Raw genomic sequence first — 51,164 nt, forward strand, 5'->3', positions numbered from 1 at the left:
GGTGAACTCCGTAGNGTTCGCCAGTCCTTCGACGGTGACAGCCGCGGAGGCCTGGCCGGCCGTGCTCGTGCCCGCTGATCGTGAAATTTCCATGGCGGAAGAATCCAGTGCGCCGACCTCGTGGTCATCGCCACCTGGACGGATTTCTCGACTCGACCCCGGGGGTAGACCGGTGCGATCGATCCTCCTACCGGAGTTGGATGATCGAGAACGAGTGCGGCCAGCAGGGAGACACCAGCCAGATCGCCGGGCCGGGCTCGCCGTCAGACCGGTGCTAGTCGCCGTCGGTTGGGAGGACGCCGTCGTCGGCGGCGAGCCGGCAGGAGGTCAGGAAGCCGAACATACCGGTGCCGTCCCTGTGTCGAAAGAACTCGACCATCTCGGTGTTGAACTCGTGGCGGCGTGCGGCCGGGACGCTGATGGCGTCCAGGCCATGGGACATGAGGTGGCCATTCATCATGTAACGCGCGGTGCGCTTGTTGCCGTCGTAGTAGAACTGCTGCAGCGAGCCGAGGAGAAAATAGGCGATCGCCCGCTCGAACTCGTCGTCGATCTCGCTCGAAAGAAATTCTGTCCCCTGCGCGAAGATGCGGCGCAGGTTTTCGCCTCCGCGTTCGGTGGCCGGTGGCAGGTAGCGTCCATGCTGTCCGAGGCTGACACCGGGGGTGAGTGTCTCCCTGCCTTCTCCGCGGAAATGACCCGACTCCAGCGCCTCGTCCCGGGCGAGGAGAAGCTGGAGTCGGTCGGAGATCTCCTTGGACAGCTGGAACTCGTGCGCCTTGACGAGCCGGGCGAGTTCGTTCGCCGCCTCGGCGAGGTTCAGGATCTGACGTTCGTCGCTGATCTTCCGTCCACCGACGGTGATCCCGTGCAGGAGCGTCTGGACCTCCGGGTAGGTGAACGGGTTGCCCTCGAGTACCGCGGCGTCCCACACGTACTCCGATAGCGACCGGTGAAACCGCCAGAGGGCTCGCTCGACCGAGAACCGTGGAACATCCCTGGGCACCGTGGACCGATCCCAGGTGAACCCGAGGGCGGCTCGCATCGCCTCGCTCGTCGCCATGACTCGCACCTCCTTGGGGCTGCGCGCGACCGGCACACGCCGCGAGCCAGGACTGTGATCCAACGATACGGCGACCACGGGATCTCGGCGCGTCCGACGGGCGGCACGCGGCATCCGTGCTCGGCGGCCGTGGGCTGATGTGTGAGGGCTCAGCTCGCCGTCTTCGTCGGCTCATCCTCGGTGAGAACCAGCGCGAGCAGGCCTGGGAAACGGGCGTCGAACTCGGCGCGGCGCAGCCGGTTGAGGCGGCGTGGCCCCTGATCGATCTGTTCGAGCAGCCCGGAGGCACGCAGGACGGAGAAATGGTGGCTGGCGGTCGCCTTCGACACGGGCAGGTCGAAGGCGCCGCAGGCGCGGGCGAAATCCGGCTCGCCCGCCAGCACCCGAAGGATCGATCGGCGGACCGGGTCGGCCAGCGCCTCCAGCGCCTCCTGCAGGCTCACATCGCTCGGATCGGTGTGCCGCAGGCCAACGGTGCGTCGCGCCCGCGCGGTCATCGTTCTCGGTGCTCGCCTTCCTCGACATCCAGACTGTTCGATCGCTATCGTACACCCATCGGTGTTCGACGGTGGTCGAACACCGATGGGTCGAGTGAACGTTGCCTACGTGCGAGGGAGGACTCCCGTGACGGTGTCAGTGGGACGGGTGGGTATCTGGACTCCGTACTTCGCCTGGAACGCGCCGGATGCCCGTGAGGCGGTCGAAGAGCTCGACGAACTGGGATTCGGGGCCCTGTGGCTCGGTTCCTCCGCCCCTGAGCTGCGCCTGCCCGCCGAGTTGCTCGCGGCGACCGGTCGAATGGTCGTGGCCACCGGCATCGTCAACGTGTGGTCCACCGACGCGGCCGAGCTGGCGGCGAGATTCCACCGGATCGCCGCGGCACATCCAGGCCGCTTCCTGCTCGGGCTCGGCGCCGGCCACGCCTCCACCGCGGGGGCGTTCGGGAAGACCTACACACAACCGCTCCGGTACCTGGCCGCCTTCCTCGACGGTCTTGACGCCGCGCCGGAACCGGTTCCTGTGGCATCCCGTGTCCTCGCCGCGCTGCGGCCGAAGGCGCTGGCCCTGGCGGAGCACCGCTCCGCGGGAGCCCATCCCTACCTGGTCACTCCCGAGTACACCCGGTTCGCCCGCGAAACGCTGGGCCAGGAGCCGCTGCTTGCCCCCGAGCAGAAGGTGATTCTGGAGACCGACCCCGCCGAGGCCCGAGCGCTCGCCCGCCGTAACCTCGGCTACTACCTCACCCTGCCCAACTATGTGCGCAACCTGCAGATGATGGGATTCACCGACGACGACCTCGTCGGCAACGGCAGCGACCGGCTCATCGACGCCCTGTTCGCCTGGGGAACGGTCGAGCAGATCGCCAGGCGGGTCGCCGAACACCACGCCGCCGGCGCGGACCACGTGGCCGTCCAGGTCATCTCGGCCGACACCGACGTGCGCAGCCGTACCGGACGGCCCGCCCGGAAGCAGTGGCGAGCGCTGGCCGCGGCACTGCTGTGACGACGTGATGCCGGGCTCAAATGTTGGCCTGAATCTGCTCGACCGCGGCACGTTCACAGGCACGCAGGGTGCTGACGTCAGGTGGCTTTCCCGGTGGTCGACAGGCCGAGCGCGACCAGCAGCGCTGTCAGCATCCCGGCACCGCCGGCCAGCAGAAAGGTTGTCCGTGGGCTGGTCGCGTCGAGCAGGAGGCCGCCGGCCAGGTATGAGGTCGCGGCGGCGACCCCGATGGCACCGTAGAAGCTGCCGAAGACCCGTCCGAGCAGGCCGGCCGGGACGAGGCGCTGGAGCAGGGTGTTGGCGGCGACGTCCATCGCCGCGATACCCAGGCCGCGCACTGCCTGAACGGCGAAGGCCGCGCCGACCGCCCAGGCGAGACCGGTGAGGAAGTTGCCGGCGCTGCTGACGAAGAAACCGCCGACGAGCAGCAGGGGCATCGAACCCGATCTGCCTGCCCGGGCGAGCAGGGCGTAGCCCACGACCAACCCGATCCCGACCGCTGCGAGCAGCAGGCCCACCGCCCCGTCGCCGGTGCCCGGTGTCTCGGTCGCGAAGAGGATCAGCGCGACATCGTCGATGCCGTTGAAGGTGACCGTCGCCCCGAAGCCGATGAAGATCATAAGAAGTGCCCGGTTGGCCAGCAGGTAGCCGATCCCCAGACGGACCTGGCCAAACAGCCCGCCCGGTTCGTCGCCCGTCACCGACTGCCCGGGGAGGGGCTTCAGGCGCAGCAGGAACAGTGCGGACAGCAGGAAGGTGGCGGCATCGACCAGCAGCACGCCGCGTGTACTGACCAGCGGCAGCAGTGCTGCGGCGGCCAGCGGACCGGCGACCTCCGCGGCATTGGTGCCGAACCCGATTGCGGAGTTCGCGACTGGCAGGTCCCGGTCGGTCACCAACGCGGGAACCGCTGCTCGGGAGGCGGGCATGAACACCTGCCCGGTGACCGCGCGCGCCGCGACCAGCGCCAGCAGGATCGGTAGTGCGGGCAGCCACAGCGCGATCACGAGCATGGTGACCGCCTGGCCGACCTCGCAGAAGATCATGACGCGTCTGCGGTCGAAACGGTCGCTGATGGCGCCCGCGAACGTGCCGAGCAGGGATGGTGCGAAGTCCCCGGCGAGCAGGAGCAGTGCGATCGCCAGCCCCTGCCCGGTCGTGTCCGCGACGTGGAGCATCAGCGCGACCAGGCTCAGGGAATCACCGGTGCTGGAGACGCACCGCGCCGCGAACAATCCACGCAGCGGGCGGTTTCTGCGCAGCAGTCGCGATACTCCGTTATGTTCCCGGCCGGTGTCGAAGGTGGCCTGGCCCGGCTGCCGTGGTTGTTGTGCGGCGGCGCCCACGTCGGTCACTTCACGTCACCCGGGCCTGGCATCGGCGCAATGTAGCTGGTGCGTGCCATTCAGCGCGACCGATTTTTCGAGGAACACGCTGCGCGTGACGGCCTCGTTTCCCGCACCAGTTATCCGGAGGTCCCACCACGGGTGGAGTACGAGCTCACCCCGATGGGCCGCACACTGATCGAGCCGGCCGGGGCACTGGCGGAGTGGGCCGTCGAGCACGACGCGGACATCGGGCGCAGCCAGCAGCAGTACGACAGCCGCCAGACCTGACCTTGTTCGGGCGTGGTCAGGATTCTGAGGTTGTTTCCGCCTTCGAGGTGAGGACCGCGCGGGCCTGCTCGGCGGCGCGGACGATGCTCTCGCCGACGAAGTCGAGGAAGCGGGCGATGTTCTCGAGGCGGGCGGCGGCCGGGGTGTCGGGGCCGAGGACGCCGACCCCCCGGCGTGCTGTCTCGGCGAGCTGGGCGTTGGACCGGGCGCTGGCGATCGCCGACTGGTACCAGAGCTCGTCGTCGACGGCGTAGCGCTCGCGGCGGCGTTCGTCGCGTTCCCGGCGGACGAGGTCCTGGCCTTCGAGGAACGCGATCGCCTTGGAGATGGACGCCGGGCTGACCTGGAGACGTCGGACGAGCTCGGCCGCGGTGAGGCCGGCCGCGTCGGTGGTCAGAAGGCAGGTCAGCACCCGGGACGTCATCCTGGGTAGGCCGGACTGCATGAGGAGGGCCGTGAACATCTCCTCGTACTCGCGCACGGCCTCGGCGTCGCGCCCGTGCACCGGGGGGAGCGTTCGCGGCAGTGGGGGAGCGGCCTGCCGGCGCCGGTGGGCGCGGCGTTCGGTGGCGCGATGGGCGAGGTCGGCGCGGTAGGCGGTGGGACCGCCGTTGCGCATCACCTCACGCGTGATCGTCGAGGTCGGACGGTCGAGGCGCCGGCCGATCTCGGCGTAGGCGAGGTTTTCGGCCAGCCCCAGCGCGATCTGCTGGCGTTCCTGCTGGGTGAGTCTGCCTCCCGGCATCGCGACCTCCCGCTCGCTCGTCGAGGCCTTCAGGGTAGCGTTCATCCTCATTCCATTGCAACGATCGATGGGATCGCTGTTGCATTAATTCGATCCTCGTTGCAACGGTTTCGGTGCTCTGAACTGCGCAGATGCATGTTTCAACGCAACGAGATGGTTGCAAGTTTTTCGAACGCAACGTAGCTTTCCGTTTGTCGGAAACGATCTGAACCAGGAGAGCGCGATGCAGAGCTTCGACACCCCCGCCCCGATTTCAGCCGTCCTCGACGTCCCCGCAGGGCGCCTGCAGCTCATCGCCGCCGACCGGGCCGACACCACGGTCGAGGTCCGGCCGGCTGATGCCTCGAAGGGCCGCGACGTGAAGGCGGCGGAACAGACCGAGGTCGAATACGTCGACGGCGTCCTGCGGATCGTGTCCTCCGCGAGGAAGCATGCCCTCGCGAGCCCCGGCTCGGTCGAGGTGACGATCCAGCTGCCCGCCGGTTCCCGCGTCGAGGCGAAGGCGGCCAGCGCGGAGTTCCGGGGCGTCGGACGGCTCGGCGACGTCGCGTTCGACGGCTCGCACGGCGCGATCAGGATTGACGAGGTCGCGAGCATCCGGGTCACCACCGCCGCGGGCGACGTCTCGGTCGGTCGCCTGGGTGGCCCCGCTGAGATCAGCACCGGAAAGGGCGACATCCGCGTCACGGAGGCCGTGCGCGGCACGGTCGTTCTGCGCACCCAGGCCGGCGACGTGTCGGTCGGCGCCGCCCGTGGCGTTTCAGCCTGCCTGGACGCCGGCACCGCCCTCGGCCGGATCCGCAACTCGCTCCAGAACACCGCCGGCGCTGCCGACCTGAGCATCCACGCGACCACCACCCAGGGCGACATCGCCGCCCACAGCCTCTAGCGGCCTGTCCTCCGACGGCGGGCGGGGAGCGGGCGGCACAATCGCCGGCCGAGGGGGAAAGCATGGCTAGCGGAGGCAGGGGGCGAGAAATGCGTGTGCTGTTGTCGACGTATGGGTCGCGTGGGGACCTGACTACGCCGGGGTGGGTACCTGGCAGGCATCGGTGAAAGTCGGATAGCCCTCGCTCCCCGTGCGTTCGGCCGCATCGATGTAGTTGACGAGCGCGGCCCGGGACCGGGCGAGCCTGTCCATCCGATCGTTCAGACGCCGCAGCCGCGACCGCATCGCGTCGAGCAGCTCGGGACATCCCGGCAGCTCAGGGGCCTCTCCGACCGCACAGGGCAGCAGGTAGGCGATGTCGTCGGAAGAAAGGCCGGCATCGAGCAGGTGCCGGATCTGGCTCACCCGCAGCACGGCGTCCTCGTCGTATTCGCGGTAGCCGTTCGCGCGGCGGCCTGCCTCCAGCAGTCCGCCGGTGTGGCCGAATGGCTGCCCGGATACGCCGAGCAGATCGACGCAGGCGCCTTCCCGGCCGAGGCGTCGGCCCTGGAGACTGACGCGCGGGCGATGGCGCATCTGGTCGAGGAGAGCGAGGCGGTGGGGGTCAACACCGAACTACCCAGGCTGATCAAGGCGATAGCCGACCGCTCGATCGCCGCCGGGCACGGTAAGGAGCAGTATCCCGTGCTGATCGAGGAGTTCAGCAGGCCGCGCGGCGACTGACCACGAGGCAACGCAACCGCGTCGGCCGTCGGGAAGGTGGTGGCCCCGCGGCCACCACCTTCACGTCCGGGTGCGCCGGTCGAGCGAAGTGCAATAGTCAAGGATCACGGATACGGGCCGTGGGTGCTGGAATCACGCGAGCCTGACCGTCTGGGGGAGTTCCTGGGTTTCGCCGGCTTGGCGCACGTCCCGCCCTTTCTTGCGGAGGCGGGCCCGGACCCCGAACTGGGCTGGCGGCTGAAGCGGTCGGCGTGGGGGCAGGGGCTGGCCACCGAGGCTGCTGTGGCAGCCCGTGACGATGCATTCCGGCGTCTCGGACTGCCGGAGATGATCTCGATCATCCATCCGGAGAACGTTCGTTCGCAGCGGGTTGCCGTCAAGCTTGGAATGCGAGTAGCCCGGCGGATCGACAATCCCGCGATCGGCAGGCGGGTCGACGTCTGGTCTGTTGTGTCGGGGCCCGTGGATGTCGGGCGTCATCACATCACCTGATCGCGCCTGAGATGACGACCTATGTGATCAGTTCGATGGCGCAGCGGGGGCCAGCCGTGGCGGCGTACTTGGCATCGCACGTGAGAAGGGCGGCGTCGATCTGTTCAGCGAGTGCGACATAACCGGCGTCGTAGGCGGTCATGGTCTGTCGAAGTTCCCAGACGCGTTGGGCGGTCGGCCCGTTGAGCCGTTCGCGACGGATCGGTAGCCGGATCAGGCTGGCGATGAGACTCGGGGTGTGCTCGGCGAGACGGCTCGTGCGCCTGGCCAGGCCGCGGAGCGCCGAGATGACCTCGACGTCCAGGTGGGCCGGGGCGTAGAAGACATCGCCGCCGGTCAGCCGATCTCTCGCGGCCTTGCGTCGAGGGCTGTCGTCCCCGGCGAGCAGATCGACGATCACGGAGGCGTCAACGACGATCAGTCCCACCGTGCCTCTTCCGTATCGCGGACCGTGCGCACGGCGGCGACCGCGTCGTCCGTGGTGAGCCCTGTGGTGACACGAGCGCTGTCGATGTCGGCGAGCACCTCGTCCATGGTCGGGGTGGTCGCCTCGCGGCTGAGTACGTCGAGCAGGTAGGCGTTCAGCGACTGTCGGCGCGCTTTGGCTCGTGCGGTCAGAGTGACACGTACATGAGCTGGCAGGGCCCGGATGGTGAGGTTGGTGGTGATCGCCTCGGCCTCGCTCATGACGTCATTCTAACGTCAAAATCACGTCTTAGTGACGCCAAAATGACGATCACGATATCCCCCTCGCTTGACGCTGGGTCAGGGTTGGGCCTCCCGGCTCCAGGCGGCGAGGCCGGCGCGGAAGCCCGCCCGTTCGTCGTCGGACAGCGTGGCCAGGGCGCGCAGTAGCGGCGCCGAGCGGAGGGCGAGGAAGGCCTCGACCGCGGGCCGGTACTCCTCCCGCAGCGAGACCAGCGTGCGGCGCCGGTTGGCCGGGTCCTCCGCGCGCTCGACCAGGCCGGCCTCGCCCAGGCTGCCGACGAGCTCACTCGCGGTGGACAGTGACACGCCCAGCCGGGCAGCCAGCTCGGTGATGCTGAACTGCTGGCCACCGACCAGCTGGGGCAGGACCGCGCCGTGCCGGGCGGTCAGCCGGTGCGTGTCGAAGGTGCGCCGCAGCTGCGGCGGCATCTCCCCGCGGGCGCGCTGGAAGTAGGCCGCCAGCAGCGGCACATGCAGGAGCACGTCTCGCTCCTGCGCCGTCCACGGCCGCGGCGGATCTGCCGTCGGCACCTGCGTGCCGTCATGGGCTCCTCGATCGGGTCGCACGCTACGATGGTAGAAGCTTTGGGAATCCAAACCGTTCGGCGATCCGACATATGACAGGACGACGCCCCCAGGTGGGAGCCGTCCGCGTGGGGGCGTGAACACATGGTTTCGGCGAGCTATGGCGACGTGATGGCAGACGCCCTCGACCGCCTCGACGATCTTGGCTACGAGCGTGCCGGCAAGGCCGATCTGGCCAACCACGGGCCGATGGGGGCCGAGGTGCTGGCCGTCCTCGGCCACGGGGACGCGGTCCCGGGCTGGGTGCGGGCCTACCGCGACCTCATGCCCCACCACGAGCGGTCGGCGCGCCGCGATGATCTGGATCCGGCCGACGAGTCGTCCTGGCGGCCCGCGCTCGGCGCCATCGAGCGGGCCGGGGACTGGGAGTACATGTTCGAACGGGAGCTGGCGGAGCAGCCCTGGCGGGACGTGCTGGTCCGCTGGTGGCCACGGCTGCTGCCCGGCCTGCTGTCCCGGCTGACCCACGGGCTCATCCGCACCGCGCACGCCGTCCGGGGCGTTGCCGCCGCCGAGGGCACGCCGGGCCCGCAGCAGCTGACCGAACTGGCCCGCGGGCTCGCCTACTGGGCCGCCCGCTTCACCCCGCTGCCCGGCAGCCCCCGGCTCGACGGACGCCTCGCCGTGGCCGCCGCCGTGGCCACGGTGCCCCGGGCGCCGATCGACCCGGGCCTGTCGGCGGGCGAGCTCCTACAACGGCGCCTGCGCCGGCTCGACGGGCAGCCCGGCTACCACGATGCCCTCACCGCGCTGCGCGCCGAGCAGGCCCAGGCGCTGCTCAGCGACCTGACCGCCCAGTTCGCGGGCCTGTGCCTCGTCCACACCGGCCTGTCGCCGGTGCCCCTGATCCACGCCGTCACCGCCCCGGCGGCCATGCGGCTCGTCCTGCCGTATCTGCCGGCGGAGCTGCACGAGCCCTCCGTCGCCACCATGTGGCAGACCGAGGCCGCGCTGCTGATGGTGTTCACCGGTGACGACCGCGGGGAAGGCGAGGCTCACGCGCGGGCGTCCGCCGTCGACGTTCCCGGGCACGAGGAGCTGATCCACCAGGCCGTCGAGCACGGCGACGAGCACGTGCTGAAGTTCACCGAGGCCTGCCTGCGCGAACATGCGCTGCGCCCCGATCCGCGCTACCTGGCGGCCGCGACGGTCGTCCGCGACCGGATAGCCCGATACCCGGCGCGTGCCACGATCTGACGAGGTACGTGTGTACGTCTCCTGACTGATGGAGCGACGGCCGCCATCTCAAGGTGCGGCGCTTTGCCAGGCGGCGGATGCGTCCCGCTGGCCGTGCGCTCCTCACTGCCGGCATGTGACACCCGCGCTCGGCCTGGGGCCTGAGGGCCTGGTGCGGAAGAACGGCACCGGCGCCGCCTACGTCAACCTGGCGGCCGGACGCCGTCACGGGACGGCGTCCGGCCGGCCGTTCGCCGGTGGGCTCCCGGGCGGGACCAGCGCGGAGCGCGGCAGCCGGGACGGCTCAGGCGCCGTAGAACAGGGTGACATTCAGGATGTCGACGGGGGCGGCGTCCGGGGTGTCCGACTCGAAGCTGATCACGTTGACCGTTCCGAGATGGCCGACCTCGGTGTGCAGTGTCGCGAAGTTGTTGCCGTCCGGCAGGGCGATCTTGCACTGCTCGTTGCCGTTGACCAGAATTCGGTAGACGTGGTTGCCCTTCCGCGTGTCGACCATGTAGAAAAGCATGCCGCCTCCCCGCTTCGGGATGTACGGCAGCCCGACGTTGAATGTCACGGAGTTACCGAGCTGTGCCGGAACCGCGCCACTGATCGCCTTGTAGTCCATCGTCGCTCACCTTTCACTGCAGGTTGACCGGAAGGCTGTCGAATTCTTCACCGTTTTACGCTCCGATGAGAAATCTTCGGCTTGGGATCAGTCTGCCTGCCGAGCGACGAGTGGAACCAGTACAGGTTCTGGACCCGACTGTGTCTCTTTCCTGACAATGTGCGGACGCGTTTTTCTTCTTTCTGGCATAAATGGACCCAGGTCGGGCGAAGTGGGCGCCCGAGGTCGCGTGCTTTTCCTGTCGCTGGTGGTTCCGGCTTCCGCCGTTCCCGTTCAGGTTGTGGTCTGGCCGTCGATCGTCTCGCGGAGGATGTCGGCGTGGCCGGCGTGCTGGGTGGTCTCGGCGATGATGTGGATCAGTACCCGGCGCACGCTGTGCCGGCCGCCCGGCTCGTGCCACGGCGCCTCCGGCAGCGGCTGCGTCGCCGACAGGTCGGGGATGGTCGCGACGATCTCGTCGGTCCGGGCGGCGACCTCGCGGTAGCGAGCGACGATCCCGGCGATCGTGTCACCCGGCTGCATCTGGAACACGTTCTGGCGCTCGATTGCCCAGGCCGGATACTCACGCGCGGTGCCGGTCATGAAGTCCTCCCAGGTGACGCCGTCGGGGAGCGCGTAGTCCATCGCCGAGGGCCCCTCGAGGACGAAGCGCATCCAGCCTTCCTCTGCGGCGGCGACATGCTTGATCAGCCCGCCCAGGCACAGGGCGCTGGCCGTCGGGCGTTCGCCGGCCTGCTCGTCACTGAGGCCGCAGGTGGTGTTGATCAGGCTGGCTCGGGCCACGGCGAGCTCGGCGAGCAGGTCGGCCCGCTCCGCGTCGAGGGCTACCGGGTGCGTGGTCGTGGTCGTGGTGGTCATCGTGATCGGCCCCTTCCAGGTCGTTGCCGTTGTCGGCTGTGACCACCACGGTCGTCCGGGAAGCGGTCAGGTTCTGGCCTCTTCTTCGGGCAATCTCTTGGGCATGCCGACGACGTCAGCGCGCCTGCTCGCCCTGCTCTCGCTGCTGCAGGCACGCCGGGACTGGCCGGGGGCACTGCTCGCCGCGCGGCTCGAGGTCAGCCCGCGCACGGTTCGCCGCGACGTCGACCGCCTCCGTGAGCTGGGCTATCCGATCCGGGCCACCAAGGGCCCCGACGGCGGATACCGGCTCGATGCCGGGGCGGAGCTGCCGCCGCTGCTGTTCGACGACGAGCAGGCCGTCGCCCTGGCCGTCGCGCTCCAGCTCGCCGTCACGTCCGGTGCCGGCATCGGGGAGGCGGCGGCCCGCGCCCTGAGCACCGTCCGGCAGGTCCTGCCGGCGCGGCTGCGCCATCAGGTCGACGCGCTGCGGGTCATCGCGGTCGAACGCCGCGGCGGACCGTCCAACCCGCGGGTCGAGCCGGCCGTACTGGTGACGCTCGGGGCCGCCGTCCATGCCCGGGAGGAGCTGCGCTTCGACTACGCCGTCCCGTCGCGGTCCGCGCCCGCCGACGTCCCCCCGCCGCGTCGGGTGCAGCCCCATCACCTCGTCACCTGGGGCGGACGCTGGTATCTCGTCGCCTGGGACCTGGACCGCGCCGACTGGCGCACGTTCCGCGCCGACCGGATCACCCCGCGTCCCCCGGCCGGCCCGCGGTTCACCCCCGCCAGCTGCCCGGCGTGGACGTGGCCGCCTTCGTCGCCCAGCGCTTCCAGGGCTCCGGCTCCGCCGGTCCGGACCGCTGGCCGTGCCGCGGCGAGATGATCGTCGATCTGCCCGCCGCCTTCGTGTCCCAGTTCTCCCGGGACGGGATCGTCGAGGAGCTCGGCCCGAACCGCTGCCGGCTCGTCGCCGGCTCCTGGTCGTGGCCCAGCCTCGCCGCCACCGTCGGCCGGTTCGACGCCGACATCGAGGTCCTCGGGCCGCCCGAGCTCGCGGACGCCTTCGCCATGTTGGCCCGCCGCTACGCCCGCGCCGCCGCCGGGCAGCGGGGCGGGGCGTCGACGCCAGGGCGGATCGGCCCGTCGGGAGGCTCTGCTGCCAGCAGACAGCCTCTGCTGCCGGCAGAGGCTGCTCCCGACGGCCTCGCCGACAACCTAGGTTCGCCTCCATGACTGGGAAGGACAGCACGAAGGACGGCGCGACTGTCACCGGCTGGGCGGCTGGCGTGCCGTTCACGGCACTGCCTCCTGCCGGAGGCGCTGACGAACCGGCTCCGTTGCTGGCGACCTGGCACATGATGGACGCGCCACGCTCGGACGCCGCGTTCGCCGCGGCACTTCCGCTCACGGATGTGCCCGCCTGGCGGGTGCATTTCGGAATGCCGCTGGTGGGCCGGCGCCCGGTGGACGGGGCATACGAGGCCGCGGTGGCCGACCCGATGCTGGGATATGTCGACCCGGTGGTCCGGCAGGCCACCGACGAGTTTCCGGCGGCACTCGACGCGTTGCGTGCGCAGCTTCCGCTGTGCGGCGGGCCGATCGGTATCGTGGGCGCCTCACTCGGCGGTACCGTCGCCCTGAACGTTCTTGCCCGCCTGCCGGTCCAGGTCTCGGCGGCGGTGCTGATAAATCCCGCAGTCCGCGCTCGGACGGCGGTGGACGTCTTCACCTCCTCGATCGGCAGATCCTGTTCTTGGAACGAGCAGGAGCAGGCGGCTGCCGCGCGTCTTGACTTCGTGACGCACGCATCGTTCATCAGCGGCCGGAATCCACAGCCGGCAGTACTCGTGGTCAGCGGTGAACTCGACTACCCGGCAAGCCGTGCCGACGCCCTCGATATGGTGGTGGCGCTCCAGGCCGCTTATCCGGATGCCGACCGGGTCAGGCTGCGCACAGTCGCCGGTCTGGAGCATCCGCTCGCCGAACGCCCGGGCCTGGAACCGGCGCCGCAGACTCCGCTCGCCAGGGTCGTCGATCGCATGGCCAGCGAGTGGTTCCAGGCGCACCTCAGCAGGGCGGGATGAGCGCATCACCTGGAACGGTCACGTCATCCATCCGAAGCTGCCCGCGTCTGTGGTCGACGGCACTCTCGCCGTTCTCGGCGAGCCAGTCGATCACCCGCGTTCTGTTGTGTGCGCTTGTGCCTCGGCCAGGGCGAGAGGGTTGAGATAATCACGGTACGAAACAATCTGGCCGTTTCTGACTCGGAAGACGGCGATGATGCGCTGCCGGTACGTAGCGCCGGTCGTCGTGACCGTGCCGTTTGCCTCGTACTCGACGATGACGACCTCGGGGTCGGCGGTCTCGTGCATCACCAGGCCGACGAAGTCATCCCACCGGATCGGCGCCTTGGCCGCCGAAGCCACGTAGGCCCGGATCTCGTCTCGTCCGTTGAGGCGGGCGGGTGCGCCCGTCGGATGGTAGGGCCACTCGATGTGTCCATCCGGCGCCATGAGGGCGAGGAGGGCCTCGATGTTCATGGCACATCCGGCCCGAAGTGCCTGTTCGACGACCTCGCGAGGGGTTGCGGTCACCGTCGCCTCCTTCGTTCAACGCTCGTTGATTGAACGACTGTAGAATGAGTTGGGTGCTGGGTCAACGGTCGTAGAATGCGTTCGGTGACTGACTCCGACTCGCGTGCCACCCCCCGTCGCACCAGGGCGGAGCAGCGTCAGCAGACCGAAGGGCGCATCCTGTCCGCGGCCCGCGAGCTGTTCGCGGAACACGGCTACGACCGCACCACCATCCGAGCGGTGGCGGCCCGCGCGAACGTCGACGCCGGCCTGGTCATGCACTATTTCCACTCGAAGGACGGGCTGTTCACGCGGGCGGCGAAGCTCCCTCCCGACGACCTGCCGGATGGCGCACCGTCGGAGGTTGCCGAGGCCCTCCTGGCGTCGCTGGGCAAGCGACTGGAGGCCGAGCCGGTGGCTTCACTGGCGGTGCTGCGCTCGATACTCACCCATTCCGAGGCGGCAGAGGGCTTCCGCGCCGCGGGCCGGCGACGAGTGGATCAGATAAAGACGGCAATCCCTGTCGGCGACGCCGAACTCCGAGCCGGTCTCATCTCCGCGATCATTCACGGGGTGGTCGCGGAGCGCTATCTGCTGCGCACGAGCGTGCTTGCCGATGCGTCTCCCGATGAGATCGTCAACCTGCTTCGGCCGTGCTTCCAGGTACTGGTCGGTCTGAGTGCTACGTCTGGCGGGCCCGTGGACGCGCCTCATGGTTAGTGAAGCAGGGTCATCGAATCACCGGAACGCAGCGGTGCCGTCCAGAGCGACCGTGATGACGTGATCGACGGTGACCTGGCTCGCGTCAGCCTCTACGCGGGTGAGAGCCGCGTACATCGGCACGTCCGGCCGAACTTCCCGGCGTGCCACAGGTCGGTTCGAACCTGATCGCCCAGACGCGTGATCCTGCGGCCAGCGATCCACGACGTCCGGGCGGATTGCTATTCCGGGTCGCGAAGGCGTCCGGCGGCCCGCCAGATGATCATTTTTTCATGGAAATCGCGAGCGGATGGCTACCCGGCGGGTTTGTGCGGATACGGAAACGCGCTTTTCGACTCTACTCTTTCGTAAGAGTACTGGCACTGTTGTCCTACTCGCCGAAAACCGGCTGATATACACGGAATTCTGACGTGTATTGGGGGTGGTGACGGTGACGGAGCCCGTGACCGGCGATGGTCTGAAGATCTTGTTTCTGTGTGAACAGTACCCGCCAGTTGTATGGGACGGCGCCGGCATCTACACCGCTGTAATAGCGGGGGTGCTTACCGCGCTCGGCCACGAGGTGCATGTTCTGTGCGCACAGGGACGCCGGATCGTGGACGAGATTCACGACGGGGTGCGGGTTCATCGCCGTCCGCTGCTGCGCGTTCCCGCCACGCGCATGCTGGGCCGCTACGGTCGGGTGATCGCGGGCCGTCACCACTCTCGGGACTCGCTGAGCCTGCGCGCGAGCCTCGCCGCGTCCTATGCGTTCTGGCTGCGCCGGCTGGGCCTGCGGCCCGACGTCATCGAGACTCAGGACGGCGACAGTCGCGGGCTGATCCGCATCCTGGGTCACACCTATCCGCCGGTGATCCACCTGCACTGCCCGACGATGCTGCCGCCCCGGTTGTCGGGCGAGGAGCTGTCCTGGAAGGGTCGGGTCGCCGATCGCGTTGACCGGGCCGTCGTGGCGTGGGCCGACGCCAGCGGTCGCCCGGTCGTCGCCACCGCCCGGACCGGGATCGCCCCCTATCTGGAACGTCACGGCGCGGGCGTGGTCGTGCCGCCGGACGACCCCGAGGCACTGGCCGCCGCGTTGCGTCCGCTGCTCGTCGATCCGGGACTCGCCGTGACGGTAGGTGCCCGCGGCCGCGCGGCGGTGGCCGACTTCGAGCCGCGAGCCGTCGCGATGCGCCGCGAGCGGGTCTATCGCCAGGCCATCTCCCGTTTCGAGACCCGCCGCGGAACAAGCCCGCGATAAGCCCGCGATGAGTCCGCGATGAGTCCGCTCACCCTGGAGATGTGAACGGCCCGCCGCCCGCGCTGAGCCTCCGGCGTGTCAGGCCAGATGGTCGAGGGCGCCGACTTCCAGGTAGATCTCGACGGGGGAGCGGGTGGTCGCCGCGAGCAGGGAGGCAGGCAACGTAGGGGCGTTGCCTGCCTTGTCCGGCGTCGTCTGGCTGACGTGCTCGGCGAGCGCGGCGAGCTGGCGCTCCCGGTAGCCGCGAGCGTCGACCAGCAGGGGCCTGACCTCGCGAACCCGGTGAACGGGGTCGCCGAACACCCGCCGCGGTGACCAGCCCTCGGTGCCGTACCCCCGTGTCCAGGGCCAGTGGGTCCACAGCCACACCCCGTACTCCAGAACCTGACCGGTGTAGCCGGTCATGGCAGCGGCCCGGCGAGCGGCCGCGCCGCTGGCGTTGTGGTCGGGGTGCCCCTCGCAGGAGACCGGGATGAGCATCTGCTCCGGCTGGCATGCCTCCAGCAGCTCGGCGAGCCGCGCGCTCACCTCGTCGACCCGGTCGGAGATTGCGCCGTCGGGAAAATCCAGGAAGTGCTGCTGCTTCGCGTCGACGCCGAGCCGGCCGCCGGCCTTGCGGGCCTCCTCCCGCCTGATCACCGCGAGCTCCGCCGGGCTGATACCCGAGCGAGGCGCGGCCGCGCCGTCACTCACCACGGCTATGTGCACCGGCCTGCCGGCCTCCCGCTTGCGCAGGATCGACACGCCGCAGCCGAGCGTCTCGTCATCGGGATGCGGGGCGACGACCAGGGCGGATGTCTGGGCCATCCGGACCGTGAGATCCACACCGCGGCGTGCCCAGGCCCACCGGAAGCCGCGACGGAACGGCAGCAGCAACTCGTCCCGGCCCAGAAAGGTCGCCGCATCCGCCACGGCGTCACCCTACCCGCGGCTTTCGCCCGTCAGCGGGAGCCGACGCACCGGGCGGACGGGATGCCGGCTATGACCGCGCCGTTTCGAGCGACTCGGATCGGACGAGCGAAGACGCGGGCCCTTATGCGCTCAGCCCCGCGATCACCACATCGATCGCTCGGCTTATGGTTTGCGGTGTCGTCGGAGTGGTGGCGGATGCCTGGGCGAGTCCTCGGACCAGGAGATAGATCTCGTCGGCCCCGACGTCCCGGCGGATCGCCCCTGACCGCGCCGCGCGATCCAGGAGATCCTCGACGGTCGCGCGTAGCTTGTCCGCCGTCTGGCGGACGCTCGGCGGGAACTGTCCGTCCGGCATCTGGGACGCGAGGGTCAACTTCGTCGACCCGCCCTCGACCATGGTTCGCAGCAGGTCTCGGAACGCCTGTCCGGCGTCGGCTCGGCCGGCCAGGGTGGATGCCCGCTCATTGAGCAGGTCAAAGTGGCGGACCAGGGCTGCCTCCACCAGCGCGGCCTTCGTCGGAAAGTGGCGGAACACGGTCGCGATGCCGACCTCGGCGCGGCGCGCGACGTCCTCGGTGGAGCCGGCCGCGCCGTGCTCGCCGAACACCGCTTCGGCGGCGGCCAGGATGCGTTCGCGGTTGGCGACAGCGTTCCTCCGCATTGCGCACCTCCTTCCCGCCGGGACCAGGGCTTGCTAACGAAGTCTAGACTCCGTTAGCGTAGCGGAGTGGCGACTTCGTTTGGAGGCCCGATGCTACCGACACCTGACCCGGCCGACATCGTTCGTAGGGTCGCCGCTGGCGTGAGTCGGCTGATAGCCGACGATCTCGCGCCTGACGAGCAGGAGCACCTGCTTGACGCGCTCGCCGGCCTGTACGGGGAGCGGACGGACGTCCGGCATCCGTTTGCACCGTTGGGTGATCAACCATTGCGTACTCGCGCCGAACTGCGCCAGCACTTCGCCGGGTCGGCCGGGCGAGCAGCCGGCGTTCGGTCGTTCGCGCCGACGAACATGGTCGTGCACAGGACGGTGGATCCCGAGGTGGTGGTAGCGGAGTTCTCCTACTCCGGGTCGGCCGACCGCGGCGATTTCGCCGTGCCGTGCGTGTTCGTCGTCCGGGTCCGTGACGGGCGGATCGTTGAATCCCGTGACTACGGCGACCACATCGGCTTCGCCCGAGCCTTCGGCCAGCTCGAATCGTTGGCCCGGGCGCTCACCGACGCGACCGTTCGCGCACCCGCCGAGCCGACGGAGACCCAGCTGAGTCGGGGCCTCGCGCTTCGCATGCATGTGGCGTTCAACGCGCTCGACCTACCAGCGGTCGACGAGATCTTCGCCGCTGACTTCTACAGTCACCCGCTCCGGTCCCGCGGGCCCGACATGGTCAAGGAACGGTGGCTCGCCATGCGTACAGCCGCACCGGACCTGCGCACGGAGGTTGTTGACCTGATCGCCGAGGACGACCGTGCGGTGATCCGTTCCAGGCTGACCAACGACACCGGAGAACTCATCGAAGTCATCCGCGTCGCCGACGGACGGATCGCGGAGCTGTGGGGCGCTCGTACCGGTCCCGTAGCGGCGTGACCCTGCGTCGCGACCGGACTCTCGGCGTGGACGTCCATCGCGTCACCTGTTCGCTCGCGCCCCCGCTGCGGTCCTTCGCTCCGGCATCAGCGGAGCCGCAGATCGGAATCTGACGCTTCATGGTCAGGCAAGTGCGGACTGCCTCGTCGGCGATCCGGACCCGAGCTATGCCGGAAGCGATCGGCCGGCATCGGCCTTGCGCAGGACAACCTCGAGGCTGATGCCCTCGGCGCGGATCGTCGCGCCGCCGAACGCGCTGTCCGTGGCCAGCTCCTCGAACCGGTCCGGTGAGTAGGCGCGGCGCCGTAGCCCGTGCAGCGTCCGTCTCGTCATGGCCCCGTTGATCCGGTTCAGGCGCATCGAGGCCACCTCGCGGTCGATGTCGGTCGCCGTGGCCAGGTGGTTCATGTCCTCGATGACCGCCGTGCCGTCGGGGCGCAGGACGCGGTGGATCTCGTCGAGCGCCTTCCCGGGGCGGGTGAAGTTCTTGAACGCGGCCTGGCAGACGATCAGGTCGAAGCTGTCCGCCGGGAAGGGCATCTCGGCCGCGTCGCCGTGCCGGACGTCGACGCGGACATCCGCCGCGGCGGCCTGCTCGGCGACAATGTCAACGAACGTCCGGCTGATGTCGAGCGCGCTCACCGGGTACCGGCCCAGGCGCGCGATCTCGATGGCCAGGAAGCCGGGCCCGGGGGCGAGCTCCAGCACGGCCGCACCGTCGGCCAGGCCGTCGGTGAGTGCGGCGGCCTGCTTCCGGTAGGCCTCGCGCTGGGGCCCGGTCCCGCGCAGGCGCGTATACCAGCGCGCGATCGGGCCCTCCATGGTCATCATGCCGAACCTCTCTCGTCGGCTGTCCCTCATCAGGTCGTCTCCCGGATCGGTCGGGCCTGAGTTACCGGCGCGGGTTGGTGTTGGTGGCAGCGGTGGCGGTGGTGGCGGAGGTCGAAAAGCTGGCGGCGGGATCGGCGACCGTCGGCTGGTGCCCGGCTCGCCGCGAGGCCCGCGCATCGGCCAGGAACTCGCGAGTGAAGATCGCTGACAGGACGGCGGCCCCGCTCCGGCGGACCCGGATCTCTCCCCGGTCGACCCGGCCGGTGAGACGGATCGTCCGCCCGGCGAGCGCGCCGCGGCCATGGGCGTCCTTGACCCGGCCTCGATGGTCGAAGCGCAGACCCCACTGGTCGACGATGGCGTCATCGGGCACCAGCAGCTTGAGTACCGAGCGGTCCAGATCGACCCGGACCTCGACATCGCCGGCCGGGATGCCGGGGGAGCGCAGGTCGAGCAGGGCGCCGCCCCGGCGAGCGCGGACCTCGAAGATCCGGGCGGTGGTCCAGTGGCCAAGCTTGTGCACGATGGCCTCGAACGCCTGGACGTGGACCGGTGCGTCGACCGCGTCGACCGCGTCGACCGCGTCGGCGGGGAGGTTTGCCATCGTGGACCCCCTAGGGTGAAGGTAGTGGTCGTTGGCCGAGTATCTCGGTCGAGCAAGTATCTCGGCAAAACGAGATACTAGGAGAGGCGAGAGAGTTTGTCGAACGACGATGGCCGTGCCCGGATGGAGGCGGACGTCCTCGCCGCGGTCGTCCGCATGATCGCGGGGGCGGTCCTCTACAGCCACGAGGTGGCGGAGAAGATCGGGCTCGGCCCTAGCGACACGCAGTTCCTGACCCTCCTTGACGTGCACGGACCGCTGACGCCAGGGCGGTTGGCCGACCTGAGCGGCCTGCGGACCGGCACGGTCACCGGAGTGCTCGACCGCCTCGAGCGCGCCGGTTACGTCCGCCGGGAGCGCTCCGTCGAGGACCGGCGGAAGGTCATCGTGTCCCGCGTCGAGGAGCGGATCGCCACGGACATGGGCGCGTTCTACGGTTCCAAGGGAGCCGGCCTGATGGAGCTGCTCGACCGCTACGACGACGCCGAGCTGGCGATCGTGGCCGACTTCGTCACCCGCCTCGCCCAGCCCTGAGCGGGAGCCCGGCCGCACCGCGCCGGGTGCCCGGCCGGCGCGGACAGGAGGTGTCGGGCCGGAGGCGCTATGGCGTTCCGGACGGTACCGGTGGTGCGGGCGGTGCGGGCGGTGCGGGCGCTGGTTGCGGCGGCGGTGTTCTCGTGGCCAGCTCGGCTTCGATGTCGGGCAGCCAGAACGCCACTTCGAGGGTTTTGAGAGCAGCCCAGTGGGACAGTTCATGCCCGGCCCGCGTCGCGCCGACGAATCCCGCGAGGAAGGCCGCCACGCCGAACGCCGCCAAACCCCGCTCGTGGCTTACGACCAGCTCGACCGCGGCGACGACCGTGGCCAGGAGCATGGCAAGCCCGGCGTTGCGCAACGCTATTCCGCTGGCTCGCAGCCGGCTTATTTCCACCGCGGAGTCGGGTGCTTTGACCTCGATGGCCGCGAAGACGAGCGCCGGGTCGACCCGGACGAACGCCATCGACCGGGCGCCGGGAAAGCGGTCGAGGAACTCCCGCCGAGCATCGCGCCCCTGGCCCAGCCACCGTGGCATCCGCCGCCCCAGGAACCGGCGCGGGGCGTAGGTCAGATGGCCGAGCAGGTAGCTGGCGATGATCCCGCCCGCGATCAGCAGGGTGGAGTTGAGGTCGCCGACCTGCCCGAGATCGATCCACGACGCCCGGTCCAGGACGTACAGCAGCAGCGTCAGGTACAGCGAGCCGGGAACGGAGTAGGCGAAGATGTCGAAGACGCCGAGGCTGAGATTCACGCTCTCCTCTGTCCGGTCGTTCGTGTCCCACCCGACTCGGACCGAGCCCCGGTGCGCGCATGGTCGTTGGCACCGCACGCCGCACGGTGCCGCTGACTCTCCATGAGTGATTCTGCCGTGATCTACATCGAGCTGACCACTCCGGCGCCGCTACCTTGTGACGCCGGCCCGGGCGGCCAGCCAGCCCGCCATCGCGCGAACTCCGTAGCCGACTGCCCGCTCATCGGGATCGAAGGCGCCGAAATGCGGGTAGCTGGTCTCGACGGCCGCGCCGGGCGCGCGTACGCCGAGAAAGGTGTAGGTGCCGGGGTACCGGTCGAGGAAAAGCGCGAAGTCCTCACCGCTGTACGGGATCGCGGCCTCGATCGCCGCCACGTGATCGCCACCGAGCGCCCGCTGCAGGTGTCCCTCGATCGCGTGGCCGTCCCGCTCCGAGCAGACCAGCGCGGGAAACGGCGTGGCAGGGAAGTCGGCTGCTGCGCCTTCCGACCGCGCGAGATGTTCGACGTCCGCGCGGATCTCGGTGTACCGGTTCGGCGGCCAGCATCGGTAGGACAGTCGGACCACAGCGCCGACGGCCTGGGCCTGCATGAAGACGAACGTCGAGAGCGGACTGGACGGGGTCTGCAGGGCGGTGACAAGGCGCTCCAGGTCCTCGGAGGTGGCGGGGCGGGGTACCGTGCCGATAGCGCCGATCTCGCCGGCGAGCCGCGCGGCCCGGGTGGATGCGTCGGCGCCGGCGAGCGTGACGGTTCCGCGGTCCTGGCCCGGCAGGCCGTAGCCGGGTGTGACGAGAAATCGGCCGACCGGGAGCGGGCCGCAGTGCAGGGCATGGATCTCCGCGGGTCGGACCTGGCTGAACACGCCGTCAGCGAGCATCGCCGCCGCGCCGGTGAGGGACTCCTCGGCCGGTTGGAAGACGAACACCACCGAGCCGGCGAGCTGGGCGCGTAGCCGGGCGAGGACCTGCGCGGCGCCGACTCCGATCGCGATGTGGAGGTCGTGCCCGCACAGGTGCGCCGCCACCGCACCGCCGTTGATCTGCCCGTCTGGCGGGACCGCGTCCATGTCCGCCCGATAGGCGATCGTCCGGCCCCGACGGGAGCCGTGCAGCACGGCCACGACTCCGTAGCCGCCGACGCCCGTGGTGACGTCGAGCCCGGCCGCTCGCAGCCGTCCCGCCACCAGCTCGGACGTCCGACGTTCCTGCCCTGCGGTCTCGGGGTGGCGATGGATGTCGCGGCGGAGCTCGATGAGGTCGCGATCCAGGCGGGCAGCGACCGCGTTCAGTGCGGACTGGCTGATGGGCCCTGAGGCCAGTTCGTGTGCTGACGCCCAGACCGGGGTCAGGCCCGCCCAGGTCACGCCCGCGACTGCGCCGCCGATGACAGCGCGCCGGTCCGGGCGGTGGTCCGTGTTCGACATGGCTTCAGACTGGTGCGAGATCAGGGAAACCACACTGCCGCCAGCCACCGTTCCGATCTGGGGGCCAGCCCCACCCCGTGGCCTGGCCGCGCAGGCTCGCCGAGTCAAACAGGTGGCCGCAACCGGCCACCGGAAATCGGTTTTCTGGATGCCGGCGGAGCTCTCGTCGATGATGAGCCCGCCAGGCGTGTCACCGACACCATTCGATCCTTTTGGCGGTTACGACTCAATTCCAACGCGCGACACTACGGAGATCTCGATGTGGTCAAGAATCAGAGCAGCTCTTCTCCTCGTTCCGGTTGCACTTGTGACGCTGATCGCCGGCTCTGTCCCCACGGCTAACGCCGCTGTCATCGTTCCGGTTACGTCGTGCACGAAATTCACCTCCGGCACCGTCATGGTGCCCGCTCCCTTCCTCCAGACAATTTACGGTCCGATTTCCCACGGTACCCGAGTCTCGGGGCCGCACGTGAATCAAATCGCCGAGGCCGGCCTCTTCAGCTCAGTCGCCAACAGCTTCAATCCCACCGGAATTTCCACCAGCTCCTACTCCGAAAGTTTCAAGCTGGAAACCAATTTTGGCTCCAGCGACGGAGTGGTGGGGCTCTTCTGTGGCTACCGGAAGCTGGAGACCTCCTACGGCCCCGTCGTCTTCGGGATCCAGTACTCGATGTCGAATCCCACCGGCCGATTCGGCAATGTGAACCTCCTGGCCAACCGGTTCTTCCCGGACGGCGGCGGCTGGCTTCCGCTCGCCTGACTGCCGGCGTCCTGACAGGGCAGCCGCAGCCCGACGCGTTTACCGGGAGCCGGTTTCGCTGTGGGTTCGGTCGATGAGAGCGGCGATGCCGTCGAGGATCCGGTCCACGCCGAAGAGGAACTCCTCGCGGCTGGCGCCCCACCACGTCCGGGCTGAGATGGCTCGCGGCCGTCGCAATGATCATCTTCTTCATCTTCACGCTGTCGTGGCTGGCCGCCGCGGTCGGTCTGCTCGCTGGCGGGCCCGAGGCGGCGAACTCGTTCACGTTCGTGCTGATGTTCATCCCGTATGTCAGCACGGCTTTCGTCCCAGCCCGCACAATGCCGACCGCACTCCGCGGCTTCGCGGAGCACCAGCCCTTCACGCCGATCATCGAGACCATGCGCGGGCTGTGGATGGGACAGACCTCGACCGGCGTGGCGCTCGGCCACGAGGCGTGGGTCGCGATCGCCTACTGCCTGGGCATCCTCGTAGTCTCCTTCGCCGGCGCGTCCTGGCTGTTCCGTCACCGCACCGCGGTGTGATCCCAGCCGTCATGGACCTGCGCGGTTGGTGGCCTCGAAGGTCCAGACCTCGGTGCCCGCGGTGGGGGATCGGCCCACCTTGTAGTCGGCATGCACGGCAACCGTGGTGAGGCCAGCCTCCTGGAGGAGGTCGTCGAACTCGTCGAGGTCCCAGATCTGGAGGGTGAACGGCTCCAGCTCGGCCTGCGCCAGGCGGCCGTCGCGCCACAGCTCGTACCGGCACCAGCTGGTCTGGCACCGGGGGTCGGTGGGCAGGCCGGGATGACAGGTGAGAGTGATCAGATCCGCGCCGTGCCACCAATGGCCCAGTGGCTCGGGCTGAGCGGGTGGGTTGATCGGCTCGACGTCGACGATGAGCCGTCCGCCCGGCACGAGGCTTTCCCGGATGTTCCGCAGCGCCTGGCGCGCCCGCTCCCGGCCGGTCACCAGGGCGAACGAGCCCGCGGGAATGATGACCGCGTCGAAGGCGGCCGGCTCGCGGAAGGCGACCATGTCCGCCTCGAACAGCACGGGGTCGAGGCCGTGCGCGGCGCAGTTGTCGCGGCAGATCGTGAGCATGTGGGCGGACGTGTCGTAGCCGCGCACCCGAAGCCCACTCTGGAGCAGCGGAATCAGAATCCGGCCGGTTCCCACGGCCGGTTCCAGGATCTCGCCGCCGACCTCGGCCAGCAGGGTCCGGTAGAACTCGACGTCCCCGAACGAGGTCCCGATCGGTTTGTCCAGCTGGTAAACCAGCGAGCACAGCCGTCCATACCGCGGCGGCGCCTCGGTCATGCCTCTCCCCTTCGGACGCGCACGCGTTGAGTTGCCGGATCAGGGCGCTGGCAGGATGTCGGCGCGCGCATCAGCGTACTGATTGACGTTCGCTGGCCGTGACGAGCCGGCGCCCAGGGGGCCGGGGCTGATCGGGCAGCAGCCGGCCGGCCGGTCAGACGGGCGCCGCGTCGACGTCGGTCGAGCGGCTGACGGCGTCCCATGAGTCGAGGTCGGCCCGGCGCCGGTCCTGAGCGACCCGAATCGACTCGACCGCGTCCGCTCGGCCTCGCCCTTGGCCGATGGCCAGTCCTTGTCTTCCGATATGGGCTAATCGGGAGCGTCGAGCCGCGGAAATCCGGTGACGGTCACCCCGATGAAAACCCGAGGTTGGAACTCGCAGGCATGGATCCTGTTCGGTCGGATCCCCGTGTAGAGGTCGTCAGGCCGCTGCGGCAGGGGTCTGATCTGCCTGATGCGAAGAGACGCCGACGGGGGCCGCCGTCGAGGGCTCGGGGCTGCTGACCGATGGCCGACCGATGATGGGGCGGGGCTGCTGGCTCCGCAGCTTCTCGGAGATCTGGTCGGCGATCTGCCGGATATCCTTCTCCGCCGGGGTGTTCACCGGGTGCGTGTACTCGACGGTCACCTCCACCTGGCCTTCTGCGAAGTACAGAATTTCGTAATAGTAATCCACCATGTAGGTGGGTGCCGCATAGTGGCAGAGGAACTGATGCCGGATGGCGGCACCGGCTGGCGGGGAAAGTGCCTTGCCGGAGGCCACCTCGATAATGCCGCCGTCTTCGTCGGGCTGGTCGGGCCCGCTGTCCCACATTTCGATCATGCAGTCGACGAAGCGTGTATTCTGCAGGTTCTTCAGATCCCGCTTGACCTGCTGTTTCGACACGATTTCGGCGGTCGAATCGATAGATCTCCCGCCTTCCGTTCCGGTGAAGTTGGCTCCGGTGGCTCCGGCCTCGGGATTACTTGCGAAAGCCGTGACCCGCAGGTTGAGGCACTCCGCCATAGCGGTGTCGTCTGCCTTGCCGATATTGGGCATCGTAGGGATCGCCCGGCGACTCGGTGAGGCCATCGGTGGCAGGCCCGGCGGTGAGCACATAGTCGTCCGGCCACAGACCGACATTCTTCGGCGTCGGCGATGCCGAGCTGGGCGATGCGGCCGCGCGGGTCGCGGTGGATTTTGTCGGGCCGTCATCGGTTCCGCAGGAGGTGACGGCGACGGCGACCAGCATCACCAGGCTCCCGCGCCACGCCGACCTCGGCCGGCCCCGCCGACATTCACGCGGCGACACCGTGACGGTACCGGCTGGTTGAAGTGGCAGCTGCCTTCCCCGGCTTGGACCCCAATACCCCACACCCATCAGACACCTCACAACGCCGACCGAACAATTGGTGAACGGATCTTCCGTGCGTCAGAGGTGCGTGCTACTTTGCGCACATATCGGACAGGAAGGGTTCGCGGGAAGATACCAGACAACCATTTCAACGTGCCTGGCGGTCGCCTCACCGGATCACCGCCAAAGCCTGGCGTGGGAGACGGGGGCGGGCTCCCGGCCCGGCACCGGCGACCGCCCGTGCCCGTGCTCCTCACACGCACGGATCGACCACGGGCGGAAACCCGCATAGTCGATCTCCTTGTCCCCCTCTACCAGAACGGTCGTCCACAGTGGCGAGGCCGTCTCCTCCGAACGCGGCTGGAGCGGCCCGGCGGGGGCGGGGTCCCGGCACCGCGCGGCGTTTCCGGCAGCCGTCCCGTCACGCCCGTGTCGGCCTTTGACGGTATGTATCGCTACCCGTAACGTTGCGCGGCATGGACCCGTGGACTTCGGATCCGGTCGAAGACCTTTAGGGGCAGACACGGGATGCGAGTCGGAGAACTCGGCCTCCTCGGGCGCGGAGTACGGCACGGCGAACGAGTGGCACAACCGTCCCCCCTCGGACACAGGGCGCGGGCGGGAGGATGCAGCTGGCCCGGCCGGGCGCCACGGGCGCCGCAAGCCGTGGAAGTTCATCGCGCTCGTGACGACCGTGGCCGCGGTCCTCGTGGTCGCGGAGCATCCGGACAGTTCCCTTGTCGCCATCCAGCCGTCGACCGGCCACATCCTGGCCATTGCCAACAACGCCGGCTACAACGACTTCGCGCTCACCGCGGCGGTGGCACCAGGCTCGACCAGAAAGATCATCTCTGCGGCGGCGCTGATCAGCCACGGGGTCGTGACCGCGAACACCCCGGTAGCCTGCCCAGCTGTCTACACGGTGCAGGGCATCAGCTACCACAACGACAAGGGCGAGTCCGAGCCGGCGTCGACGTCCTTCGTCCCATGCGCACACTGCGCGACTTGATGGTCGTGTCGCTCGTCATGTCGAGATATACGCGTTGTCGTGAGCCGGGCGCCCGTCCTCCCAGGCTGCCAGCAGACGCAGTGTCGCGGCGGACTCGGCGTCGACGGGCAGATACGTGAGCATGTTCTGCTGGTCGCCGGAGAGTCCGAGCGTCTCGAAGCGCAGGGTCAGCGGGCCGACGATCGGGTGACGGAACACCTTGATGCCGTGCGCCTTTGCGTGGACGTCGTGCTGGGCCCAGAACGCGCGGAACTCCGAACTCGTCCGTGACAGGTTGTCGACCAGCTCGGTCGTCGCGCGGTCGGCGTTCGCGGCGCTGGCCACGCGGAGAATCGCCACGGCGTCGCCGGCGACCCGCGGCCAGTCGACGTAGAGCCGCCTGGTCGCCGGATCGACGAACAACAACCAGACGGCGTTGCGGTGCTCGGGCGGCAGTACCGCGAAGTCGCAGATCAGCGCCGCGGCGAGCCGGTTCCACGCCAGGATGTCGAGGCGGGCGTTGACGACCAGCGCGGGCAGGCCGCCGAGCCCGTCGAGTAGCTCCTGAACCTCGGGGCGCACGTTTTCAGGACGGACGTGGGTGGCTGTGTCCGTGCCCGGATGGACAAGTCGCCGAAGGTGTGCCCGTTCGGTCTCGTCCAGGCGCAGCGCGCGAGCAACCGCGTCGAGCACCGAGTCCGACGGCCTCACCCTGCCCTGCTCCAGCCGGACGTAGTAGTCGACGCTCACCCCGACCAGAGCCGCCACCTCCTCCCGGCGCAGGCCGGGGACCCGGCGGGCACCGGTCGAGATCACCGCGACCTCGTCGGGTGACAGCCGGGCCCGCCGGGTGCGCAGGAAGTCTCGAAGCGGGTTCGCCGAGGCAGACCGAGGCGCGCTGGTGGAAGCCATACCAGCAGTGTGGACGAGCACGTGTCGGTTCAGACAGGGTCTGTCAGACCCATCCACCGCACTGCCCGGGGCTGCCCGCACCTCGGGTGCATCCCGGCCTGGTTGTGCCCGTCCTCAGACCGCGACGCTGATCCCGTTCGCACCGACGACCCGGGATCTCACCGGGACAGGACAGGAGACGACCCATGGCAACCGTGGACAGCAGGCTGGGCACCACAAACCTGGAGCGGGTTCAGGCGATCTACGCGGCGTTCGGGTCCGGGGACGTCGAAGGCGTGCTCGCGGCGTTGGCACCGGACGTCGTGTGGAGTAACGCCGGTCCCGCCGACCTCGCCTACTTCGGAGTTCGTACCGGTCGGGAACAGGTGGCGGAGGTGTTCGCCATCCTCGGCCAGGAGTTCGACATAGCCCACTTCGCGCCCGTCGAGTTCTTCGCCGCCGGCGAGCGGGTCGCCGTCCTGCTGGAGATGCGGGCGACGATCCGCTCGACCGGCCGATCGTTCACCGAGGACCTCGTCCACGTCTGGACGTTCGGCTCGGACGGCCTCGTCACCAGGCTCCAGGACATCCAGGACTCGGCCGGAGTCGCCGCCGCCCTTCGGCCCTGACCTGGGCACGCGTGGGCCCGCACGGCCGGCTACCGCACGGGCAGCGGTGGGCCGGTCAGGCGGGCGCCGCGTCGACATCGGTCGAGCGGCTGACGGCGTCCCACGAGGCGAGGTCGGCCCGGCGCCGGTCCTGGGCGGCCCGAATCGACTCGACCGCGTCCACGCCCAGGGCCAGGTGCAGCGGCGCGGCCGGCGCGTCGAGGGCGGCGATGATCGCGTCGGCCGCCTTGCGCGGGTCGCCGGGCTGGCCGCCGTCCATCGAGTCGACGCCGGCGCGGGTCGGGCCGACGGTTGGCTCGTAGGCGTCGATGCGGCGGGAGCGGTGCATCCCGCGCCCGCCGAACGCGGTCCGGAACGCCCCCGGCTCGACGATCAGCACCCGGATGCCAAGCGGCTCCACCTCGGCCGCCAGCGACTCGGACAGCGCCTCAAGGGCGAACTTGGCCGAGCAGTACGCCCCGAACCCGGGCATCGTCACCTGGCCGCCCATCGAGCTGATCTGGACGACCGCGCCGCCGCCCCGCGCCCGCATCCCGGGCAGGACGGCCTGGGTCAGGGCGACCGGGCCGAAGTACATCGTCTCCATGAGTGTCCGCAGGTCGGACAGGTCGATCTCCTCGACCGCACCGACGGAGCCGTACCCGGCATTGTTGACGAGCACGTCGACCCGGCCGAACCGAGCGGTCGCAGCGCCGAGCGCCGCCTGGATCTGGGCCGGGTCGGTCACGTCCAGCGGCAGGGCCAGGGCCCGACCGTCGGCCGAGGCGACCAGGTCGTCGGCTCGCGGCCCGGGGCGACCTGTCGCCGCTTCGGGTCGGGTTCCTGGTCACGGTGGCGAACTACCTGATGCCCCCGGTTGTGCGGACCCTGCGCGAGAGCTACCCGCACATCGCCGTACGCGCCGAGGACCTGCCAATTGCCGCGTTGGTCGCGGGCCTGCGGGAGGGCCGGCTCGACGCCGCTCTCACCCGGCCGCCGCTGGTCGACGACCTCGAGAGCGAGGTCGTGCTGCGCGAGCCGGTCGCCGCCGTCCTGCCCGTGGGCCATCCGCTGGCCGGCCGCGACGAGTTGCGGGTGGCTGACCTGGCCGACGAGCCGTGGGTACTCACGCCGAGCCATTCCTGGCCGCCGTGGCACCGCAAGTACGAGACCGATTTCCGGCGGGCCGGCTTCTCCCCCCGGATCGTCGAGCGTGGGACGAGCCCGCAGGGCCTGTTGGCGCTGGTCGCGGCGGGCGTGGGCGTGACCCGCCTGCCATGCTCGTCCCGCTCCCTGCGCGACAGCGGGGTCGTCTTCGTCCCGCTCGCCGACGACGAGGCCGAGGTCGTCCTCGTCAGGTGGGCCGGCGGCGCGCCGCCCCACCGGCCTTCGACGCCCTTCGCCAGGTGGTCCACGACGTCGCCCGCACGACCGACCTGGCCGCCGCCGGCTGAGCGCCGACCTTCCCGGCGGCACGCCCCTCGCGGGGCCAGGTCAGCCGGCCCGGGGCGACCTCTGGGCGGCGGCTCGACGAAGCTACTGTGATCATGTGAGCCGGCGCCTGAGCCAGATCGCCTTCAAGCTAATCCTCATTGCGCGCTGATCTCGGCGGTTGAGTCCCAGATGGACAGCCTGCCCACACGACGTGGTCAAGGCCGGCGGCCTGCCAGAGGCAGACCTGTGAGCCTGCTATTGGAAGACCAGACTATCTGTCGTTGGTAGAGTAGAGACGTGGTCGACTATCGGCGTCGCGTCCTCGACGACACCCTGGACGCACTTCAGCCGCATCTTCGCGCGCTGTCGATCCATGGGCCGAAGGCGGTGGGCAAGACCGCGACCGCGATGCGGCGCGCAGAGTCGATCATCGATCTCGGCCTTCCCGGCCAGCGTGAGATCGTGGCCGCCGATCCGACCGTCCTGACCAGGCTGCCGGGGCCGGTCCTGGTCGACGAGTGGCAGCGCCTTCCCGAGGTGTGGGACCACGTGCGGCGCGCGGTCGACGCCGGCTCGCCGGCCGGTCACTTCATCATCGCGGGCAGCTCCGCACCCCGAGGGGCAGTGGTCCACTCGGGCGCAGGGCGTATCGTGCCGTTGCGGATGCGCCCGCTGAGCATGGCCGAGCGGGACGTCGACGAGCCGACTGTGAGCCTCGCCGCGCTCCTCGAAGGAAACGGCGACGTCGAGGGTGCGACCGCTGTGCGGTTGACGGACTACGTCGAGGAGATCACGGCCTCGGGCTTTCCCGCTATCCGCGGCCTGCCGCCGCGGGTGCGTCGAGCCGAACTCGATGCGTACCTGGACAATGTCGTTCAACGTGAGTTTCCCGAGCAGGGTTATCCGATCCGGCGCCCGACGGTGCTCCGTGCCTGGCTCGCGGCCTACGCTGCCGCCACGTCGACGACGACGGCCTACTCGAAAATTCTGGATGCGGCGACTCCCGGCCTGGGTAACAAGCCGGCCAAGGAGACCACTCTTGCCTATCGTGACGCCCTGTCGTCACTGTGGTTGCTCGACGCGGTCCCGCCGTGGATTCCCAGCCGGAACCATCTCGACCGGCTCGGCCGGTCCGCCAAGCACCACCTGGCGGACCCCGCACTGGCCGCGCGGCTGCTCGGACTCGACGCCTCCGCGCTGCTGCGGGCTGAGCAGGGCAATACCGTCCTGTCGGCGGGGACGATACTCGGGGCCCTGTTCGAGCATCTCGCCGCGCTCAGCATCCATACCTACGCCGAGGCCGCCGAGGCCCGGGTAGGTCACCTGCGTACCCAGAACAACGACCACGAGGTCGATCTGATAATCGAGCGCCCGGACGGCCGCGTGCTGGCGGTCGAGGTGAAGTTGGCCGACCGGGTTGAGGATTCCGACGTCAGGCACCTGACCTGGCTACGCGACCGAATCGGGACGGATCTGATCGACGCCCTCGTCATCTACGCGGGGGAGCACGCCTACCGTCGACGAGATGATGTCGTCGTAGTCCCGCTGGCGCTCTTCGGCCCGTGACCGTCGGCTGGAACGCACGACGGAGCCCGATCGGCGTCAAGAGCGCGATCAGCCTGACCGGTCAGTACGCCGCGATCGACGATCTGCTGACCGGCCGGGAGAACCTCGAGATGATGGCGCGGCTGCGCCACCTGCCGAGGCGCGAGGTCCGGCCCCGGGTCGACGAGCTGCTGGCGGAGTTCGACCTGGTCGACGCCCGGGACCGGCGGGTGAGGACCTACTCCGGCGGGATGCGCCGGCGCCTCGACCTGGCGGCCAGCATGGCGAGGCGGCTGACCTCGGGTGGTCGTTGTCCGCGGGCAGCTTCGCTACCCGAAGGCATGGCCTTCAGAACCCGCGCAGGCGAAGGGCATCGACGTCGCTCCGGCGGTCGATTTCGTGCGTCTTCCCTGCGAGGGCGCGTACCTGGACGCCGACGACTACGCAGCCTGCCGGGACCACACCGACTACACGGCGATCTGACCAGCAGCCCGGTGGCTGTCGCTGAGCGGTCGGCTACGGTGAGGGCGTGGGACTGCACCTGAGCCAGAACGCCGAAGCGGACGAGCTGCTGACGAACGACCCGTTGGCGCTGCTGATCGGGATGGTGCTGGACCAGCCGGTATCGGAACCATGGAGTGGGGCCGGGCGGTCTGCGTCTTCGTGGTGACGCATCGTCGGCGCGCGACCGTCTGCGGCAGGCTGGCCAGGCGCGCGCGGCAGCGCCGAGGCCTGCGAGGAGCCCAGCGGGCTCAGTCGTCAGCGTCCGGCTCCCACTGCCAGAGGGGTACCTCGCGGATCGGGTGCAGCTCGGCATCGGTGGCGGCCCAGGAGTTCTGCTGCGCGACCCGCGCGCCGAACTCGATGTGCTCCCGCACCGCCGTGCGGAACGGCGCGTCGTTGGGCATGCCGGCCTCGTCGAGTGCCTGAAGGTACGCCTCGACGAACCGCGCGCGCTGCTCGTCGGTGATCTGTAGATGCCGGTGCACGTCGATCAGGTACTGGAAGCCGACCTCACGGCTGAAGCGGTCGGGGCCGCCGAACGACTCCCCGGTGAACAAGGTGAGACGGTCGACATGTGTCGGCACGCGCTCGGGAAAGAGCTCACCCAACACCGAATCGGCGAGGGCTTTCTGATAAAAGAGCTCCTCCAGCCGGTGCAAGGCGGCATCACCGCCGGCATGGTCGTACAGCGTCTCCGCCATGGTGTCGGGGCCCCTCGCTCAGCATGCGCTGTCCTGCGCAACGACTGCATGAAACGGTAGGGCGATGCCCGAGGCAGGGGAAACAGAAGTTATCGGTGGCACTACAGCGGCCGTCGGTGGATCGCCGTCGCCGTCCCCCGTCCTACGGTTCGACCTCCGCCAGCTCAGCTACTTCGTGACGGTCGCCGAGGAGCTGAACTTCACGCGCGCGGCGCGGCGCCTGCGCGTGGCCCAGCAGTCGCTGAGCAGCGCGATCGCACGGCTCGAGTCGCTGGTCGGGTTCGACCTGTTCGAGCGGTCCCCCCGCGCGGTGGCGCTGACCGAACGCGGCTCCACGTGGCTGCCCTACGCCCGTGACCTGCTCGCCGTTGCGGAACGATGCGAGTCCGCCGCACATGACATCGCCGCCGGCGGCCGCGCCAGCCTGCGGATCGGGCTCGCCGCCACCGCGGCGGTCGAGATCACGCCGAGACTGCTGCAGGCCTATGCCCGGCGTCACCCCAGCGTCCGCGTCGCGACGAGACACTATGGCCTCGAAGATCCTGCGGGCGGCCTGCGTGCCCGCCTGAGCGACGTTGCGATCGTGCGGCCACCGTTCGACAGCGCGGGGCTGGACCTGGTCGTGGTGGCCACCGAGGCGAGGTTCGTGGCTCTCTGGGATGGTCATCCACTGTCGACCAGACAGACCGTCGGGTTCGAGGAGATTGCCGATCTTCCCTGGATCGATGTCGCCGCATCGGACCACGTCTGGTGCGCGTTCTGGCGGGTGAACGAGCGACGTACCAGACCGCCGCGGTTCGGCGCGCGGGGCCACACCCTGGACGATCTGCTCGACGCGGCCCGCGCGGGCTGGGCGGTCGGACTGGTCCCTGCCTCGATCGCCGGCGCGCAGCGATGGCCGGGTCTGGCATTTGTCGAGGTCGCGGACATCCCAGGCTCGGATGTCGCCGTCGCCTGGAACCCGGCTGCTCTGCCCGCGCCCGCCCGTCACTTCATCGACCTCGCGAAGACATTTGCCGTTGACTGGCCCTCCAGATGAAGACGTGGCCGAGGGTCGCCGCCGCGACGGTTCGGCTACGGCAGTCACTTTCTCCCCGCCGTCCTCCGGGACTGGCGAGGCTTTTTTCTAGATCGGCTACGTCATGCCCCCGCGAGTCGCTGTGTCGACCGCGGCCGTCCCAGCCCCGATCACCAGCCGGAGGCCGCGAGGACCAGCGACCGGCAGGCCGACCGCTGGGCCCGTGATCCGCGGGTGGTCGTTGTCCGCCGGCAGCTCCGCTACCCGAAGGCATGGCCGGCCGAACCCGCGCAGGAGAAGGGCATCGACGTCGCGCTCGCCGTGGATTTCGTGCGCCTTGCCTGCGAAAGCGCGTACGACGTGGGCGTCCTGTTCAGCCGCGACACGGACCTTGTCCCCGCGCTGGAGACCGTCCGTGATCTCGGTGCTCATGTGGAGGTCGCGAGCTGGAAGGGCACGAGCCGACTCCGCTTCCCCGACTCACAGCTTCCCTGGTGCCACTACCTGGACGTCGACGACTACGCGGCCTGCCGGGACCACACCGACTACACGGCGGTGTGAGCGACGGGGTGATGTCCGCCGCGGCACGGTCGGCCGTATCTGCCGGGACCGGGCAGGATGGTTAGGTGAGGACGATCGGGATTCTGCTGTTCGACGACTTCGAGGAACTCGACGCGATCGGACCGTGGGAGGTGCTGTCGTTCTGGACGCGGATGTTTCCTGACGACAGCTGGCAGGTTACGACGCTCTCCCGGGGCGGCAGGCCAGTCACCGCCGCCAAGGGACTCGTCGTCCATCCCGAGCACTCGTACGAGACGGTTCCACCGCTTCAGGTGCTGATCCCTCGCGGCGCCCTGACCCACTCGGTGGGTCTGGCCGCCGGCTGGTCCGCGGGGTCGAGCGAGGCGGTTCCGAGGATCTCCCGGAGGACGTCCACGTGTCCCTCGTAGGCGGCGCGGCCGGAGTCGGTGAGCGACAGGCTGGTCCGGACGCGCGAGGCGAAGGTGGCCTTGTGGATGGTGAGGTAACCGGCGTCGCGCAGGACGCGGACGTGCTTGGATAGGACGGAGTCCGCGACGCCGAGCCCCTCGCGCACGGTTGTGAAGTCGGCGGAGTCGACAGCTGAGAGCATCGCGCAGATCTGCAGCCGGTTCGGCGCGTGCACGATCTCGTCGAAACGCGCCGCGGCGGTCACGACCCCGCCCGCAGCCGGGCCCCCAGGACCGCGTCGGTCCAGCGCCCGAATGTGACGGTAAGCAGCGCGGCGAGCAGGCCCGCGACGAGGAACACGCCATGTATGCCGCGATCCAGACCGAGCCAGCAGGTGTCGACGTGATCCGGGCATCGGACGGGGCCGGCCCGCGCCGCGTAGTGGCTGTGGTGCCGGTACTCGGGCGCCGCCGACCGCGAGGTGTGCAGGCACGACGCAGAGCACCCGGCGATCTGACCAGCGTCGCCGGCCATCGAAACGCGGTCGGCTACGGTGGTGTCGTGGGACTGCACCTGAGTCAGATCGCCGAGGCGGACGAGCTGCTGACCAACGACCCGCTGGCGCTCCTTATCGGCATGGTTCTGGACCAGCAGTTTCCCCTGGAACGTGCCTTCGCGGCGCCGTACGAGCTGACGCGGCGACTTGGGCGTCCGCTCGATGTGGGGGAGATCGCGTCCTTCGACCCCGAGGCACTGAGCGCGATCTTCGCCACGCCGCCGGCGCTCCACCGGTTTCCCGGCTCGATGGCGAAGCGCGTCCAGGCCGTGTGCCAGGTGTTGGTGGACAACTACGGCAGCGACCCAACGCAGGTGTGGAGCACCGCGGCCGACGGCCAGGAGCTGCTGAAGCGGATCGGTGCGCTCCCAGGTTTCGGCGCCCAGAAGGCGAAGATCTTCGTCGCACTGCTCGGCAAGCAGCTCGGCGTCAGGCCGCCCGGCTGGCGTGAGGCGACGGCTCCCTACGGCGACGAAGGCAGCCGTCGGTCGGTCGCCGACATCACCAGCCCCGAGACTCTGCTCGAGGTCCGTGATTTCAAGAAGCAGATGAAGGCCGCGGCCAAGGTTGCAGCCTCCTGACCTGCGGGTTTGTGGGCGAACGTCCCACCCTGCCCGTGGGGCGTCCGCTGCGCGGCCAAGGCCGTGCGTCTGCGTTAGGTGCCGTGTTTACTCGCTGTGGTCGCTGTCCGGCGCTCGCTCGCGCGTGTGAGTAGATGTGTGACACTGTAAGTTGTGGTGGATGGCCTTTGGTGGGACCAGGAGGACGCTGAGTACATCCGACATCGTTCTGATCGTTACCCGGGCGCGACCGACATCGAGCCAGAGTGGACCTTGGAGGCGGTGAAGGACCCGCGGAGGATCGTTCGTGACCCGGACCCGAGGAGCAGGGTGGGCGCGGCTCGCCTGATCGGATACTCGCGTAGTGCCGGGTTCGTGCTGACCGTGATCGTCGATCCGACCGACGAGGCTGGGATCACCGCGTGGAAGACCCGCGGAAGCGATCTTCGGGACTATCTGGAGGGGGAGCGGCGGTGACTGATGCACCCAGGCGTGCCCGGCGTGACGCGATCCGAGCCGAGTACGCGGCCGAGGAGGCCGAGGCTGCCGAGGCGGAGGCTGTCGAAGCAGAGCAGGCTGTCGTGTCTGTGAGAGTTCCCGCCTCGTTGGCCGAGGCTCTCAAGGCCCGTGCGGCAGCCGAGCACCTGCCGACCTCGGCGTTGGTCCGGCGCATCCTTGCTCGGGCCGTCCAGAGCCCCGATGCGCCTGTCGTGAGTGTGGAGCAGGTCGAAGAGATCGTGCGCAGGGTCCTCCGTGAATCAGCGTGATTTGCGGTCCGCAAACAGTCCGCAGAACGCCGGAAAATTGCCCACACCAGTGGCAACTGCTGAAAGCGGCAACCGCGGGTCAGGCAGCCTGCAGACCGGATAGGTGCAGGTCGAAGGGCTACGCCGTGGCACGAAGCAGATGAAGGCCGCGGCCAAGGCGCAGGCCAGCTGACCTGCGGTTTTCACGCTATAGTCGTGCCGCCCGGTCATCTCGGCTGCGTTTCGTTCACATGCGCCGGTCGGACCTCCGCCATGTCCACCGGCGAACCCGTGGCACGAGGTTGGCGGAGCCCTGGTGACGCGTGGTGGAGCAGGGTCGGGTGCCACGCCTCCCCGACGGCGGTCGCGGCGGCGTCGAGTCCGGCACTGGCATCGGACCGGGCTCGTGGGCCGGCGTGCCGGCCACGGCGGCAGCCGGCCGGGTGCCGGGCGCCGGGCGCGGATCTCGATGCGGCCGAACACCGCCACCAGCCCGGTCATGATCACCGTGAGCATGAGGGACCAGGGAAGCCGCCAGAGCCACCAGTTTCCACGGGGTGGTTCACCGGCGGCTGTGTGCCGGCTTCACCACCACCACGCCGTCATCGTGACACCGCCCTACGACAGGACCTCGACCCGACGGGTCACAGCAGCAGGGCCGGGGAGCCTTTGCCGCTCCCCGCCCTGCCTGACCCCGCTCCTGCCCTACCGATCGGCGCGGTTACGCGGCGTTGCCACTGAGTGCAAGGCCGTGTCTCCGGACGGGTTTACAGGTACGGGACCCGCTCCCAGCTCAGGACATCAGCCGCGCCCGGGCGGTTGATGGTGACCTTGAGCCAGTCGACGTTGTTGCTCGATCCGTCGACGGTGATGCGATGCAGATTGTCGGCCGATCCGGTGATGCCGTAGGTGGTGAGCCAGTGCGACCCAGCGGCCAGCGGGTGGTCGCTGTCGTAGATATGGCTGTCGCCGTTGAAGAGGTAGGTCTGCCCCTTGAACGAGCTGGACTCGTCGACGATGGCCTGGATGAGCGGCTTGAAGGCCGAGATGTCAGACCACGCGGGGGTGTAGGTCGGGTCGAACATGTCCGCCTGCGTGAACAGTGCGACCGCCCGGTCGTGACGCTTACGGGCGTCGGCGAACGTGTCGCGGACGACCGCGATCGTGTTGGCCATCCGAGCGTTCTCCTCGGCCACCTGCGCAGGAGTGGCCGTGCTCTGCCCGATGCCGGTCCAGGGCTGCAGGTCGTCGTTGCTGCCGGTCACGTGCAACGTCGCGAAGTCGACGCCGTCGCGGCGAAGCTGCACGTTCTCCGGGTATCCGGCGGCGGCCTGGCTCTCGACGGAGATCGGGTTCTGCCCCAGCGTGGTACCAGGGTTGGCGAAGAACACCGACCTGTCGAAGGCAAGCCGCTCGAGCGGGTTGTACGCACCGTTGTTCGCACGGTGGCAGTCGGTCCACTCGTTGTCGCCAGGCGTGTAGATCAGCGGCCCAACAAAGCGGTCGAAATCGCTCTTGATCAGGTTGTAGTAGGCGTCGTCGCAGCGGCTGGAGCCGTTCTTGATGTCGCCGACGTGGAACGTCATTTCTGGCTGGGCCGCGTTGATCTGGTCGATCCAGCCGGGAAATGCCGCGATCTGGGCGGTGCCGTAGGGCACGTCCCCGATGACGGCGAACGAGAAGTGTCCGGGCTTTTCCTGGCCGGGAGGAGTGGACCCGGCGAAGGCGGACGTCGCCGACAGGGCGACACCGCTAACAGCGAGTGCCACCACCTTCATAAGACGTGTCACACGCATTGAACCCCCAGAATGGCATCTTGATTGTCAGGCGGTGGATAACGGTGCCAGCAAACGGCGCCACACGGGTGAACAAAGGGAAACGTGCGGATGAAAATCTACCTACCGGGCACGCGCCCGGTCGAGCCTGTACACATCAAACTCACATCTTCTGCGCCCCAGGCGAATTCCGGTCGCGGCGGCGCACACGCCAGATCAGATTTACGACCACACGTTGCGGTCAAAGGTCCGGGCGTGGCCTCACATTGTTCCTGGGGGTCGCCGCCTCCGGCAGAGCCGCCGGGCACGCTCACCGGACGCCGCCGCCACGCCGGGACGTGAAGGCGTCTCGAGCGAGGAACTCGTCGGCATCCTGCGGTTGGAGGTGATCCGTGCGGAGCAGACCCGTGCCGACGCCGAGCGGCGCCTGCGCAGTCTCGAACACTGCCTCGCCGAGATCCGCACTGTGTACGCGCATGCGGTGCGGGTCTGCTTGCCAACGAGTATCAGCCCCGCGGGCGCCTCATGGTGGCACGAAGCAGGTGAAGGCCGTCGCCAAGGCGCAGGCGGGCTGACCTGCCGTTTCGTCAGGAAGATCGCAGAAGGCGCGCGTCCTAGACGGTGACGATTTCGATGAGGTCTTCGAGGCCGGTGAGGTCGGCGGCGTTGCGGGTGTAGACGCTGGCTTCGTGAGCGTGCGCGGTGGCCGCGATCAGGAGGTCCATCGTTCGGGCACGTGGCTGGCGCCCGATCTCGACGACGCGGGCGGCGAGTCGCCCGTAGCTGTCGGCGACGGCGTCGTCGAGGGGCAGGGGGTCGAATCGTCGTTGCAGTGCGCTGAGACGGGCGAGGCGGTTCGCGCGGGTCTCGGAGGTCTTGGCGACCAGGACGCCGAAGTGGAGCTCGGCGATGCTGATGACGCTGATCGCGAGTTCGCCGGGGATCGGCGCGACGTCGGTGGCGACCAGAACGCTGGTGTCGAGGATGCCGCGACTCACCGGGTTTCCCAGGGATCTTCAACGGTGCCGTCGATCAGATCGCGATCGCTGGGCCAGTCCGTGTCGGCCGGGAGGGAGAAGATGTCGGCGAGGTCGTCCCAGCGCCGCCATCTGTGCGGAGCCACCGGACCGAGCACAGCTGCCGGTCGGCCGGTAACGGTGATGGTCAGCTGCTCGCCGGCCTGGGCGCGCCGCACCAGCTCACTGGCGTTCTGCCGCATCTCGCGTAGTCCTATCTCGGCCACCGATTCAGGGTAGCACTTGTGTTACAAGGTGACCTCGCTCCGCCGTTCCGAGCCTTCCGAGACTTTCGAGCACGGTCTGTGGCGAGACCTGGCCGCGATCCGATCAGCGCGGTATGCCCGGCAGGGGTCTGATCAGTGGTATCGGACACGGTGCGACACTGATCGGTACGTCCGGTGACGGTGCCGGATCAGGGGAGGTCTCATGCCGGACCGTCTGTCGGACGCGGAGATCAAGGCGCTCGCTGAGGCGTGCCCGGGCCGAGTCGAGGCTCGCCAGCTCCTCGAGGCGGCCGGTGTGAGCCGGGGCCGCCAGCCGATCTGGAACGTCGAGTCGGCGGAACAGTTCTGGCGCGAGGTCTCGCACGTGCTGGCGGCGGGAATTCGCCTGGACGAGCGTGCCCGCTTCGTCGGCGATGGCCGGGCCAGCCTGTTGGCGGTGGCCGCCGAGTGGTTTGCCGGCAACGAGGTTTTCGCGCGCGCGGCCGCCGCGGGCCCGGGCGGGCCGCCACCTGGGGAGGGCGGGCCGGGGGCGGTCTTCGACGCGCCGCCGCCGGAACGGGCGGCGGACTGTGCGCCGAGCGTTCTGCTACGCGCCGAATACCTGGTGGTGCCCTTTGTGGAGCTCAACGGGGACCGCGCCGCTCTGCGGTCCTGGGCGACGCAGCGGCAGCGGGAATCGGCTCGCCTGCTGACCGGTCCAGCCGGTTCGGGCAAGACTCGGCTCGCCATGCAGATCGGCGAGGATCTGACCGCCAAAGGGTGGCTGACCGTCCTGGCCCGATCGGGGTCACCACTGAGCGCGGCCCGGTTGGGATACCTGCGCACCGCTGGCGCACCCACCCTGGTGATCATCGAGGATGCGGAGCTCAGGCCGGATGAGACAGTGGCGATCGCACGCGCGCTGGTGGGCCGGTCGACCGCGAGCCGGCTGCTTCTGCTGACCCAGGCCACCGAAGCCCTGCTCCGGGGCCTGCGCGAGCTGGCCCTGCCGGACACTCAGGTCGCTGGCATGTTCGAGCGAGCGGAACCACAGACGGTTACGCCGCTGGCCCCCGGCCCGCACGCCAGGCAGGTTCACTTCGCTGCCGCCCGCTCCGCGTTCGCCGCCGAGCTGGGCACCGCGACGGGCGCCGCACCCGACGCCGGCCCGTGGGCCGACATCGAGGACGTGGACACGGTGCTGGACGTGCACACGGCGGCATTGCTGGCGGCTCTGTCGGATGCCCCCGTCGCGCGGCCGGCCGAGAGCCCGCTGACGACACTCTGCCGGCACGAACGGACACGGTGGCCCAACCCCGCCGGCACGGGCGCGGGTGCCGCGACCGGCCCTGGCACCGGGCTCGCGGCCCAGGTCATCACCGCGGCCACCCTGCTGCGTCCCGGTTCGGCCGACGACGCGGAAGCACTGGCCGCGATGCTGCCGGAACTGCTTCAGGCCAGCCCCGGCGAGCTGCGGAGCCTGCTGGACGAGCTTCGTCGCCAGTACGCCGGCCGGTGGGCGGTCGAGGCGCTGTGCCCCAGTGCCTACGGAGAGCACATCGCGGCGGTGGCGCTGGCCCAGTCGCCGTCGCTCGCCGAGACCATCGCGAAGGCGGCCACGCCGGATCAGGCCGTGACCGCGCTGACAGTGCTCGGCCGGGCACTGCCCGCGCACCCGGAACTGGCTGAGGCGATTGGAGACATCATCCGGGCTGACCCGGAACGGCGTCTGCTCGCGGCGATCGATCTGCTGCCCCGCCTGCCTGACCCCGACATGTTCGTCCGCGTGATCAGCAAGCGGGTCGACGACATTCCGCCAGGCTCACCGGCCCTGTTCGCCCTGCTCGACCGAGGTCGGATGGACCGAGGCGGCCCCGAGCTCGACAGTCTGCGCGCTGAGACCCTGCGGATGCTGACGTCGCTGCCGGACCACCTGCTCGGAGGCGCGCGCTCGGGCCTTGCCCAGGATCCGGCGCTGGCCGGTGTCGCCAGGATTGTGGACGCCTTCACCCAGACGATCAAGGATCTGGCCATCGGAGTCGTCGACCCGAAATCCGACCGCATGCCCAGGAACCCCGAAGATGGCACCCCGGTCCTACCGCCTGCGGCAGTGGACGTCCTGCGCGGGCTGATGCGGAGCGACTGGTGGCGGAACCAGGGAGAGAAGTAGCCGTCGGCTGAATCCGTCAGGCCACTGCGTCAGGCTGTGACGGTCACCGTTCCGGTCATCGACGGGTGGATCTGGCAGATCACCGTGAAGGTTCCCGCCTTGCTCAGGGTGACCGTTGCGCGCTGGCCCTTCTCGAGCTTGCCGGTGTCGAAACCGCCGGCTTCGGATGTCCACGTGTGTGGTGCGCTGTCGTTGTTGACGACGGTTATCGTCTGCCCCACTTTGAATGTCGGGGTCTTCGGGCTGAACGCGAAGTTCTCGATGGTCACGGTCGTGGCGCTCGGCGCGCTGCCCGCTGTCGCGCTGCCCGCTGTCGCGCTGCCCGCTGTCGCGCTCCCCGAATCCGCGGCCGGGGCCGTCGTGGTCGACGGGTGCGATCCGTAGGACGACGAGTGGTCCGCGCCGGCCGCCGTCGCGGTCACCGGAGCTGACGGACTGGGCGTGACGGCGACATCCGTGTCCGTACCGTCGGACCCCCCACACGCGCCCAGCAGGAAGGCCAGTGCGGAGCCGGCGACGGCGACCCGGCAGGACGCGCCCACCATTCCCGCTCGGCGTCCTCCAGTCACGAGTACCAGGTTCACGGGAGCTCCTCGCAGGTCGTGACCCACCATTTTCGGTGTCGTGGCCCGACACCGCCGGCGGATCGGCCGGGGACCATGCTGCTGCCCGGCGCACAACTCGCGTGCGCTCTGTCGTTCTCGCGACCGTCACTGATGTGGCGTCGGGGCGCGCGCAGTCATGTGGGGGGTGGGTCCGATGCGGCCAGTGCGGGAGACGGCTGATCGCCGTTCGAGTGCGCCGAGGCGGGCGAGTCGGTTTGCGCGGGCGTCGGGCCTCGGGCGTCCTCGTGACTCGGGTGTTCATCGAGCGGTGACGGTGAAGGACGCGTATGTTCCGGCGGGCTCCATCTCGGGACCGCCCGGCTGCCAGGAGACGCTGAGCTCGCGGCCTTGGGTGATGGCCGCGGGCAGGGTGACCCGGAAACGGAAGTCCTGGCTGGCCTTCGCTGCCAGGACGGACACGGGCCGGGTGTTGAGGCGGTAGGTGGACCTGGTGTTCACCGCCTCCCGCGCGGCGTCGCCCAGGGAGACCATCAGGCCGTAGGGACCGGTCCGCCGGATGGCGCGAGACTCCTGGTCGTCGGCGTTCGGGTCGACGTGTGGGGTCCGGTCCTGCCAGGCGGGCAGGACGGCGGCAAGGTCGGAGGCCTGGCAGTGACGGTCCGTCGTGATGGTCCGGCGGGGGCGTGCCGCCCGGGTGAACTTGGAGTCGGCCGCCGGCTCGTCCACCCATGGAACCGTGCCGTCGGCCGCGAGGGTGGCCGGCGCGGACACCCTCGGCGGCAGCGCAGTGGCCTTCGTGTCCGGGGCGCGGCCACATCCGGCGACCAGCCCGCACGCCGTCATGACCGCCGCCATGGTGACCGGTGCGATATGTGCCCTGATGTGCCTCATACGGTCGACTACATCCCCCACCTCCACATCGGTCATGAGTACACGTACTCATGAGCGCGCTTTGGCCGAGGCGGGGGCGGCCTGAAACGGTGGCGGGTTCAGGTACTGGCTACCAGGACGTCCTCGCCGCTTGATGGGCGGAGGCCGTCGGGCCGGCCGGTGAAGTAGCGTTCGGCGAGCGTCGCGCCCGGTATGTGGTTGACATCCTTGAAGCCCGCCTCGCGGGCCGTCGCGAGCATTTCGTCGGGTGTGTAGAAGCTGATGAACGGGGTGTTCGAGGCCTGCGCGCCTTTCCTGGACGCGTCGAGCCCGGCGCGGTCGGCGTCATCGGTGAGCAGTTCGGGCGGCAGTAGGAACGTCATCGCGACCGTCGAGCCGGGGGCGAGCCCGGCGATCTGGCGCAGGGTGGCGGCGGTGGCCTCCTTGGACAGATACATGGTCACGCCGGTCGAGGCGAAGACTGCCGGCCGCGTGGCGTCGAAGCCGGCGGCGGTCAGGTGCGCGGGCCAGTCCCCGTCCGCCTCGAGGTCGACGGGGACCAGGCGCAGCCCGTCCGGGATGCCGTAGCCCAGCTCGATCAGGCGTTGGCGCTTCCACGCCTGGGGGCCCGGCTGATCGACCTCGAACACTGTCAGGCGGGCGGTGATCTCCGGCTCGCGCTGGACGAACGTGTCCAGACCGGCGCCGAGGATGACGTACTGGTCGACGCCCTGGGCTGCCTTCTCGGTGACGAGGTCCTGGATGAGACGCGCGCGGGCCACGATCGACGCCCGGAATCCGCTGGTGGCCTGCGGGCTCATGTCCGGCCGGGCGCGCCAGTCGCCGTCGGGGGCGGCCAGGCGCAGGCCGATCTCGTCGGCGAGGACGTGCGGCGGCGGGTCGACCTGGACGTGCATCGCCCGCCAGAGGGCGACGCGAACGGCGGTGCTCTCCGGCGCGGTGCTCCGCGGGTCAGTGCCTGTCATGAGTTCACGTCCCCAGACCCGCTCGGCCGGGGGCCTGGAGACTCCAGAGACGCCCGTCGGGATCACGGACAGTCATCTCCCTGGTGCCCCAGTGGGTGTCCTCGAACGGGGTGACGACGTCAACCGCGGGGTCGGGCTGGAAGGTGTCCGCGTCAGGCACCTTCAGTACGATGCGCGGCGCCTGGAGTTCCCGGGACTCGGGCATCTCCGCGATGAAGACGTAGGGGCCGTCGCCGTTGCGAAGCTGGCCGGAGTTGTGACCGGTGTCGAACTCCAGCTTGAAACCCAGCGCCTGGAAGAACCCTGCCGCCCTGCCCCAGTTGTGGGTCTCCAGGAACACGGCTTCGATTCCTTCGGTCGTCATGTCAGGTCTCCGTTTCTGACGGTCGCTGCCCGCGGGCGTCGTCAAGGTAGGCGCGCAGTGCCTCGGCGACGAGCGCCGAGAGGGACAGCCCCGACTCGATGGCATGGTGTTTGACCTGCTTGATCAGCCCGATCGGCAGGTACACGTTGAACTGCTTGACGTCCTCGTCGCCCACGGTCGCCACTCTAGCATGCTAGCAATCTAGCAGCAAGTCCGATGATCCCAGGGTCCCCATCCCGACTCGACGCTGCCGAGCCGTCGGCGTCGTGGCGGGGCGCCGGCCGATCCGAGTGGCGGGTCCGCGATTCGCCATCCTGCGGCCCGCGGCCCGCGGGCAATCCGCAGGCGGGTGGAAGGTGGCGTCCGCCAGTGACAACCACTGAAAGCGAGAACCGCAGGTCAGAAGGATGCCGACTGGGCAGGCCCGTCGGGTCGCCCTTGCCCTCTCGCAAGAACCTGCCCGCCGCACGGCGGCCCACCGGTGATCCCACGCCGCCGTGCGGCGCCAACAATCACGCCAATAGGTGCAAACGGGGCGCGGAGTCGCTTGATGCTCCGCAAGAAGTGAGGATTTCAGTTGTTCTTGCAGCCAGGATCCTCACTTCTTGCTCAGAAGCAGCGGCGGCAGTGGCGGCAGTGGAGGCCCGAAGCTCGGGATTCTGCGACGGGCTCTGGGGCGACGAAAGTCGTCGACTCTTCGAGTCGCGGCATGGTGCCGAACTGGATAGGCCCAGGTCGGAGGACTTCGCTTTGGCGCGAAGCAGATGAAGGCGGATGGAAAAAGGGGCACGCCGTCTGGCGAGGGGTAGACCCGGCGCGGTCGGGTGGGCAGACGGGATCCACGCCGCCGGGTTGGCTCGGCAGCCACTAGCGTCGATGCTCCGATGGATTTCGGAAATCGGCAATATTCTCTGCACCTGACTCCAGGGATCCGAAACAGAGGGATGATTCCGGCCGCGGTGCGTCGGTCGGGTCGCGCCGCGGCTTCGTTGGCATCCGAGCCGTGGCGCGTGCTCGGCCGGCGTCGGCGATGACGACGGCAGGGTCACACTCCTAAACGTCGAAGTCGGTGTATACCGGCGCGTGATCACTCCAGCGCTGGTCATATGCCGGCGCCCGGTCGACGGCGGCGGACAGGAGCCGTTCGGCTAGTTGGCCGGTGGAGATCAGATAGTCGATGCGCCAGCCGGCGTCGGTATCGTATGCCCGACCTCGCCACGACCACCACGTATATGGGCCGGGCTGCTCTCCCGCGAAGTTCCGCACGAGGTCCACGAAACCGTCATCGGTGAACAGCTGGTCGAGCCAGGCCCGTTCCTGGGGAAGGAATCCGGCCTTCTTCAGATTGCCCTTCCAGTTCTTCAGGTCGATCTCGCGGTGGCATATGTTGAGGTCACCGCACACCAGCACGTGCCGACCGTCCGCGGCCAGCTTCGCCATGCGTTCCCGGATCGCGGCGAGGAAACGGTACTTCTCCTCCTGCAGGGGCGTGTCGGCCTCGCCGGTGTGCACGTACACGGACACCACCGTCAGCAGCCCGGGATCGCCGTCCAGCGAGAAGTCCGCCTCCACCCATCGGCCACTGCCGGTGAAGTCGCCGAGCCCCAGCCGGACGTCCACCGGCGCCGCCCGGGACAGGACCGCGACCCCGGCCCGGCCTTTCGCCGCCGACGCCTCGTGGACGATGTGCCAGCCCGGCCCGACCGCGTCCGCCAGGATCGCGTCGTCGGCGCGCACCTCCTGCACGCACAGGATGTCCGGGCGCCGGTCCTCCAGCCACGTGCCCATTCCCCGCCGCCTGGCCGCGCGAATGCCGTTCACATTGACCGTCGCCACTCTGAGCACCGCGCCCCGGCCTCCTCATCAGCACCTTTCCACCATGGAAGCAGGGCGGGCGGTCAGTCCGGGTGGCGGGGTGGGTTGGCCGAGGGCCGGACGAGGCCGATCTCGTAGGCGAAGACGACGGCCTGCACCCGGTCGCGAAGCTCGAGTTTGCCGAGGATGCGGCCGACGTGGGTTTTCACGGTTCCTTCGGCGAGGACGAGCCGGGTGGCGATCTCCGCGTTCGACAGGCCGGCCGCGACCTCACCGAGGACGTCGCGCTCGCGGTCGGTGAGCCGAGCGAGCCTGTCAGCTCCGTCCCGGCCGGGTCCTGCCCCGAACGGGCGGTGACCGGCACCGGATCCGCTGTCGTCCAGGTCGGGCAGGCGGTGCGCGAAACCGTCGAGCAGCCGCCGGGTGGTGCTCGGCGCGACGACGGCGTCCCCGGCCGCGACAGTGCGGATGCCGGCGAGCAGGTCGTCCGGCGGGACGTCCTTGAGCAGGAATCCGCTGGCACCGGCCCGCAACCCGGCGAACGCGTATCGGTCGAGGTCGAACGTGGTCAGGATGAGCACCTTCGAGGCGCCGCCGGAGGCGACGATCCGCCGGGTCGCCTCGATCCCGTCGACACCCGGCATCCGCACGTCCATCAGGACGACGTCCGGGGCCAGCTCGGCGGTGAGCCGGACGGCGGTGCCACCGTCCCCGGCTTCGCCGACCACTCTGAGGTCCGGCTGCGAGTCCAGCACCATGCGGAAGCCCATCCGCAGCAGTGGCTGGTCGTCGACCAGGAGCACGGTCGTCGTCAAGATTTCCCCGCCTCCAGCGTTTCCCGCGCCGTGCCCGGATCAGGATGGTGCGGGCTGGAGCTGTCCGCGGCTCTGATCCGAGCGGTGACCCGCCATCCGTCGTGTCGTCCGGTGACCGGCCCCGCGGTCAGTGTCCCGCCATGCAGAGCGGCGCGTTCCCGCATGCCCTGAACTCCGCGTCCGCCGGTCGGCGCCGGACCGGTGGCCGGCACCCCGCGGCCGTCGTCCACGATCTCGACGTCCACACCGACGGCGTCGTAACGCAGCAGAATCCGTGCCCGCGTGCCGGGCCCGCTGTGCTTGAGAACATTGGTGAGCGACTCCTGGACGATGCGGAACACGGTGAGCTCCGCATCGGCGGTGAGCGTTCGGCGCCTTCCAGAACTGGTCAGTCGCACCGTCAGCCCAGCCTGCCGGATCTGGTCGATCAGGTCGTCGAGGTCGCCGATTCCCGGTTGCGGAGCGGTCTCGGCGGGGCCGCTCGGATCGGCGATGGCGGTCGCGATCGCGGCCAGGTCTGCGATGCCGGCCGTGTGCCCGGCTCCCGCTCTTACCCCTGCTCCCGCTCTTACCCCGGTTCCCGCCCCTACCCCGGCCGCGGAGGCCGCGGACGCCGCGGAGGGCGGCGGTTCGATCTCGGTCCGCTCGTCGCGCAGGACGCCGAGCAGTCCGCGCATCTGCGCAAGCGCCTCACGGCCGGTGGCCGAGACCTGCTCGACCGCCCGCGTCGCACGCGCCGTCCCCTCGTCGACGTTCGTGGCTGGGCCCGCGGCTGTACGCGACGGTGCCGGGCCGCGCAGGGCGAAGGTGGCCCCGTCCGCCAGCGCGATCATGACGGAGAGGTTGTGCGCCACGATGTCGTGCATCTCGCGGGCGATCCTGGCCCGTTCCCGGGCCGCGGCGAGTCTGGCCTGCTGGTCCCGCTCCCGTTCCAGCCTGGCCGCGCGGTCAGCAAGGGCGGTGAGGTAGGCCCGCCGGGTGTTCATGTTCACGCCGAGCACGCCGGCGGTGATCCCGAGCGCGCCGAGGAAGACCGCGGCAGCGACCCGGTCGTAGAAGCGGGCGCCGGGCAGGCCGACGCAGAACCAGACGACCAGCGCGGTGAGGGCCGCGGCCGCGGCTGCCGCCATCCGCCGCGGCCGCCGCGCGGCGACCGTGTAGAACGCGATCAGCAGCGACATGGTGCCGAAGCTCTGAACCCACAGCAGGAGCTGGAGGGCCGCGGCTGCCGCGCAGGCCGCGAAGACCGCGATCGGATGGCGCCGCCGGAGGCACAGCGGCGCGACCGACGCGACGGTGAGCAGCAGAGCCCCGACAGACGGACCCGTCAGATCGACAGTGGGCGGCAGCGCGACGAGACCCAGCATCGCGGCCAGGGCGGAGTCGACGAGTACCGGATGGGCCCGCAGAGCCCGGCCCAGCCGCCCGTGCCGCATCCGTCCGAAGACCACACCGGGGACATCCGGCGGCTCCGCCGTGCTCATGCCGCTCATCCTCCTCTCGCCCACAGCCTCGCCGCCCACCGCTGGCTCGCCGACCGCCGACGCCGACGCCGACCGCCGACCGCTGACCCCGCGGGCGTGTTCGGAGGTGGCCGTGCTCAGACGTCCCGGCGGGCCAGGACGATGGCGGCGGCGACCAGCGTCACCACCAGGTAGACGGTCATCATCACCGCGGCGGTGCCGGGGGAGAACGAGTTGCCGGAGCCCTGGGTGGAGATGAGGACCTCGCCGATCGAGGCGGGCAGATACCGGTTGATCGACTGCATGCTCGCGGGCAGCAGGCCCACCACCATCGGCAGCCCGAGCAGGACGGCGAGCAGCGCCGACACGGCACCGGCGGTGCTGCGCAGCAGTGCGCCGATGGCGAGGCCGAGCAGCCCCACCGCGGTCAGGAAGAACGCGCAGCCGAGGATCGCCCGCGCCGCGCCCGGCGAGCCGATCGAGACGCTGAGATCATCGCCGGCGAGGATCGCCTGGCCGACGGTGAACGAGAGCAGACCCGTGACCAGCGTCAGGGCGAACGCGACACCGGCGAACACGACGGCCTTGGCCCAGAGCACCGGTAGCCGTCGGGGAACCAGGGTCAGCGTCGCGCGGATCATTCCGGTGGTGTACTCGCCCGTGATCATCAGTACGCCGAGGACGCCGATCGTGATCTGCGCCAGCAGCGCGCCGCCGAGGCTGGGGGCGGTCGCGTCGAAGTCGGCGTACTCCGGGTCGAGGGTGGTCCCGTCGTCGGCGGCCATCGCGCAGAGCAGGACCGCGAGGCCGATCATCGCGGCAACGGTGAGGGCCAGGGTCCACCAGGTGGACCGCAACGACCGGAACTTCGTCCACTCGGATCGGACCAGGCCGAGGAAGACGACGTCACCCGCCGGGCCCGCGGCGTTCACCGCTCCGGTCGCGCTGGCGGTGCCGGTCCCGTTCGTGCCGGTCCCGTTCGCCGAACCGGTCGCGTTCGCCGGGTCTGCGACGTCCCTGCCGTTGGCGGGGGCCGTGATCGTCCGACCGTCCCGGGGATCTGTGAACTGGGTGCTCATCGGTTCGCTCCGATACCGGCCGGTGCCGCGTTCGTGAACTCGACGGCGTCGCGGGTGATGTTCATGAACGCGTCCTCGAGGGAGACGAGGCGGGGGGTGAGCTCGTGCAGGGCGATCCCGCCGGCGCGGGCCAGCTCGCCGATCCGGGCGCTGGCCAGGCCCGCGACCTCGATCGTCTCGGCGGTCCCGATCGCCGCGGACACCTGATCCGGCGTCGGGCCGGACCGGTGGGCGGGTTGGTGGGCGGGCTGGTGGCCCGGGGGGTCGGCGGGCAGCCGGGTGGTTGCCGGGTCGGGCGTCGCGGTGACCGTCGCGCCTTCCCGGACCAGAATCTCGGCGAGTGCCGCGGCGTGCGGCGAACGGACGTGCACCCGGTTCCCGGAGGCGGCACGGACGAAGTCGGCGACCGACGTCTCCTGGATCAGCCGGCCCCGCCCGATCACGATCAGCTCGGTGGCGGTCAGCGCCATCTCGCTCATCAGATGCGACGAGACGAGCACGGCGCGATCCTGCGCGGCGAACCCGCGCAGCAGGTCGCGGATCCAGCGGATGCCCTCCGGGTCCAGCCCGTTCACCGGCTCGTCGAGGATCAGCGTCGACGGGTCGCCGAGCAGGGCGGAGGCGATGCCGAGCCGCTGGCCCATCCCCAGGGAGAAGCCGCCGGCCCGTTTGTGGGCGACGTCGCGCAGTCCCACCAGTTCGATCACCTCGTCGATCCGCCGCCGGGCGACGCCGTGCGTCTGGGCCAGTGCAAGCAGGTGGTTGGCGGCGCTGCGCCCGGTGTGGATCGCCCGCGCCTCCAACAGGGCCCCGACGTGGCGCATCGGTGCGGCCAGCTCACGGTAGGGCCGGCCGTCGATGAGCGCGGTGCCGCCGGTTGGCCGGTCCAGGCCCAGGATCATCCGCATGGTGGTTGACTTGCCGGCACCGTTCGGCCCGAGGAAGCCGGTGACAACCCCCGGCCTGACGGTGAAGGAGAGATCCTCGACCGCGACCTTCTCCCCGTAGCGTTTGGTGAGCCCACGCGCCTCGATCATGTGTACCCCGCGTCCGTCGTCGACGTCCGGCCGGCGGCCGGCTGACGTCCCAGAACGCTAGGGATCTTCGAGGGCCCCGCCGACCACCGCGAGACCGATCTTCGGCGACCGCCGCGTACCTCTCAGGTCCCGGCTGCTACGCCCTGAGAGGTACACCGCCCGCGCCTGACGCGCCGCATCGCCACCAGGGTGCGTGATGGTCAGGTGGAGACGTCGGCGGTGTGATTCCAGGAGACGTCGACGTGCGTGTAGGCGGGGTTGAAGGTCAGGAGAATCCTCACCCAGCGCCAGACCGCGGTGTTGTAGACGTACCCGGTCTCCTCGGAATAGGACACGTCGACGGTGCGGTCGGGGTGGAGGCTGATTCTGGCGCTGTCGGGCCAGGCGGTGTCGGGGAGCCAGTCGACCGCGCGCGGCGGCTCGGTTTGCCGAGTGCTGGTCGAGATATTGCCGATGATGGTCTCGGTCCTGGTGAGCGTCATCGGCACCGGGGCGCCGTCGACGAGGATACGGTAGCCGCCCGCCTGATCTCTTTGTTCGGTCGTCACCCGATAGCCGTCGACGACTATTTCTGCCATTGCGCAAGAATACGACGGGGACCGTTACGATGGCGATCCTCAACGTCGGCGACGGACCCACGCCGAGGCGACGTACCCACGCCGGGAGGTACACCACGCGAGGGGAGGGGGCCGGACGTCGGCCGCGGTCACCACGCCCCCACCCCGCGCCGATGGGGCGTCGATGAGGGCCGCCCGGTCATGGCCACGCGCCCTGACCCGATCCCCGCCTCGCGTGACGCCGATCCGCGACGCAGATGCGGAGCAATTATCGGCAATCGCATCGCGGATGCGGTGCCGGTCGGGTATGTTTCCGTCCCGGAGGATCTGTTCCTGACGCGGGCTGCGTCGCGGGAAGGATCTGTTGCGCTCGTCGTCACTTCGTTCGGGTCGGTCACCTGGGAAGTGCGCGGTGAGAATCCG

Annotated in this window: 63 protein-coding genes and 3 pseudogenes; 26 read left to right on the forward strand and 40 right to left on the reverse strand. The window is 69.6% G+C overall.

Annotation, left to right across the window (positions count from 1 at the left end; genetic code table 11):
• Window positions 1–274: 274 nt before the first annotated feature.
• Both FREUN1FDRAFT_RS08260 and FREUN1FDRAFT_RS08265 read right to left on the reverse strand, forming a co-directional pair.
• Window positions 275–1,063, reverse strand: a complete 789-nt coding sequence (locus FREUN1FDRAFT_RS08260) for a hypothetical protein (RefSeq protein WP_006539543.1) — start codon at window positions 1,061–1,063, stop codon at window positions 275–277.
• Between the two features lie 149 nt (window positions 1,064–1,212).
• A complete protein-coding gene (locus tag FREUN1FDRAFT_RS08265) occupies window positions 1,213–1,560 on the reverse strand; it encodes a helix-turn-helix transcriptional regulator (RefSeq protein WP_006539544.1) in 348 nt (115 codons plus the stop codon).
• A gap of 127 nt (window positions 1,561–1,687) precedes the next feature.
• On the opposite strand from FREUN1FDRAFT_RS08265, the gene FREUN1FDRAFT_RS08270 reads away from it, so the two are divergent.
• Complete coding sequence (locus tag FREUN1FDRAFT_RS08270; RefSeq protein ID WP_006539545.1) at window positions 1,688–2,566, forward strand: LLM class F420-dependent oxidoreductase; 879 nt, start codon at window positions 1,688–1,690, stop codon at window positions 2,564–2,566.
• Between the two features lie 77 nt (window positions 2,567–2,643).
• Here the strand turns inward: FREUN1FDRAFT_RS08270 and FREUN1FDRAFT_RS08275 are convergent, their stop codons facing one another.
• Entirely contained in the window at window positions 2,644–3,921 is a 1,278-nt protein-coding gene (locus FREUN1FDRAFT_RS08275) for an MFS transporter (protein WP_006539546.1), read from the reverse strand.
• A gap of 39 nt (window positions 3,922–3,960) precedes the next feature.
• Here FREUN1FDRAFT_RS08275 and FREUN1FDRAFT_RS47365 point away from each other — a divergent pair, with 39 nt between their 5' ends.
• Complete coding sequence (locus FREUN1FDRAFT_RS47365) at window positions 3,961–4,182, forward strand: helix-turn-helix domain-containing protein (RefSeq protein WP_198144272.1); 222 nt, start codon at window positions 3,961–3,963, stop codon at window positions 4,180–4,182.
• A gap of 16 nt (window positions 4,183–4,198) precedes the next feature.
• On the opposite strand, the gene FREUN1FDRAFT_RS47945 is transcribed toward FREUN1FDRAFT_RS47365, so the two are convergent.
• On the reverse strand, window positions 4,199–4,927 hold the full coding sequence (locus FREUN1FDRAFT_RS47945) for a helix-turn-helix domain-containing protein (RefSeq protein ID WP_035950838.1): 729 nt from the start codon (window positions 4,925–4,927) through the stop codon (window positions 4,199–4,201).
• Window positions 4,928–5,150: 223 nt separating this feature from the next.
• Between FREUN1FDRAFT_RS47945 and FREUN1FDRAFT_RS08290 the strand changes: the two genes are divergently transcribed.
• Window positions 5,151–5,816: a DUF4097 family beta strand repeat-containing protein gene (locus tag FREUN1FDRAFT_RS08290; protein ID WP_006539549.1), complete on the forward strand. Its 666-nt coding sequence runs from the start codon at window positions 5,151–5,153 to the stop codon at window positions 5,814–5,816.
• 132 nt (window positions 5,817–5,948) lie between these two features.
• Here the strand turns inward: FREUN1FDRAFT_RS08290 and FREUN1FDRAFT_RS46020 are convergent.
• Window positions 5,949–6,287: pseudogene (locus FREUN1FDRAFT_RS46020) on the reverse strand (MerR family transcriptional regulator); the annotation flags it as partial.
• On the opposite strand from FREUN1FDRAFT_RS46020, the pseudogene FREUN1FDRAFT_RS42910 reads away from it, so the two are divergent.
• Window positions 6,279–6,539, forward strand: a pseudogene (locus FREUN1FDRAFT_RS42910) (NAD(P)-dependent oxidoreductase); the annotation flags it as partial. The pseudogenes FREUN1FDRAFT_RS46020 and FREUN1FDRAFT_RS42910 sit on opposite strands and share 9 nt — an antisense overlap.
• Window positions 6,540–6,578: 39 nt before the next feature.
• Window positions 6,579–7,031: a GNAT family N-acetyltransferase gene (locus FREUN1FDRAFT_RS08305; RefSeq protein WP_255348199.1), complete on the forward strand. Its 453-nt coding sequence runs from the start codon at window positions 6,579–6,581 to the stop codon at window positions 7,029–7,031.
• A gap of 19 nt (window positions 7,032–7,050) precedes the next feature.
• On the opposite strand, the gene FREUN1FDRAFT_RS08310 is transcribed toward FREUN1FDRAFT_RS08305, so the two are convergent.
• From FREUN1FDRAFT_RS08310 to FREUN1FDRAFT_RS08320, 3 genes are all read right to left on the reverse strand, one after another.
• On the reverse strand, window positions 7,051–7,458 hold the full coding sequence (locus FREUN1FDRAFT_RS08310) for a type II toxin-antitoxin system VapC family toxin (protein ID WP_006539553.1): 408 nt from the start codon (window positions 7,456–7,458) through the stop codon (window positions 7,051–7,053).
• Window positions 7,449–7,718: a hypothetical protein gene (locus FREUN1FDRAFT_RS08315; protein ID WP_006539554.1), complete on the reverse strand. Its 270-nt coding sequence runs from the start codon at window positions 7,716–7,718 to the stop codon at window positions 7,449–7,451. Before FREUN1FDRAFT_RS08315 ends, FREUN1FDRAFT_RS08310 begins: the two co-directional genes overlap by 10 nt.
• Before the next feature lie 78 nt (window positions 7,719–7,796).
• Complete coding sequence (locus FREUN1FDRAFT_RS08320; RefSeq protein WP_006539555.1) at window positions 7,797–8,222, reverse strand: MarR family winged helix-turn-helix transcriptional regulator; 426 nt, start codon at window positions 8,220–8,222, stop codon at window positions 7,797–7,799.
• Window positions 8,223–8,408: 186 nt separating this feature from the next.
• Here FREUN1FDRAFT_RS08320 and FREUN1FDRAFT_RS08325 point away from each other — a divergent pair, with 186 nt between their 5' ends.
• Window positions 8,409–9,521: a questin oxidase family protein gene (locus FREUN1FDRAFT_RS08325; protein WP_006539556.1), complete on the forward strand. Its 1,113-nt coding sequence runs from the start codon at window positions 8,409–8,411 to the stop codon at window positions 9,519–9,521.
• Window positions 9,522–9,804: 283 nt separating this feature from the next.
• Here the strand turns inward: FREUN1FDRAFT_RS08325 and FREUN1FDRAFT_RS08330 are convergent, their stop codons facing one another.
• Complete coding sequence (locus FREUN1FDRAFT_RS08330; protein WP_006539557.1) at window positions 9,805–10,128, reverse strand: hypothetical protein; 324 nt, start codon at window positions 10,126–10,128, stop codon at window positions 9,805–9,807.
• A 273-nt stretch (window positions 10,129–10,401) separates the two neighbouring features.
• Entirely contained in the window at window positions 10,402–10,986 is a 585-nt protein-coding gene (locus FREUN1FDRAFT_RS08335; protein WP_006539558.1) for a DinB family protein, read from the reverse strand.
• A gap of 103 nt (window positions 10,987–11,089) precedes the next feature.
• Between FREUN1FDRAFT_RS08335 and FREUN1FDRAFT_RS08340 the strand changes: the two are divergent.
• Window positions 11,090–12,201 (forward strand): annotated as a pseudogene (locus FREUN1FDRAFT_RS08340) (helix-turn-helix transcriptional regulator).
• Window positions 12,198–13,052, forward strand: a complete 855-nt coding sequence (locus FREUN1FDRAFT_RS08345; RefSeq protein ID WP_006539561.1) for a S9 family peptidase — start codon at window positions 12,198–12,200, stop codon at window positions 13,050–13,052. The pseudogene FREUN1FDRAFT_RS08340 and the gene FREUN1FDRAFT_RS08345 overlap by 4 nt, the downstream one beginning before the upstream one ends.
• 90 nt (window positions 13,053–13,142) lie before the next feature.
• On the opposite strand, the gene FREUN1FDRAFT_RS08350 is transcribed toward FREUN1FDRAFT_RS08345, so the two are convergent.
• The gene (locus FREUN1FDRAFT_RS08350) at window positions 13,143–13,562 is read right to left on the reverse strand and encodes a nuclear transport factor 2 family protein (protein WP_006539562.1); all 420 of its coding nucleotides are present in this window, start codon (window positions 13,560–13,562) and stop codon (window positions 13,143–13,145) included.
• Between the two features lie 75 nt (window positions 13,563–13,637).
• Here FREUN1FDRAFT_RS08350 and FREUN1FDRAFT_RS08355 point away from each other — a divergent pair, with 75 nt between their 5' ends.
• Both FREUN1FDRAFT_RS08355 and FREUN1FDRAFT_RS08360 read left to right on the forward strand, forming a co-directional pair.
• Window positions 13,638–14,261: a TetR/AcrR family transcriptional regulator gene (locus FREUN1FDRAFT_RS08355; RefSeq protein WP_006539563.1), complete on the forward strand. Its 624-nt coding sequence runs from the start codon at window positions 13,638–13,640 to the stop codon at window positions 14,259–14,261.
• Between the two features lie 430 nt (window positions 14,262–14,691).
• Window positions 14,692–15,504, forward strand: a complete 813-nt coding sequence (locus FREUN1FDRAFT_RS08360) for a glycosyltransferase (protein ID WP_006539565.1) — start codon at window positions 14,692–14,694, stop codon at window positions 15,502–15,504.
• A gap of 78 nt (window positions 15,505–15,582) precedes the next feature.
• Here the strand turns inward: FREUN1FDRAFT_RS08360 and FREUN1FDRAFT_RS08365 are convergent, their stop codons facing one another.
• Together FREUN1FDRAFT_RS08365 and FREUN1FDRAFT_RS08370 are read right to left on the reverse strand one after the other, a co-directional pair.
• On the reverse strand, window positions 15,583–16,416 hold the full coding sequence (locus FREUN1FDRAFT_RS08365) for a PIG-L deacetylase family protein (protein ID WP_006539566.1): 834 nt from the start codon (window positions 16,414–16,416) through the stop codon (window positions 15,583–15,585).
• A 121-nt stretch (window positions 16,417–16,537) separates the two neighbouring features.
• Window positions 16,538–17,077 carry a TetR/AcrR family transcriptional regulator gene (locus FREUN1FDRAFT_RS08370; RefSeq protein WP_006539567.1) on the reverse strand — a complete coding sequence of 180 codons (540 nt, stop codon included), beginning with the start codon at window positions 17,075–17,077 and terminating at the stop codon, window positions 16,538–16,540.
• A gap of 141 nt (window positions 17,078–17,218) precedes the next feature.
• Between FREUN1FDRAFT_RS08370 and FREUN1FDRAFT_RS40620 the strand changes: the two genes are divergently transcribed.
• The gene (locus tag FREUN1FDRAFT_RS40620; protein WP_232295097.1) at window positions 17,219–18,001 is read left to right on the forward strand and encodes a nuclear transport factor 2 family protein; all 783 of its coding nucleotides are present in this window, start codon (window positions 17,219–17,221) and stop codon (window positions 17,999–18,001) included.
• 165 nt (window positions 18,002–18,166) lie between these two features.
• On the opposite strand, the gene FREUN1FDRAFT_RS08380 is transcribed toward FREUN1FDRAFT_RS40620, so the two are convergent.
• Both FREUN1FDRAFT_RS08380 and FREUN1FDRAFT_RS08385 read right to left on the reverse strand, forming a co-directional pair.
• Window positions 18,167–18,832 (reverse strand): class I SAM-dependent methyltransferase, encoded by a 666-nt coding sequence (locus tag FREUN1FDRAFT_RS08380; RefSeq protein ID WP_006539569.1) that lies wholly within the window; start codon window positions 18,830–18,832, stop codon window positions 18,167–18,169.
• A gap of 61 nt (window positions 18,833–18,893) precedes the next feature.
• Window positions 18,894–19,436 (reverse strand): hypothetical protein, encoded by a 543-nt coding sequence (locus FREUN1FDRAFT_RS08385; protein ID WP_006539570.1) that lies wholly within the window; start codon window positions 19,434–19,436, stop codon window positions 18,894–18,896.
• 96 nt (window positions 19,437–19,532) lie between these two features.
• Here FREUN1FDRAFT_RS08385 and FREUN1FDRAFT_RS08390 point away from each other — a divergent pair, with 96 nt between their 5' ends.
• Window positions 19,533–19,970 (forward strand): MarR family winged helix-turn-helix transcriptional regulator, encoded by a 438-nt coding sequence (locus tag FREUN1FDRAFT_RS08390; RefSeq protein ID WP_006539571.1) that lies wholly within the window; start codon window positions 19,533–19,535, stop codon window positions 19,968–19,970.
• 67 nt (window positions 19,971–20,037) lie between these two features.
• On the opposite strand, the gene FREUN1FDRAFT_RS08395 is transcribed toward FREUN1FDRAFT_RS08390, so the two are convergent.
• The gene (locus tag FREUN1FDRAFT_RS08395) at window positions 20,038–20,724 is read right to left on the reverse strand and encodes a hypothetical protein (protein WP_006539572.1); all 687 of its coding nucleotides are present in this window, start codon (window positions 20,722–20,724) and stop codon (window positions 20,038–20,040) included.
• Between the two features lie 150 nt (window positions 20,725–20,874).
• Window positions 20,875–22,149, reverse strand: coding sequence for a M20 family metallopeptidase (locus tag FREUN1FDRAFT_RS08400; protein WP_035950863.1), 1,275 nt, complete (start codon window positions 22,147–22,149; stop codon window positions 20,875–20,877).
• Here FREUN1FDRAFT_RS08400 and FREUN1FDRAFT_RS43565 point away from each other — a divergent pair.
• On the forward strand, window positions 22,139–22,909 hold the full coding sequence (locus FREUN1FDRAFT_RS43565) for a hypothetical protein (protein ID WP_157474461.1): 771 nt from the start codon (window positions 22,139–22,141) through the stop codon (window positions 22,907–22,909). The genes FREUN1FDRAFT_RS08400 and FREUN1FDRAFT_RS43565 overlap by 11 nt on opposite strands.
• Before the next feature lie 39 nt (window positions 22,910–22,948).
• Here FREUN1FDRAFT_RS43565 and FREUN1FDRAFT_RS43570 read toward each other — a convergent pair whose 3' ends face one another.
• Entirely contained in the window at window positions 22,949–23,086 is a 138-nt protein-coding gene (locus FREUN1FDRAFT_RS43570; RefSeq protein WP_157474463.1) for a hypothetical protein, read from the reverse strand.
• On the opposite strand from FREUN1FDRAFT_RS43570, the gene FREUN1FDRAFT_RS08410 reads away from it, so the two are divergent.
• The gene (locus FREUN1FDRAFT_RS08410) at window positions 23,086–23,433 is read left to right on the forward strand and encodes a hypothetical protein (RefSeq protein ID WP_006539575.1); all 348 of its coding nucleotides are present in this window, start codon (window positions 23,086–23,088) and stop codon (window positions 23,431–23,433) included. The genes FREUN1FDRAFT_RS43570 and FREUN1FDRAFT_RS08410 overlap by 1 nt on opposite strands.
• A 9-nt stretch (window positions 23,434–23,442) precedes the next feature.
• Here the strand turns inward: FREUN1FDRAFT_RS08410 and FREUN1FDRAFT_RS08415 are convergent, their stop codons facing one another.
• Together FREUN1FDRAFT_RS08415 and FREUN1FDRAFT_RS08420 are read right to left on the reverse strand one after the other, a co-directional pair.
• Entirely contained in the window at window positions 23,443–24,207 is a 765-nt protein-coding gene (locus FREUN1FDRAFT_RS08415; RefSeq protein ID WP_006539576.1) for a class I SAM-dependent methyltransferase, read from the reverse strand.
• 421 nt (window positions 24,208–24,628) lie between these two features.
• Window positions 24,629–25,246, reverse strand: a complete 618-nt coding sequence (locus FREUN1FDRAFT_RS08420) for a hypothetical protein (protein ID WP_157474465.1) — start codon at window positions 25,244–25,246, stop codon at window positions 24,629–24,631.
• Window positions 25,247–26,226: 980 nt separating this feature from the next.
• Here FREUN1FDRAFT_RS08420 and FREUN1FDRAFT_RS08425 point away from each other — a divergent pair.
• A complete protein-coding gene (locus tag FREUN1FDRAFT_RS08425) occupies window positions 26,227–26,550 on the forward strand; it encodes a penicillin-binding transpeptidase domain-containing protein (RefSeq protein WP_035950813.1) in 324 nt (107 codons plus the stop codon).
• 15 nt (window positions 26,551–26,565) lie between these two features.
• Here FREUN1FDRAFT_RS08425 and FREUN1FDRAFT_RS08430 read toward each other — a convergent pair whose 3' ends face one another.
• A complete protein-coding gene (locus tag FREUN1FDRAFT_RS08430) occupies window positions 26,566–27,441 on the reverse strand; it encodes a helix-turn-helix domain-containing protein (protein WP_050795785.1) in 876 nt (291 codons plus the stop codon).
• 185 nt (window positions 27,442–27,626) lie between these two features.
• Here FREUN1FDRAFT_RS08430 and FREUN1FDRAFT_RS08435 point away from each other — a divergent pair, with 185 nt between their 5' ends.
• Window positions 27,627–28,049 (forward strand): nuclear transport factor 2 family protein, encoded by a 423-nt coding sequence (locus FREUN1FDRAFT_RS08435; protein WP_006539580.1) that lies wholly within the window; start codon window positions 27,627–27,629, stop codon window positions 28,047–28,049.
• A 55-nt stretch (window positions 28,050–28,104) separates the two neighbouring features.
• Here FREUN1FDRAFT_RS08435 and FREUN1FDRAFT_RS08440 read toward each other — a convergent pair whose 3' ends face one another.
• Window positions 28,105–28,821 carry an SDR family NAD(P)-dependent oxidoreductase gene (locus FREUN1FDRAFT_RS08440; protein WP_083828613.1) on the reverse strand — a complete coding sequence of 239 codons (717 nt, stop codon included), beginning with the start codon at window positions 28,819–28,821 and terminating at the stop codon, window positions 28,105–28,107.
• A 59-nt stretch (window positions 28,822–28,880) separates the two neighbouring features.
• On the opposite strand from FREUN1FDRAFT_RS08440, the gene FREUN1FDRAFT_RS08445 reads away from it, so the two are divergent.
• The 3 genes from FREUN1FDRAFT_RS08445 (at window position 28,881) to FREUN1FDRAFT_RS45010 (ending at window position 31,552) form a co-directional block, all read left to right on the forward strand.
• Window positions 28,881–29,573: a LysR family substrate-binding domain-containing protein gene (locus FREUN1FDRAFT_RS08445; RefSeq protein ID WP_050795780.1), complete on the forward strand. Its 693-nt coding sequence runs from the start codon at window positions 28,881–28,883 to the stop codon at window positions 29,571–29,573.
• 186 nt (window positions 29,574–29,759) lie between these two features.
• Window positions 29,760–31,028, forward strand: a complete 1,269-nt coding sequence (locus FREUN1FDRAFT_RS08450) for an ATP-binding protein (RefSeq protein ID WP_006539583.1) — start codon at window positions 29,760–29,762, stop codon at window positions 31,026–31,028.
• Window positions 31,025–31,552 carry an ATP-binding cassette domain-containing protein gene (locus tag FREUN1FDRAFT_RS45010; RefSeq protein WP_050795781.1) on the forward strand — a complete coding sequence of 176 codons (528 nt, stop codon included), beginning with the start codon at window positions 31,025–31,027 and terminating at the stop codon, window positions 31,550–31,552. Before FREUN1FDRAFT_RS08450 ends, FREUN1FDRAFT_RS45010 begins: the two co-directional genes overlap by 4 nt.
• A gap of 207 nt (window positions 31,553–31,759) precedes the next feature.
• On the opposite strand, the gene FREUN1FDRAFT_RS08460 is transcribed toward FREUN1FDRAFT_RS45010, so the two are convergent.
• The gene (locus FREUN1FDRAFT_RS08460; protein WP_006539585.1) at window positions 31,760–32,212 is read right to left on the reverse strand and encodes a group II truncated hemoglobin; all 453 of its coding nucleotides are present in this window, start codon (window positions 32,210–32,212) and stop codon (window positions 31,760–31,762) included.
• Between the two features lie 64 nt (window positions 32,213–32,276).
• Here FREUN1FDRAFT_RS08460 and FREUN1FDRAFT_RS08465 point away from each other — a divergent pair, with 64 nt between their 5' ends.
• Window positions 32,277–33,251, forward strand: a complete 975-nt coding sequence (locus FREUN1FDRAFT_RS08465) for a LysR family transcriptional regulator (RefSeq protein WP_006539586.1) — start codon at window positions 32,277–32,279, stop codon at window positions 33,249–33,251.
• 213 nt (window positions 33,252–33,464) lie between these two features.
• Window positions 33,465–33,791 carry an NYN domain-containing protein gene (locus tag FREUN1FDRAFT_RS08470; RefSeq protein WP_006539587.1) on the forward strand — a complete coding sequence of 109 codons (327 nt, stop codon included), beginning with the start codon at window positions 33,465–33,467 and terminating at the stop codon, window positions 33,789–33,791.
• Window positions 33,792–34,059: 268 nt separating this feature from the next.
• Here FREUN1FDRAFT_RS08470 and FREUN1FDRAFT_RS08475 read toward each other — a convergent pair whose 3' ends face one another.
• Together FREUN1FDRAFT_RS08475 and FREUN1FDRAFT_RS45015 are read right to left on the reverse strand one after the other, a co-directional pair.
• Window positions 34,060–34,425, reverse strand: a complete 366-nt coding sequence (locus FREUN1FDRAFT_RS08475; RefSeq protein ID WP_006539589.1) for a transcriptional regulator — start codon at window positions 34,423–34,425, stop codon at window positions 34,060–34,062.
• A complete protein-coding gene (locus tag FREUN1FDRAFT_RS45015; protein WP_006539590.1) occupies window positions 34,422–34,694 on the reverse strand; it encodes a hypothetical protein in 273 nt (90 codons plus the stop codon). The genes FREUN1FDRAFT_RS08475 and FREUN1FDRAFT_RS45015 overlap by 4 nt, the downstream gene beginning before the upstream one ends.
• 27 nt (window positions 34,695–34,721) lie before the next feature.
• On the opposite strand from FREUN1FDRAFT_RS45015, the gene FREUN1FDRAFT_RS08485 reads away from it, so the two are divergent.
• From FREUN1FDRAFT_RS08485 to FREUN1FDRAFT_RS08495, 3 genes are all read left to right on the forward strand, one after another.
• Window positions 34,722–35,297, forward strand: a complete 576-nt coding sequence (locus tag FREUN1FDRAFT_RS08485; RefSeq protein ID WP_006539591.1) for an HhH-GPD-type base excision DNA repair protein — start codon at window positions 34,722–34,724, stop codon at window positions 35,295–35,297.
• A gap of 309 nt (window positions 35,298–35,606) precedes the next feature.
• Window positions 35,607–35,753, forward strand: coding sequence for a hypothetical protein (locus FREUN1FDRAFT_RS46030; protein WP_006539592.1), 147 nt, complete (start codon window positions 35,607–35,609; stop codon window positions 35,751–35,753).
• Window positions 35,750–36,043: a ribbon-helix-helix protein, CopG family gene (locus tag FREUN1FDRAFT_RS08495; protein ID WP_006539593.1), complete on the forward strand. Its 294-nt coding sequence runs from the start codon at window positions 35,750–35,752 to the stop codon at window positions 36,041–36,043. Before FREUN1FDRAFT_RS46030 ends, FREUN1FDRAFT_RS08495 begins: the two co-directional genes overlap by 4 nt.
• A gap of 746 nt (window positions 36,044–36,789) precedes the next feature.
• Here the strand turns inward: FREUN1FDRAFT_RS08495 and FREUN1FDRAFT_RS08500 are convergent.
• From FREUN1FDRAFT_RS08500 to FREUN1FDRAFT_RS08510, 4 genes are all read right to left on the reverse strand, one after another.
• Window positions 36,790–37,818: a hypothetical protein gene (locus tag FREUN1FDRAFT_RS08500; RefSeq protein WP_006539594.1), complete on the reverse strand. Its 1,029-nt coding sequence runs from the start codon at window positions 37,816–37,818 to the stop codon at window positions 36,790–36,792.
• A gap of 289 nt (window positions 37,819–38,107) precedes the next feature.
• Window positions 38,108–38,275, reverse strand: a complete 168-nt coding sequence (locus tag FREUN1FDRAFT_RS43575) for a hypothetical protein (RefSeq protein WP_157474467.1) — start codon at window positions 38,273–38,275, stop codon at window positions 38,108–38,110.
• A gap of 136 nt (window positions 38,276–38,411) precedes the next feature.
• Window positions 38,412–38,795, reverse strand: a complete 384-nt coding sequence (locus FREUN1FDRAFT_RS08505; RefSeq protein WP_006539595.1) for a type II toxin-antitoxin system VapC family toxin — start codon at window positions 38,793–38,795, stop codon at window positions 38,412–38,414.
• Window positions 38,792–39,040 (reverse strand): type II toxin-antitoxin system Phd/YefM family antitoxin, encoded by a 249-nt coding sequence (locus FREUN1FDRAFT_RS08510; protein WP_035950822.1) that lies wholly within the window; start codon window positions 39,038–39,040, stop codon window positions 38,792–38,794. Before FREUN1FDRAFT_RS08510 ends, FREUN1FDRAFT_RS08505 begins: the two co-directional genes overlap by 4 nt.
• Before the next feature lie 202 nt (window positions 39,041–39,242).
• Between FREUN1FDRAFT_RS08510 and FREUN1FDRAFT_RS08515 the strand changes: the two genes are divergently transcribed.
• Entirely contained in the window at window positions 39,243–41,189 is a 1,947-nt protein-coding gene (locus tag FREUN1FDRAFT_RS08515; RefSeq protein WP_006539597.1) for an effector-associated domain EAD1-containing protein, read from the forward strand.
• A 29-nt stretch (window positions 41,190–41,218) separates the two neighbouring features.
• On the opposite strand, the gene FREUN1FDRAFT_RS46035 is transcribed toward FREUN1FDRAFT_RS08515, so the two are convergent.
• Window positions 41,219–41,458: a cupredoxin domain-containing protein gene (locus tag FREUN1FDRAFT_RS46035; RefSeq protein WP_232295099.1), complete on the reverse strand. Its 240-nt coding sequence runs from the start codon at window positions 41,456–41,458 to the stop codon at window positions 41,219–41,221.
• Between FREUN1FDRAFT_RS46035 and FREUN1FDRAFT_RS47375 the strand changes: the two genes are divergently transcribed.
• Entirely contained in the window at window positions 41,451–41,573 is a 123-nt protein-coding gene (locus FREUN1FDRAFT_RS47375) for a hypothetical protein (RefSeq protein WP_255348198.1), read from the forward strand. The two genes, FREUN1FDRAFT_RS46035 and FREUN1FDRAFT_RS47375, sit on opposite strands and share 8 nt — an antisense overlap.
• 479 nt (window positions 41,574–42,052) lie before the next feature.
• Here FREUN1FDRAFT_RS47375 and FREUN1FDRAFT_RS08525 read toward each other — a convergent pair whose 3' ends face one another.
• The 10 genes from FREUN1FDRAFT_RS08525 to FREUN1FDRAFT_RS08570 form a co-directional block, all read right to left on the reverse strand.
• Complete coding sequence (locus tag FREUN1FDRAFT_RS08525) at window positions 42,053–42,646, reverse strand: hypothetical protein (protein WP_035950824.1); 594 nt, start codon at window positions 42,644–42,646, stop codon at window positions 42,053–42,055.
• Window positions 42,647–42,744: 98 nt separating this feature from the next.
• Window positions 42,745–43,611 (reverse strand): class I SAM-dependent methyltransferase, encoded by an 867-nt coding sequence (locus FREUN1FDRAFT_RS08530; protein ID WP_035950826.1) that lies wholly within the window; start codon window positions 43,609–43,611, stop codon window positions 42,745–42,747.
• A gap of 4 nt (window positions 43,612–43,615) precedes the next feature.
• The gene (locus tag FREUN1FDRAFT_RS08535) at window positions 43,616–43,975 is read right to left on the reverse strand and encodes a glyoxalase/bleomycin resistance/extradiol dioxygenase family protein (RefSeq protein WP_006539601.1); all 360 of its coding nucleotides are present in this window, start codon (window positions 43,973–43,975) and stop codon (window positions 43,616–43,618) included.
• Between the two features lies 1 nt (window position 43,976).
• Entirely contained in the window at window positions 43,977–44,150 is a 174-nt protein-coding gene (locus FREUN1FDRAFT_RS08540) for a CopG family transcriptional regulator (protein ID WP_006539602.1), read from the reverse strand.
• A gap of 878 nt (window positions 44,151–45,028) precedes the next feature.
• Window positions 45,029–45,820, reverse strand: coding sequence for an exodeoxyribonuclease III (locus FREUN1FDRAFT_RS08545; protein WP_006539603.1), 792 nt, complete (start codon window positions 45,818–45,820; stop codon window positions 45,029–45,031).
• Window positions 45,821–45,873: 53 nt separating this feature from the next.
• Window positions 45,874–46,605, reverse strand: coding sequence for a response regulator transcription factor (locus tag FREUN1FDRAFT_RS08550; RefSeq protein ID WP_006539604.1), 732 nt, complete (start codon window positions 46,603–46,605; stop codon window positions 45,874–45,876).
• Window positions 46,602–48,089 carry a sensor histidine kinase gene (locus tag FREUN1FDRAFT_RS08555; RefSeq protein ID WP_006539605.1) on the reverse strand — a complete coding sequence of 496 codons (1,488 nt, stop codon included), beginning with the start codon at window positions 48,087–48,089 and terminating at the stop codon, window positions 46,602–46,604. The genes FREUN1FDRAFT_RS08550 and FREUN1FDRAFT_RS08555 overlap by 4 nt, the downstream gene beginning before the upstream one ends.
• A 116-nt stretch (window positions 48,090–48,205) precedes the next feature.
• The gene (locus FREUN1FDRAFT_RS08560; RefSeq protein WP_006539606.1) at window positions 48,206–49,147 is read right to left on the reverse strand and encodes an ABC transporter permease subunit; all 942 of its coding nucleotides are present in this window, start codon (window positions 49,145–49,147) and stop codon (window positions 48,206–48,208) included.
• Window positions 49,144–50,184 carry an ATP-binding cassette domain-containing protein gene (locus FREUN1FDRAFT_RS08565; RefSeq protein WP_006539607.1) on the reverse strand — a complete coding sequence of 347 codons (1,041 nt, stop codon included), beginning with the start codon at window positions 50,182–50,184 and terminating at the stop codon, window positions 49,144–49,146. Before FREUN1FDRAFT_RS08565 ends, FREUN1FDRAFT_RS08560 begins: the two co-directional genes overlap by 4 nt.
• Before the next feature lie 200 nt (window positions 50,185–50,384).
• Complete coding sequence (locus FREUN1FDRAFT_RS08570; RefSeq protein ID WP_006539608.1) at window positions 50,385–50,762, reverse strand: hypothetical protein; 378 nt, start codon at window positions 50,760–50,762, stop codon at window positions 50,385–50,387.
• Window positions 50,763–51,164: the final 402 nt, after the last annotated feature.

Source organism: Parafrankia sp. EUN1f, from assembly GCF_000177675.1.
In the GTDB taxonomy this organism is placed as follows: Bacteria; Actinomycetota; Actinomycetes; order Frankiales; family Frankiaceae; genus Parafrankia.

What these genes read in the sequence shown, in the direction of transcription:
- FREUN1FDRAFT_RS08420 (WP_157474465.1), bottom strand. Translation starts at nt 25,246, where the DNA reads ATGCCCAATATCGGCAAGGCAGACGACACCGCTATGGCGGAGTGCCTC.
- FREUN1FDRAFT_RS08435 (WP_006539580.1), top strand. Translation starts at nt 27,627, where the DNA reads ATGGCAACCGTGGACAGCAGGCTGGGCACCACAAACCTGGAGCGGGTT.
- FREUN1FDRAFT_RS08535 (WP_006539601.1), bottom strand. Translation starts at nt 43,975, where the DNA reads ATGACGACCGAAGGAATCGAAGCCGTGTTCCTGGAGACCCACAACTGG.
- FREUN1FDRAFT_RS08370 (WP_006539567.1), bottom strand. Translation starts at nt 17,077, where the DNA reads ATGCGGAGGAACGCTGTCGCCAACCGCGAACGCATCCTGGCCGCCGCC.
- FREUN1FDRAFT_RS45015 (WP_006539590.1), bottom strand. Translation starts at nt 34,694, where the DNA reads ATGGCCGGCGACGCTGGTCAGATCGCCGGGTGCTCTGCGTCGTGCCTG.
- FREUN1FDRAFT_RS08430 (WP_050795785.1), bottom strand. Translation starts at nt 27,441, where the DNA reads ATGGCTTCCACCAGCGCGCCTCGGTCTGCCTCGGCGAACCCGCTTCGA.
- FREUN1FDRAFT_RS47375 (WP_255348198.1), top strand. Translation starts at nt 41,451, where the DNA reads ATGGTCACGGTCGTGGCGCTCGGCGCGCTGCCCGCTGTCGCGCTGCCC.
- FREUN1FDRAFT_RS08530 (WP_035950826.1), bottom strand. Translation starts at nt 43,611, where the DNA reads ATGACAGGCACTGACCCGCGGAGCACCGCGCCGGAGAGCACCGCCGTT.
- FREUN1FDRAFT_RS08335 (WP_006539558.1), bottom strand. Translation starts at nt 10,986, where the DNA reads ATGACCACCACGACCACGACCACGCACCCGGTAGCCCTCGACGCGGAG.
- FREUN1FDRAFT_RS08515 (WP_006539597.1), top strand. Translation starts at nt 39,243, where the DNA reads ATGCCGGACCGTCTGTCGGACGCGGAGATCAAGGCGCTCGCTGAGGCG.
- FREUN1FDRAFT_RS08555 (WP_006539605.1), bottom strand. Translation starts at nt 48,089, where the DNA reads ATGAGCACGGCGGAGCCGCCGGATGTCCCCGGTGTGGTCTTCGGACGG.
- FREUN1FDRAFT_RS08265 (WP_006539544.1), bottom strand. Translation starts at nt 1,560, where the DNA reads ATGACCGCGCGGGCGCGACGCACCGTTGGCCTGCGGCACACCGATCCG.
- FREUN1FDRAFT_RS08260 (WP_006539543.1), bottom strand. Translation starts at nt 1,063, where the DNA reads ATGGCGACGAGCGAGGCGATGCGAGCCGCCCTCGGGTTCACCTGGGAT.
- FREUN1FDRAFT_RS08385 (WP_006539570.1), bottom strand. Translation starts at nt 19,436, where the DNA reads ATGGCAAACCTCCCCGCCGACGCGGTCGACGCGGTCGACGCGGTCGAC.
- FREUN1FDRAFT_RS08315 (WP_006539554.1), bottom strand. Translation starts at nt 7,718, where the DNA reads ATGAGCGAGGCCGAGGCGATCACCACCAACCTCACCATCCGGGCCCTG.
- FREUN1FDRAFT_RS08355 (WP_006539563.1), top strand. Translation starts at nt 13,638, where the DNA reads ATGCGTTCGGTGACTGACTCCGACTCGCGTGCCACCCCCCGTCGCACC.
- FREUN1FDRAFT_RS08380 (WP_006539569.1), bottom strand. Translation starts at nt 18,832, where the DNA reads ATGATGACCATGGAGGGCCCGATCGCGCGCTGGTATACGCGCCTGCGC.
- FREUN1FDRAFT_RS08570 (WP_006539608.1), bottom strand. Translation starts at nt 50,762, where the DNA reads ATGGCAGAAATAGTCGTCGACGGCTATCGGGTGACGACCGAACAAAGA.
- FREUN1FDRAFT_RS08565 (WP_006539607.1), bottom strand. Translation starts at nt 50,184, where the DNA reads ATGATCGAGGCGCGTGGGCTCACCAAACGCTACGGGGAGAAGGTCGCG.
- FREUN1FDRAFT_RS08560 (WP_006539606.1), bottom strand. Translation starts at nt 49,147, where the DNA reads ATGAGCACCCAGTTCACAGATCCCCGGGACGGTCGGACGATCACGGCC.
- FREUN1FDRAFT_RS08465 (WP_006539586.1), top strand. Translation starts at nt 32,277, where the DNA reads ATGCCCGAGGCAGGGGAAACAGAAGTTATCGGTGGCACTACAGCGGCC.
- FREUN1FDRAFT_RS43575 (WP_157474467.1), bottom strand. Translation starts at nt 38,275, where the DNA reads ATGCGCGTACACAGTGCGGATCTCGGCGAGGCAGTGTTCGAGACTGCG.
- FREUN1FDRAFT_RS08345 (WP_006539561.1), top strand. Translation starts at nt 12,198, where the DNA reads ATGACTGGGAAGGACAGCACGAAGGACGGCGCGACTGTCACCGGCTGG.
- FREUN1FDRAFT_RS08415 (WP_006539576.1), bottom strand. Translation starts at nt 24,207, where the DNA reads ATGACCGAGGCGCCGCCGCGGTATGGACGGCTGTGCTCGCTGGTTTAC.
- FREUN1FDRAFT_RS08290 (WP_006539549.1), top strand. Translation starts at nt 5,151, where the DNA reads ATGCAGAGCTTCGACACCCCCGCCCCGATTTCAGCCGTCCTCGACGTC.
- FREUN1FDRAFT_RS08460 (WP_006539585.1), bottom strand. Translation starts at nt 32,212, where the DNA reads ATGGCGGAGACGCTGTACGACCATGCCGGCGGTGATGCCGCCTTGCAC.
- FREUN1FDRAFT_RS08525 (WP_035950824.1), bottom strand. Translation starts at nt 42,646, where the DNA reads ATGAGGCACATCAGGGCACATATCGCACCGGTCACCATGGCGGCGGTC.
- FREUN1FDRAFT_RS47945 (WP_035950838.1), bottom strand. Translation starts at nt 4,927, where the DNA reads ATGCCGGGAGGCAGACTCACCCAGCAGGAACGCCAGCAGATCGCGCTG.
- FREUN1FDRAFT_RS08410 (WP_006539575.1), top strand. Translation starts at nt 23,086, where the DNA reads ATGATCATCTTCTTCATCTTCACGCTGTCGTGGCTGGCCGCCGCGGTC.
- FREUN1FDRAFT_RS08330 (WP_006539557.1), bottom strand. Translation starts at nt 10,128, where the DNA reads ATGGACTACAAGGCGATCAGTGGCGCGGTTCCGGCACAGCTCGGTAAC.
- FREUN1FDRAFT_RS08500 (WP_006539594.1), bottom strand. Translation starts at nt 37,818, where the DNA reads ATGCGTGTGACACGTCTTATGAAGGTGGTGGCACTCGCTGTTAGCGGT.
- FREUN1FDRAFT_RS08325 (WP_006539556.1), top strand. Translation starts at nt 8,409, where the DNA reads ATGGTTTCGGCGAGCTATGGCGACGTGATGGCAGACGCCCTCGACCGC.
- FREUN1FDRAFT_RS08400 (WP_035950863.1), bottom strand. Translation starts at nt 22,149, where the DNA reads ATGTCGAACACGGACCACCGCCCGGACCGGCGCGCTGTCATCGGCGGC.